Origin of the sequence: Oceanospirillum sp. (genome assembly GCF_048265165.1) — a bacterium.
In the GTDB taxonomy this organism is placed as follows: Bacteria; Pseudomonadota; Gammaproteobacteria; order Pseudomonadales; family Halomonadaceae; genus Oceanospirillum.
In genome coordinates, this window is the sequence record NZ_JBLXCD010000005.1 from 115,344 (window position 1) to 172,581 (window position 57,238).

Annotated in this window: 58 protein-coding genes (1 of these 58 running past the window's edge); 15 read left to right on the top strand and 43 right to left on the bottom strand. The window is 49.0% G+C overall.

Annotated elements, in window-relative coordinates; all coding sequences use genetic code 11:
• Both ACN0R8_RS11295 and ACN0R8_RS11300 read left to right on the top strand, forming a co-directional pair.
• On the top strand, positions 1–947 hold the 3' portion of the coding sequence (locus tag ACN0R8_RS11295) for a hypothetical protein (RefSeq protein WP_417597459.1). It extends 379 nt beyond the left edge of the window; the window shows 947 of its 1,326 coding nt (coding positions 380–1,326); its start codon lies beyond the left edge, outside the window; it ends in the stop codon at positions 945–947.
• A 12-nt stretch (positions 948–959) separates the two neighbouring features.
• Complete coding sequence (locus ACN0R8_RS11300) at positions 960–2,204, top strand: DUF1501 domain-containing protein (RefSeq protein ID WP_417597461.1); 1,245 nt, start codon at positions 960–962, stop codon at positions 2,202–2,204.
• Between the two features lie 201 nt (positions 2,205–2,405).
• On the opposite strand, the gene map is transcribed toward ACN0R8_RS11300, so the two are convergent.
• The 4 genes from map to ACN0R8_RS11320 form a co-directional block, all read right to left on the bottom strand.
• The gene (gene map / locus ACN0R8_RS11305; RefSeq protein WP_417597463.1) at positions 2,406–3,188 is read right to left on the bottom strand and encodes a type I methionyl aminopeptidase; all 783 of its coding nucleotides are present in this window, start codon (positions 3,186–3,188) and stop codon (positions 2,406–2,408) included.
• Positions 3,181–3,426 (bottom strand): ParD-like family protein, encoded by a 246-nt coding sequence (locus ACN0R8_RS11310; protein WP_417597465.1) that lies wholly within the window; start codon positions 3,424–3,426, stop codon positions 3,181–3,183. Before ACN0R8_RS11310 ends, map begins: the two co-directional genes overlap by 8 nt.
• Before the next feature lie 257 nt (positions 3,427–3,683).
• Complete coding sequence (locus tag ACN0R8_RS11315) at positions 3,684–4,088, bottom strand: GFA family protein (RefSeq protein ID WP_417597467.1); 405 nt, start codon at positions 4,086–4,088, stop codon at positions 3,684–3,686.
• Between the two features lie 113 nt (positions 4,089–4,201).
• Complete coding sequence (locus ACN0R8_RS11320; protein WP_417597469.1) at positions 4,202–5,116, bottom strand: LysR family transcriptional regulator; 915 nt, start codon at positions 5,114–5,116, stop codon at positions 4,202–4,204.
• Positions 5,117–5,280: 164 nt separating this feature from the next.
• On the opposite strand from ACN0R8_RS11320, the gene ACN0R8_RS11325 reads away from it, so the two are divergent.
• On the top strand, positions 5,281–6,234 hold the full coding sequence (locus ACN0R8_RS11325; RefSeq protein WP_417597471.1) for a DMT family transporter: 954 nt from the start codon (positions 5,281–5,283) through the stop codon (positions 6,232–6,234).
• Between the two features lie 104 nt (positions 6,235–6,338).
• Here ACN0R8_RS11325 and ACN0R8_RS11330 read toward each other — a convergent pair whose 3' ends face one another.
• The 3 genes from ACN0R8_RS11330 to ACN0R8_RS11340 all read right to left on the bottom strand — a co-directional run bounded on the left by ACN0R8_RS11330 (position 6,339) and on the right by ACN0R8_RS11340 (position 7,981).
• On the bottom strand, positions 6,339–6,917 hold the full coding sequence (locus ACN0R8_RS11330; RefSeq protein ID WP_417597473.1) for a Tll0287-like domain-containing protein: 579 nt from the start codon (positions 6,915–6,917) through the stop codon (positions 6,339–6,341).
• A 246-nt stretch (positions 6,918–7,163) separates the two neighbouring features.
• The gene (locus ACN0R8_RS11335; protein WP_417597474.1) at positions 7,164–7,397 is read right to left on the bottom strand and encodes a TIGR02450 family Trp-rich protein; all 234 of its coding nucleotides are present in this window, start codon (positions 7,395–7,397) and stop codon (positions 7,164–7,166) included.
• A gap of 11 nt (positions 7,398–7,408) precedes the next feature.
• Positions 7,409–7,981, bottom strand: coding sequence for a lipocalin family protein (locus ACN0R8_RS11340; protein WP_417597476.1), 573 nt, complete (start codon positions 7,979–7,981; stop codon positions 7,409–7,411).
• A gap of 423 nt (positions 7,982–8,404) precedes the next feature.
• Here ACN0R8_RS11340 and ACN0R8_RS11345 point away from each other — a divergent pair, with 423 nt between their 5' ends.
• Positions 8,405–9,475, top strand: a complete 1,071-nt coding sequence (locus ACN0R8_RS11345) for a hypothetical protein (protein ID WP_417597478.1) — start codon at positions 8,405–8,407, stop codon at positions 9,473–9,475.
• A gap of 75 nt (positions 9,476–9,550) precedes the next feature.
• Here ACN0R8_RS11345 and soxR read toward each other — a convergent pair whose 3' ends face one another.
• A complete protein-coding gene (gene soxR, locus ACN0R8_RS11350; RefSeq protein WP_417597480.1) occupies positions 9,551–10,006 on the bottom strand; it encodes a redox-sensitive transcriptional activator SoxR in 456 nt (151 codons plus the stop codon).
• Positions 10,007–10,166: 160 nt separating this feature from the next.
• Between soxR and ACN0R8_RS11355 the strand changes: the two genes are divergently transcribed.
• Positions 10,167–10,634 carry a VOC family protein gene (locus tag ACN0R8_RS11355; protein WP_417597481.1) on the top strand — a complete coding sequence of 156 codons (468 nt, stop codon included), beginning with the start codon at positions 10,167–10,169 and terminating at the stop codon, positions 10,632–10,634.
• 292 nt (positions 10,635–10,926) lie between these two features.
• On the opposite strand, the gene ACN0R8_RS11360 is transcribed toward ACN0R8_RS11355, so the two are convergent.
• The 4 genes from ACN0R8_RS11360 to ACN0R8_RS11375 all read right to left on the bottom strand — a co-directional run bounded on the left by ACN0R8_RS11360 (position 10,927) and on the right by ACN0R8_RS11375 (position 15,460).
• Entirely contained in the window at positions 10,927–12,303 is a 1,377-nt protein-coding gene (locus ACN0R8_RS11360; RefSeq protein WP_417597483.1) for an aspartate aminotransferase family protein, read from the bottom strand.
• Between the two features lie 15 nt (positions 12,304–12,318).
• On the bottom strand, positions 12,319–13,080 hold the full coding sequence (locus ACN0R8_RS11365) for an SDR family NAD(P)-dependent oxidoreductase (RefSeq protein WP_417597485.1): 762 nt from the start codon (positions 13,078–13,080) through the stop codon (positions 12,319–12,321).
• A 23-nt stretch (positions 13,081–13,103) separates the two neighbouring features.
• Positions 13,104–13,859 carry a sulfite exporter TauE/SafE family protein gene (locus tag ACN0R8_RS11370; RefSeq protein ID WP_417597487.1) on the bottom strand — a complete coding sequence of 252 codons (756 nt, stop codon included), beginning with the start codon at positions 13,857–13,859 and terminating at the stop codon, positions 13,104–13,106.
• Positions 13,860–13,984: 125 nt separating this feature from the next.
• Positions 13,985–15,460 carry a PLP-dependent aminotransferase family protein gene (locus ACN0R8_RS11375; RefSeq protein WP_417597489.1) on the bottom strand — a complete coding sequence of 492 codons (1,476 nt, stop codon included), beginning with the start codon at positions 15,458–15,460 and terminating at the stop codon, positions 13,985–13,987.
• A gap of 201 nt (positions 15,461–15,661) precedes the next feature.
• Here ACN0R8_RS11375 and tauA point away from each other — a divergent pair, with 201 nt between their 5' ends.
• The 4 genes from tauA to ACN0R8_RS11395 all read left to right on the top strand — a co-directional run bounded on the left by tauA (position 15,662) and on the right by ACN0R8_RS11395 (position 18,810).
• Positions 15,662–16,693 carry a taurine ABC transporter substrate-binding protein gene (gene tauA / locus ACN0R8_RS11380; protein WP_417597491.1) on the top strand — a complete coding sequence of 344 codons (1,032 nt, stop codon included), beginning with the start codon at positions 15,662–15,664 and terminating at the stop codon, positions 16,691–16,693.
• A gap of 56 nt (positions 16,694–16,749) precedes the next feature.
• On the top strand, positions 16,750–17,595 hold the full coding sequence (locus tag ACN0R8_RS11385; protein ID WP_417597493.1) for a taurine ABC transporter ATP-binding protein: 846 nt from the start codon (positions 16,750–16,752) through the stop codon (positions 17,593–17,595).
• Between the two features lie 119 nt (positions 17,596–17,714).
• Complete coding sequence (locus ACN0R8_RS11390; protein WP_417597495.1) at positions 17,715–18,545, top strand: ABC transporter permease subunit; 831 nt, start codon at positions 17,715–17,717, stop codon at positions 18,543–18,545.
• Between the two features lie 127 nt (positions 18,546–18,672).
• The gene (locus ACN0R8_RS11395; RefSeq protein ID WP_417597497.1) at positions 18,673–18,810 is read left to right on the top strand and encodes a type II toxin-antitoxin system mRNA interferase toxin, RelE/StbE family; all 138 of its coding nucleotides are present in this window, start codon (positions 18,673–18,675) and stop codon (positions 18,808–18,810) included.
• Positions 18,811–18,921: 111 nt separating this feature from the next.
• Here the strand turns inward: ACN0R8_RS11395 and ACN0R8_RS11400 are convergent, their stop codons facing one another.
• The 4 genes from ACN0R8_RS11400 to ACN0R8_RS11415 all read right to left on the bottom strand — a co-directional run bounded on the left by ACN0R8_RS11400 (position 18,922) and on the right by ACN0R8_RS11415 (position 21,163).
• Complete coding sequence (locus ACN0R8_RS11400) at positions 18,922–19,329, bottom strand: hypothetical protein (RefSeq protein ID WP_417597499.1); 408 nt, start codon at positions 19,327–19,329, stop codon at positions 18,922–18,924.
• Between the two features lies 1 nt (position 19,330).
• Positions 19,331–19,792, bottom strand: coding sequence for a type II toxin-antitoxin system HicB family antitoxin (locus tag ACN0R8_RS11405; RefSeq protein WP_417597501.1), 462 nt, complete (start codon positions 19,790–19,792; stop codon positions 19,331–19,333).
• Positions 19,785–20,057 (bottom strand): type II toxin-antitoxin system HicA family toxin, encoded by a 273-nt coding sequence (locus tag ACN0R8_RS11410; protein WP_417597503.1) that lies wholly within the window; start codon positions 20,055–20,057, stop codon positions 19,785–19,787. Before ACN0R8_RS11410 ends, ACN0R8_RS11405 begins: the two co-directional genes overlap by 8 nt.
• A gap of 437 nt (positions 20,058–20,494) precedes the next feature.
• On the bottom strand, positions 20,495–21,163 hold the full coding sequence (locus ACN0R8_RS11415; protein ID WP_417597505.1) for a 7-cyano-7-deazaguanine/7-aminomethyl-7-deazaguanine transporter: 669 nt from the start codon (positions 21,161–21,163) through the stop codon (positions 20,495–20,497).
• 498 nt (positions 21,164–21,661) lie between these two features.
• Between ACN0R8_RS11415 and ACN0R8_RS11420 the strand changes: the two genes are divergently transcribed.
• A complete protein-coding gene (locus ACN0R8_RS11420; RefSeq protein WP_417597507.1) occupies positions 21,662–23,491 on the top strand; it encodes an ABC transporter ATP-binding protein in 1,830 nt (609 codons plus the stop codon).
• A 113-nt stretch (positions 23,492–23,604) separates the two neighbouring features.
• Here the strand turns inward: ACN0R8_RS11420 and ACN0R8_RS11425 are convergent, their stop codons facing one another.
• Positions 23,605–23,805 carry a DUF3185 family protein gene (locus ACN0R8_RS11425; RefSeq protein ID WP_417597509.1) on the bottom strand — a complete coding sequence of 67 codons (201 nt, stop codon included), beginning with the start codon at positions 23,803–23,805 and terminating at the stop codon, positions 23,605–23,607.
• A gap of 176 nt (positions 23,806–23,981) precedes the next feature.
• Positions 23,982–24,884, bottom strand: coding sequence for a LysR substrate-binding domain-containing protein (locus tag ACN0R8_RS11430; RefSeq protein WP_417597511.1), 903 nt, complete (start codon positions 24,882–24,884; stop codon positions 23,982–23,984).
• 244 nt (positions 24,885–25,128) lie between these two features.
• Here ACN0R8_RS11430 and ACN0R8_RS11435 point away from each other — a divergent pair, with 244 nt between their 5' ends.
• Together ACN0R8_RS11435 and ACN0R8_RS11440 are read left to right on the top strand one after the other, a co-directional pair.
• Positions 25,129–25,695, top strand: a complete 567-nt coding sequence (locus ACN0R8_RS11435) for a YceI family protein (RefSeq protein ID WP_417597513.1) — start codon at positions 25,129–25,131, stop codon at positions 25,693–25,695.
• A 142-nt stretch (positions 25,696–25,837) separates the two neighbouring features.
• Positions 25,838–26,683, top strand: a complete 846-nt coding sequence (locus ACN0R8_RS11440; protein ID WP_417597515.1) for a hypothetical protein — start codon at positions 25,838–25,840, stop codon at positions 26,681–26,683.
• A 254-nt stretch (positions 26,684–26,937) separates the two neighbouring features.
• Here ACN0R8_RS11440 and ACN0R8_RS11445 read toward each other — a convergent pair whose 3' ends face one another.
• The 12 genes from ACN0R8_RS11445 to ACN0R8_RS11500 all read right to left on the bottom strand — a co-directional run bounded on the left by ACN0R8_RS11445 (position 26,938) and on the right by ACN0R8_RS11500 (position 36,669).
• A complete protein-coding gene (locus ACN0R8_RS11445; protein ID WP_417597517.1) occupies positions 26,938–27,855 on the bottom strand; it encodes a hypothetical protein in 918 nt (305 codons plus the stop codon).
• A 36-nt stretch (positions 27,856–27,891) separates the two neighbouring features.
• Positions 27,892–28,797 (bottom strand): metal ABC transporter permease, encoded by a 906-nt coding sequence (locus ACN0R8_RS11450; RefSeq protein ID WP_417597519.1) that lies wholly within the window; start codon positions 28,795–28,797, stop codon positions 27,892–27,894.
• On the bottom strand, positions 28,794–29,555 hold the full coding sequence (locus ACN0R8_RS11455) for a metal ABC transporter ATP-binding protein (RefSeq protein ID WP_417597521.1): 762 nt from the start codon (positions 29,553–29,555) through the stop codon (positions 28,794–28,796). The genes ACN0R8_RS11450 and ACN0R8_RS11455 overlap by 4 nt, the downstream gene beginning before the upstream one ends.
• Complete coding sequence (locus ACN0R8_RS11460; protein ID WP_417597523.1) at positions 29,555–30,574, bottom strand: metal ABC transporter solute-binding protein, Zn/Mn family; 1,020 nt, start codon at positions 30,572–30,574, stop codon at positions 29,555–29,557. Before ACN0R8_RS11460 ends, ACN0R8_RS11455 begins: the two co-directional genes overlap by 1 nt.
• 31 nt (positions 30,575–30,605) lie before the next feature.
• The gene (locus ACN0R8_RS11465; protein ID WP_417597525.1) at positions 30,606–31,160 is read right to left on the bottom strand and encodes a DUF6162 family protein; all 555 of its coding nucleotides are present in this window, start codon (positions 31,158–31,160) and stop codon (positions 30,606–30,608) included.
• The gene (locus tag ACN0R8_RS11470) at positions 31,147–31,455 is read right to left on the bottom strand and encodes a hypothetical protein (protein WP_417597527.1); all 309 of its coding nucleotides are present in this window, start codon (positions 31,453–31,455) and stop codon (positions 31,147–31,149) included. Before ACN0R8_RS11470 ends, ACN0R8_RS11465 begins: the two co-directional genes overlap by 14 nt.
• 10 nt (positions 31,456–31,465) lie before the next feature.
• A complete protein-coding gene (locus ACN0R8_RS11475) occupies positions 31,466–32,299 on the bottom strand; it encodes a DUF4198 domain-containing protein (RefSeq protein ID WP_417597529.1) in 834 nt (277 codons plus the stop codon).
• A 26-nt stretch (positions 32,300–32,325) separates the two neighbouring features.
• Positions 32,326–32,862, bottom strand: coding sequence for a DUF2271 domain-containing protein (locus ACN0R8_RS11480; protein WP_417597531.1), 537 nt, complete (start codon positions 32,860–32,862; stop codon positions 32,326–32,328).
• 58 nt (positions 32,863–32,920) lie between these two features.
• Positions 32,921–33,565 (bottom strand): PepSY-associated TM helix domain-containing protein, encoded by a 645-nt coding sequence (locus ACN0R8_RS11485; RefSeq protein ID WP_417597533.1) that lies wholly within the window; start codon positions 33,563–33,565, stop codon positions 32,921–32,923.
• Positions 33,566–33,780: 215 nt separating this feature from the next.
• Positions 33,781–35,130: a histidine kinase sensor domain-containing protein gene (locus tag ACN0R8_RS11490; protein ID WP_417597535.1), complete on the bottom strand. Its 1,350-nt coding sequence runs from the start codon at positions 35,128–35,130 to the stop codon at positions 33,781–33,783.
• Positions 35,130–35,897, bottom strand: a complete 768-nt coding sequence (locus ACN0R8_RS11495) for a response regulator transcription factor (protein ID WP_417597537.1) — start codon at positions 35,895–35,897, stop codon at positions 35,130–35,132. The genes ACN0R8_RS11490 and ACN0R8_RS11495 overlap by 1 nt, the downstream gene beginning before the upstream one ends.
• A 127-nt stretch (positions 35,898–36,024) precedes the next feature.
• Complete coding sequence (locus ACN0R8_RS11500; protein ID WP_417597539.1) at positions 36,025–36,669, bottom strand: MBL fold metallo-hydrolase; 645 nt, start codon at positions 36,667–36,669, stop codon at positions 36,025–36,027.
• A 358-nt stretch (positions 36,670–37,027) separates the two neighbouring features.
• Here ACN0R8_RS11500 and ACN0R8_RS11505 point away from each other — a divergent pair, with 358 nt between their 5' ends.
• Positions 37,028–39,355, top strand: coding sequence for a TonB-dependent receptor domain-containing protein (locus ACN0R8_RS11505; protein ID WP_417597541.1), 2,328 nt, complete (start codon positions 37,028–37,030; stop codon positions 39,353–39,355).
• 260 nt (positions 39,356–39,615) lie between these two features.
• Positions 39,616–39,786 (top strand): hypothetical protein, encoded by a 171-nt coding sequence (locus tag ACN0R8_RS11510; RefSeq protein ID WP_417597543.1) that lies wholly within the window; start codon positions 39,616–39,618, stop codon positions 39,784–39,786.
• 147 nt (positions 39,787–39,933) lie between these two features.
• On the opposite strand, the gene ACN0R8_RS11515 is transcribed toward ACN0R8_RS11510, so the two are convergent.
• From ACN0R8_RS11515 to ACN0R8_RS11555, 9 genes are all read right to left on the bottom strand, one after another.
• A complete protein-coding gene (locus tag ACN0R8_RS11515; protein WP_417597545.1) occupies positions 39,934–40,830 on the bottom strand; it encodes an EamA family transporter in 897 nt (298 codons plus the stop codon).
• The gene (phnX, locus tag ACN0R8_RS11520; RefSeq protein ID WP_417597547.1) at positions 40,827–41,654 is read right to left on the bottom strand and encodes a phosphonoacetaldehyde hydrolase; all 828 of its coding nucleotides are present in this window, start codon (positions 41,652–41,654) and stop codon (positions 40,827–40,829) included. Before phnX ends, ACN0R8_RS11515 begins: the two co-directional genes overlap by 4 nt.
• Positions 41,655–41,728: 74 nt before the next feature.
• On the bottom strand, positions 41,729–42,907 hold the full coding sequence (locus ACN0R8_RS11525; RefSeq protein ID WP_417597549.1) for a 2-aminoethylphosphonate--pyruvate transaminase: 1,179 nt from the start codon (positions 42,905–42,907) through the stop codon (positions 41,729–41,731).
• A 128-nt stretch (positions 42,908–43,035) separates the two neighbouring features.
• Entirely contained in the window at positions 43,036–44,769 is a 1,734-nt protein-coding gene (locus ACN0R8_RS11530) for a putative 2-aminoethylphosphonate ABC transporter permease subunit (RefSeq protein WP_417597551.1), read from the bottom strand.
• Positions 44,766–45,962, bottom strand: coding sequence for a putative 2-aminoethylphosphonate ABC transporter ATP-binding protein (locus tag ACN0R8_RS11535; RefSeq protein ID WP_417597553.1), 1,197 nt, complete (start codon positions 45,960–45,962; stop codon positions 44,766–44,768). The genes ACN0R8_RS11530 and ACN0R8_RS11535 overlap by 4 nt, the downstream gene beginning before the upstream one ends.
• Before the next feature lie 156 nt (positions 45,963–46,118).
• Positions 46,119–47,150 (bottom strand): putative 2-aminoethylphosphonate ABC transporter substrate-binding protein, encoded by a 1,032-nt coding sequence (locus tag ACN0R8_RS11540; RefSeq protein WP_417597556.1) that lies wholly within the window; start codon positions 47,148–47,150, stop codon positions 46,119–46,121.
• Between the two features lie 166 nt (positions 47,151–47,316).
• Complete coding sequence (locus tag ACN0R8_RS11545; RefSeq protein ID WP_417597559.1) at positions 47,317–48,594, bottom strand: NAD(P)/FAD-dependent oxidoreductase; 1,278 nt, start codon at positions 48,592–48,594, stop codon at positions 47,317–47,319.
• Between the two features lie 199 nt (positions 48,595–48,793).
• Entirely contained in the window at positions 48,794–49,507 is a 714-nt protein-coding gene (locus ACN0R8_RS11550; protein ID WP_417597689.1) for a UTRA domain-containing protein, read from the bottom strand.
• A 156-nt stretch (positions 49,508–49,663) separates the two neighbouring features.
• Entirely contained in the window at positions 49,664–51,220 is a 1,557-nt protein-coding gene (locus ACN0R8_RS11555) for a methyl-accepting chemotaxis protein (protein ID WP_417597561.1), read from the bottom strand.
• A gap of 258 nt (positions 51,221–51,478) precedes the next feature.
• Between ACN0R8_RS11555 and ACN0R8_RS11560 the strand changes: the two genes are divergently transcribed.
• On the top strand, positions 51,479–51,964 hold the full coding sequence (locus ACN0R8_RS11560) for an FKBP-type peptidyl-prolyl cis-trans isomerase (protein WP_417597563.1): 486 nt from the start codon (positions 51,479–51,481) through the stop codon (positions 51,962–51,964).
• 114 nt (positions 51,965–52,078) lie between these two features.
• On the opposite strand, the gene pepN is transcribed toward ACN0R8_RS11560, so the two are convergent.
• The 4 genes from pepN to ACN0R8_RS11580 form a co-directional block, all read right to left on the bottom strand.
• Positions 52,079–54,727, bottom strand: a complete 2,649-nt coding sequence (pepN, locus tag ACN0R8_RS11565; RefSeq protein ID WP_417597565.1) for an aminopeptidase N — start codon at positions 54,725–54,727, stop codon at positions 52,079–52,081.
• A gap of 313 nt (positions 54,728–55,040) precedes the next feature.
• A complete protein-coding gene (locus ACN0R8_RS11570; RefSeq protein WP_417597568.1) occupies positions 55,041–55,877 on the bottom strand; it encodes a DUF2797 domain-containing protein in 837 nt (278 codons plus the stop codon).
• 26 nt (positions 55,878–55,903) lie between these two features.
• Complete coding sequence (locus tag ACN0R8_RS11575) at positions 55,904–56,149, bottom strand: YeaC family protein (RefSeq protein ID WP_078320062.1); 246 nt, start codon at positions 56,147–56,149, stop codon at positions 55,904–55,906.
• Between the two features lie 209 nt (positions 56,150–56,358).
• On the bottom strand, positions 56,359–57,234 hold the full coding sequence (locus ACN0R8_RS11580) for a rhomboid family intramembrane serine protease (RefSeq protein ID WP_417597570.1): 876 nt from the start codon (positions 57,232–57,234) through the stop codon (positions 56,359–56,361).
• Between the last annotated feature and the right edge of the window lie 4 nt (positions 57,235–57,238).

The window sequence follows — 57,238 nt, forward strand, 5'->3', positions numbered from 1 at the left end:
CCCGTATCAATACTCATATCGAGATGATCCGAACTTCTGTTGAGCATAACGAATCGGTTAAAAGCCTGATGCTGGACTACTTTATGTCCGATATTTTCTGGGCACGTTTTCGTAGCCCCGAAGATAATGGCCGCGAGGTGTTCGAAATCTATCTGGGGGATTTTCGTGATGAAATCGTGCCGGTAGTTGCCAAAATTCTGCAAAACTACAGCTTTAATGAGGATCAGGGAACTCTGGAAATTGATAGTTTCAACCGGAATGCTGAGCTACAGAATATCGATGGCACCCAGTTAACAACCCCTTATCAACTGTATAGCTATGTGGTAAATCATAAGCAGTTCCTGCCTCATATTTATAAACATATCGTAAAAAGCTTGTACGGCTATGAAGCAAATAATGTTATTCAATCGATGAGCAGCAAGGGCTTAACAACGTTCAGAGAGATCTTTATTGAAGCGCTCACACATCCATCTCTGAAAAAAGTGAAACGCGCCAAATATCCGGAGGAGATCCTGTTCCCTGCCCTTAAAGCCTTAAACTCCCACCTTCGAAGATATGATATCAGGGAGCTGGCGAATATAACGGCACAAATAGGGTCTCAGCCTTTATTTTCGAAACTTGAGCGCAGTACACCTGACTGGAACTCACTGAATACAGCTCTTATGTCGGCCTTCAATGACTCCCGAATTCCCAAAGAGATGTGGGACACAGGTAACAACTATAGCTGGGGAATTTCCCAGAATGAGTTTTTAAAACTGTACCAGTATACAGAAGCACCTGAAGCCCTCCTGACCGAGCTTCATCGCAAAATCTGGGGCACTGAAGGCGTACAGTATGACGAAAGCTTCATAACCCATCTCAATAGCTCTGGTAGGACGGGGAAGTCGCTGATTATACTTGCCGCGCAAATCGTCACCATGAACTACTCGGAATACAACTTTCAGTAACAGGGAAATCTCATGAGCATCAGCAGAAGAAACTTCCTTAAAGGCGCGACAGGAATGCTTGCAGCTGGAATATTGCCTGCCAGCTTTTGCAGTAAGATTCTTGCAGCCAGTAACACCTACTCTGTTATTGAAGTATTTCTTTATGGAGGAGCCAGCTCAGCCGTATCCGAACTAGGGATGCTCAAAAGTGCCGAAGTTTCAGGCTTTACATCAAATAATAAAACCAGCACGACACACGGTTTTTGGGAAGAAGCCGGAGGTGATGTTCTGGAAGACCTACTGGCTAAAAACCGCCTTACTCAGCTTTCTGTGGTTCCTCTGCATTCATCAAAAGCCCATAGTTTTTCCCAAAGTTATGGCACTCTGGGACAAGCAGAAGATATCCCGGATACTGTCTCTCTCGCAGCCACAGGGGATGGAGGTAAGGCTTTTGCGGGGCGCACCCAGGGCTATTTCCCATTCGATGAGTCTCTGGACAACGTATTTACCCGATCTGGCTGGCGCTATGAAATAAAAGATAGTGACTATGATTCGGTTATGGATCTCTACAAGCAACAGGAAAGCCAAATTCACCAGGAGTTTTCATCCGCCGGGGAGCAGATGGATCTGACCAGAGCGATAAAAGAGAACTATGAAAGCTCTCAAAATAACACCTTTTTCCAGGATAGCGATATAGGCAACCAGCTACGGGCGGCTGTCTCTCTGATCCAGAGTCAAAATAAAACTCATTATATATCTATACCCTATGATGGCTGGGATATGCACTCAAATTCCGATGATCAGTACATACCCAAAATGTCAGGACTGCTCAGAGGGGTACACACCGCTTCAGAAATGATCGATCAGTCCGGAATGCCAATTGTCATTGTCATAAGAGGAGATTTTGGGCGTAACTATCGCTATAACGATTCAAACGGCTGGGATCATGGTGATCATCAGGTCATGTTAATCGCCGGTGGTGGTGGCTTTATGAAGCACTACGGCAAGCATTTTACGTCAGGTTTCGATGAGGCTACGGACCTTAGCGGTACACGGGTTTACTCCAAGCCGACTGGGGACTACCCCGTTCTTGATCTCTCTGAGGTTCGTGCACTTCAACTGGAACTGATGGGCGTTTCCGTCAGCGAGTCCGTATCTAAAGTGGCAAGCAACAGTTTCCTCTGGGCACTCAACTTTCCCAGTCAGGACTCCCCTTCGGCATACGCCACAGGTCTGGCTAGCCGTTATCGGACACTAAAAAGTAAAGTGAATCTTTAATACCAAATATCTAATCTCGCCCCCTCCAGTGGCATAAAATATGTGATAAACAGTGAAAAGAGGCTGCTTCAAGCAGCCTCTTTTCTAACCTGTCTAGTCCTGATATGGTTGACACTTTCTTATTCAGGACGGGACAACGATATAAAAAAAGCGACCATCAAGACGCTTTCTTTATCTTTAGTTCTCAGGCTTCATCTAAAGCTATCGGGGTGATGGTTGCTCGCCGTCCCTCAAAGTAAGTACCTCATAACCGCCTGCCGTCACTGCAATCGTATGCTCCCATTGGGCAGAGAGTTTTTTGTCTGCCGTGACCACCGTCCAGCCATCACGTTTAGTCTTAATTTTTGCCTTGCCCTGATTGATCATAGGCTCTATGGTGAAAGTCATCCCCTCTTTCAGAGTAAGGCCTTTACCCGGTGTGCCGTAGTGAAGTACTTCTGGTTCTTCGTGCATCTCACGGCCGATACCGTGACCGCAATAGTCACGCACAACAGAGTAGCCATTTGCTTTGGCGAAGCGCTCAATCGCCGCTCCCACATCACCCAGTGTTGCACCGGGTTTAACCTGATGAATGCCCTGCCACATCGCCTCATAGGTTTTTTCCACCAGTTTTTTCGCCAGCGGCGTCACAAATCCAATGCAGAACATCTTGCTGGAATCGGTAATAAACCCGCCCTTCTCCAGAGTAATATCCACATTGACGATATCACCGGATTTCAGCACCTTATGATCTGATGGAATACCGTGGCAGACCACTTCATTGACAGAGGTATTCAGTGAGTACTGATAACCATACTGACCTTTGCTCGCAGGACGGGCTTTCAGCTCATCCACGATATAGTGCTCCACCCAGTCGTTGATCTGCATGGTGGTCACGCCCTCTTTCACCTGAGTATCCAGGTAGGCAAAAACCTGAGCCAAGAGGCGGCCAGACTCACGCATCAGCGCCAGCTCTTCCGGAGATTTCAGGCTGATCTTACTCATAGATTTTGGCCTCTTCTGCAGCAGCTTTACTCCCACCAGACTCAGAACTTAAACCACTCAGCTCAGCCTGTTTCATCTGCTCCCGCATCAATTCGGTAAAGGTAAGCGTTGGGTTCATCTCCGCCAACATACCCACCTTAATCCAAAACTCCGCCTGAGCATTAATTGAGCGCACCATAGCACTGCTGGCCTTGCGCACCTCGTCGTGCAGCTCATCACTGATTTTTACGATACCCACTGATTACTCCAGGCCGTTTGAGGCCAACAAAGACAAAATTCAAACCAAATACACAACATATACATATCGTATATAAATCATAATATATCACTCAAGAAAAAGCCTGAAAAAAATGAATCAGCACAGGCTTTAAAAACAGATTATTAAAATCAGACGCAAAAAAAACCTGTGACTGCAAAAGTACAGGGCTTTAAACATTTCGGATGACGGGTATTAATGTTCCAGAGTAACCAGACTCAGGAGTGCAACTTAGGTACTCACTCCGGATACCCCTGAAACCGTTGCACCTGATCCAGGTCTTTTTCCCAGTCGGCTTTACTGGCGATAAACAGATGAGCCGTGGGCTTAATGGTTACCGGCGTGTCCATGCTGCCCGCAGGCACCATCACCAGTTTACCGTCACCTAGACTTGTGGGCACAGGAGAACCACAGATGCTGCAAAAGCTGCGGCCATGACGGGTTTCCGGCAGATTATAGAAGGTGACCTTTTCCTGTCCCTTGAGCCAGGTCAGTTGGGCATCTTTGCTGAACAGATTAGCCGCATGGGCGCTACCTGTGTCTTTCTGACAGTAACTGCAATGGCAGAGAAAAAAGTTATGAAAGTCACCGTCCAGCTGATATTTTACCGAACCACAAAGGCAAGATCCTGAATGCTGCGTCATCGCCATTTTCCTTTTTATAGTCTTGGAATCGATAGTATTGGGGGCAATATGGACTTCCACACTAGCCGCCCCATAGGTTTTTCGTCAATATCCATTACCAATGATCATTGGTGCTATGACAGAAGATCAAGGTCGGCAATAAAATCGATAAAAGCCCGAATTTTTCCCGGCATAAAGCGCATGGGCAAATACTGCATATAAACACCACCCTGAAAATCACTGTGCAGAGTCCAGTCCGGTAGCACCTCGACGACATCGCCTTCCGAAAGCGCGTTTCGCACGACAAAATCCGGAAAAATACCGATGCCAAAACCATCTTTTACCGCCAGTAAGCGCATTTCGGAATGGTTATTCAGGTATCGGCCATCCACGGAGATTTTCTCTTTACGCTCTCCTTGTGTCAGTAACCAGTGATTATCCCGCTCAAACAAGCCCAAAGGAATACAATCATGGGCCATCAGATCCGCTGGCTGTCCCGGCTTGCCACGGTTTTTCAGATATTCAGGACTGGCACAAAGCACTGAACGCACCGGACCAATGTTTTTGCTCACCAGATGTTCGAGAGGTTCTGCTGCCACGACAAACACGATATCCACATCGTGATAACCGGGATCAAGCCGCTGATCTGTTACCTGAAGATGTAGTGAGATAGCCGGATACCGCCGCATAAATTGCCTCAAATGCGGTTCCAGCACCTGTCGGGCAAAGGCCTTAGGCGCAGCAATACGTAAGCGCCCACGTACCTCGGTCGCTTCGCTTTCTGTGGCCGATACCGCTTCACGGGCGCTGTCGAGCATATTCCTGCATTGCTCGTACACTTCTCGACCAAGCTGGGTAGTCGTTTGTCGGCGAGTAGTGCGCTCAATCAGAACAGCAGAAAGGGCACTTTCCAGTCGGGATACCTGACGGCTGACTCCAGATGGTGTAATCCCCAACTTCTCAGCGGCTCGGGTAAAGCTTCCAGTTTCCACCACTGCTACATAGGCCGCCATATCCGGCAATAGAGGAATCAGTCTATTTGTGTCCATGGGTCACAAGTCTTTTGAATTGATGGATGATTATCACGCCAGAAGTTTAAAGTTAGCATGCTCCCCCATAAACAAACAGCGCTGTTTATCACGTCTTATGGCAAAGATGGCAAAGACAGAAACACTGGGCAGCACCTCAGCATTCATCAGAAACAGGCTCCTTAATGCAAACTGAAAGCTCTCGTTTAACCTTAGGTCTTCGATTGAATCGCCAGAGTCTGGGCCAGTACCAAAACCGTTTGCCCGTTCCTGAGTTTTCGCTGCTCTTGGTGGCATTTTTTTGGGGTACCAGCTATGGCGTCACAAAAGAAGCTCTGCTCTACACCAGTGCTCTGGCCTTTATCGCCATCCGATTCTGCCTGACTTCGATAATGTTATTACCGATGTTTCTCCGGGAAATGTATCAGGGCAAAACAGGAGATTTCTATCGGGCTCTACCTACGGGTCTGATTTTGCTGGCAATCTTTCTGGCAGAAACCTACGGTATCTTTCATACCAGTGCTTCCCGGGCCGCATTTCTGATCAGCCTTTGTATCCTGATAACGCCTTTTATTGAGGCCATCGTTAAACACCAACGCCCTGAGCCTCTGATTTTGGGCTGCGCTTTACTGTCACTCTTGGGGGTATACCTGCTGATGCAAACGGGTCATGAGGGAACCGCTGATAACCGCTTTAGCTTAAATAAGGGAGATCTTTTGATTCTTCTGGCCGCGCTTTTACGGGCAGTTATGGTGGTGACTACAGAGCGTTTATCAAAAAACAGCACCCTATCAGCCATCAGCACCACCAGCATTCAATCCAATGTGGTGGCCGTGGGCGCGCTGATCATTTTTGCCTTCAGCGACTATCCGATCGCTCAACTGATCCCTAAGTCGGGGGAGTTCTGGCTGGCAGCTTTTTATCTGGCCTTCTTCTGCACTCTGTTTGCGCTGTTTGCCCAGAACTACGGCGTGCGCCACACCAGTTCATCCAGGGTCGCACTACTGACCGGTTCGGAGCCTGCTTTCGGTGCACTGTTCGCTATCATCTGGCTCGGCGAAAACCTGAATAGTATCCAGATGATTGGTGGTGGGTTAATTCTGCTGGCCAGTTATCTGGCCAGTCGCCGACAGCAGTAAAGGTCGGTTGGTAGAAGAAAGATCAGGCAATAAAAAGACCGGCTCAGAGCCGGTCTTTATTCTCATCAACAAGCGACATCTGCTTGTTGGATATGTCAGGGTCTTTAAAGCTGTTTTTCCAGAGAAAAAGCACCCCGCAGATCACCTGCTTTAAAGCCCGTTGCATTATCATGGGGATAGAGTACCTGCAAGCGTTCACCGACTTCAGGCTTAAGATTGCTACCATGGCAAGCCAGACACTGCTCAGCTACAGGGATTGCTTTCATCAGGCGCATCTTTTTATCGCCATTGTCGCCTGTTATCACTTCCGCGTATGCCAGCTTTTTAAGATCTGCGCCCTGCTCCGCCTGAGTAGCAAACTGCTCAAGGACTTGTCGCTCCCAGGCATCCGGAGCATTCTGCGGATTACGCAACTTAAGACTGGTGCGGCTGATCTGCCATCCCTTCATTCCGGAAACATCATCCGTGATCGGCAGAGCCTTGGTATTACAGACCTGAATGGCCGCGGGCAAACCGCCCTGTTGTGCCGCTGCTTTCAGCTCGCCCATCAGATTTTTCCCCAGCGTCTGAATCACATTTTTAGCTTCAGCCTTCAGATGTTCTGGGCTCTGAGTTTCGGCCTGTGCTATCAGAGGGCTGCCTAAAACCACGATCATTGCCGGAATTGTGAGGGTGTTTTTCATCGGTTCACTCCTGCAGTATGTTGGCAGTTATGAAAACCGGACAACACAAAGCAATTTGATATAAGTATATTCTTTTAAGTTATAAGAGTTTACACGAAGAAAAACCACAGCTAAATAAGAAAATTCTAAAATTGCGCTTGTTTACAGAAAAAGTGTCAGATCGATTAACACCCAAGACAGAAAACATCTCCAGACGCATAGCCTGGGGGAAATAGCTGACCATTATCTCCCCGAGGTTATCTTGGGCTATTTCCAGCCCTGCCTCCAGCGGCTGGCATCTTTCAGATCCTGCCAGTTGATCGGGTAAAGTTTATGGGAGATCACTGCTTCCAGTTCGCAATAGGTCACAGTGCCCTCTTCATCGAACTCAACTTCCGTCACGAGAAAATGCTTTTCCCTATCCATTGGCTCTACAGCTGTCCATTTACTCTGCAGCAGCTTTCGGGGATTAATCTGATTCTTTGGAGTGGTGTCAGTCATACAAAACCTCCTCAGTACGCAAGCACACCAGGCGCACCGTCAGGTTTACTGGCTGCATTCTGATCCGGAAAAATCAGCCCGGAAGTATCAAAGCCTCGTTTTTCCGCCTCAGTGATAAAGTGCTGTCTCAGCTCATCAGAGACTTCAGGGGTGCGCGACAACAACCAGAGATAGTCGGTATCCGGCCCAGAAATAAAAGCATATTGGTAATTTTCTTTATCCAGCTCAAACACTATGTAAGAGCCGTAGAAGGGACCAAAGAAGGAGACCTTAAGGTGAGCCTGGTCAGCCGCTCCAATAAAGTAAGCTTTGCCCTCGGCTTGCTTCCACTCCCCCTCTTTAGCATTGAACCCTTGATTAATCACGCGAACACCACCGTCATCCCGCATAGAGTAGTGAGCAGTAATATGGCTCAGACCACGTTCAAAAGAGTGGTCTAATCTTGCAATTTCATACCACTCCCCTAAATAGTGATTCAGCTTGAAACCAGATACAGGGGTTACTTTATCGGGTACTCCAGTGCAAGCCGTCAATGCTAAAGCACTCAGTAAAAAACAGATTTTTAAAGCCGAAATTATTTTCATATTCCGGAGCCCTCTTGCTTAAATTTATCGATTTAAAGGATGTTTTACGTAATAAAAAAACGAATGGATCGTCATCATGTTGTCAATTAATTTGTGACATATTCAACAAAAATTAAATGCACATATGGATATAATCAGCCACTGCCATCAGAGCTGAATTAATAATTTCATGATTAAATGGACTCTCACATGATAATCAAAAAAATGCTACTACCCGCAGTACTTATTATATTGTCGGGGCCTGCATTCTCCGAAGAAATATCCCTTACAGATCCTAATAGCCCTTACGCCGATAGGAGCTGCCCGCTAACCCATCAGATAGAGCATAAAACATCTCTGCCAGCGGACTGCCGCTGCGGTACAAACCGGAGTAATACCGGTGGTATTCATGTTTGTCAGCGCCCCACAGAAGTGGCCAGAAATATGGGGGTAAACATTGGTGAAGGGCCTTCATTTGCGAACTTCTATAACTCGCAAATTACTGGTGGCTTTATTGACTATGATAACAATGAACTAATTGCATCCGTACAGTGGGATGCCGGTAAAGAATCTAAAGGTTTAGTTGTTGCTTACAATATGGATGACTGGTCACGTCGTTTTATCAGCGGTGATGCTCAGGATGAATATGGTCACAAGGTCATTGCCGAAGGACCTGCATTCTTTGAACTTAAAGATATAAAACCAGGCCCTGATGGCTTCTGGTATGGCTTTGGATATGAGCAAGGAAAATCAGGTGGCGGCGCACGAGTATTCAAAATTGACCCTGAAACCGGTAACCGTTCTTTGGTTTGGGAAGGGCGCAATGGTAAATACGGACAATGTCCTTCAGGTAGAAAAACAATCCGCAGAGAAACCCAAAAATATGTTCAGTACACTCAGGAAGGTTTCGCAGTTGACTCCAAAGATGGTTCATTCCTGATTGGGTTCAGCAATATAAAAATGGGTGGCGTTGGGATTGCCCGTATCAGTAATGATGGGCAAAAATGTGATTTCTTAACACTTAGCGGCCCGCGTGATGATGGGCTTAAGAAAGGCCGTGGCTTTGATATGCGTGGCACCATGATGGGCTACACCCTCCATGATGGAAAGGTTTATGCGCACTCTTCAGGTGAAAAAACATTTTATGAAATAAACCCTGAAACCGGTGACCGAAAAGCGATAACACGAAAAGGCCCTAAGCCACCGGCATGGCGTCATGTCGTCTGGGATGATAAACGTGAAGTGTTTTGGATCTCTGGAAAAATGAACTCTGTTACCGTTACAGCCTATGATCCGGCTAAGAATAAATATCTTCTTGCTCATAAGAGCTGTGGTGCAAAGTATGATTGGGACTGGTTCCCACTTTGTATGGGCGGCCCGATGAAAATTAACTCTCTTAATTACGGCCCGATGTGGCTCAATAAAAATACGGGAAATCTTATATTTGGTCAGGACTTAATTGGTATCGTTGAGTTTGAACCTCATACCGGAAACTCTATCAACAGAAGCTTCTGATATACCTCCATATAGTAACAAGCAGTATTCTGCTTGTTACTATTTTATTCATTATAATTTATCTATTATAAGGTATTAATCCGGCACACCATTCCGGTCAAGAATCACCGGCCCAGCCCCTTCTGTGGCTAACTCATCCTCGGCATTATACAACGGGCAGCTCTTCATCGAGAGACAGCCACAACCGATGCAACCTGTCATATGATCCCGAAGCCGCTCCAGATATCGAATCCGCTGATCGAGTTTCTCCTGCCATCCGGCGGAGAGTCTCTCCCAATCTTTCTGTGTCGGTGTGCGGTTTTCCGGCAGTGCAGAAAAGGCCTGCTCGACCTCACTTAAAGTTATCCCCAGCTTCTGAGCCGCTTTAATGACCGAGATTCTTCGCAGTACATCCGGTGTATATCGCCGCTGATTACCGGGGTTGCGATGACTTGATATCAGCCCCCGCTGTTCATAAAAGTGCAGAGTGCTGACCTTAACTCCGGAGCGCTCTGCCACCCGCCCTACCGACCAGTTATCCCGAGTCGCCATGCTGATTCCTCCTGTGAATTTCCCGCCAACCATAGCCTTAAATGCAAACCGAAAATTAAAAGCAAAAAAGTTGAAACAGAGTCTTTACCTCAACCTAGCTTGAGGTTTTAAGCTGCACCCATTCTACAAAACACGACAGATCAAAAGAAGGAAACAGAAGATGATTCACTTAGAACATATCAACTTGGTGGTTACCGATCTGGTCACATCGCTGAAGTTTTATCGCGCGGCATTTCCTCATTGGAAAGTACGTGCTAAAGGCGAAAGCAACTGGTACGGCAAGGTCAGAAACTGGCTGCATTACGGCGATGATTATCAGTATCTAGCACTAAATGACTCTGGCAACGGTCACAATCGGGATCTGACCGGACACGAGCTGGGGCTAGCCCATATCGCTTTTGTGACTTCAAATATTGATGCTGTAATTGCACGGTTAGCAGAGTCTGGTTTCGAGATCAGCAAGGATGGTGCTGAAGAACCTCATCGTAGGAATGTTTACTTTATCGACCCGGATGGCTATGAAATCGAGTTCGTGCAATACCTGAGCGACCTACCCGTAGAGCGCAATGCTGCACCAAAGTCGGTCGCAGAAGAAGCTGAAGCCTTCAGCAAAGCGGTCTATCAGTAAGGGGTTTAAAACCGGTTTATTCAGCAAATTCTACCTATCAATAGACACTCTAAGCGAGCATCAAAATGCTCGCTTAGAGTGCATCAAAAAAACGGAGGGAGAGTGAAAGCCGAGTAATCAGAAAATCGCCAGACAACAGATAGCTCACAGTAAAAAACACTGAAGTGAACCGCAGAAAAACGACTGGTTCCAGCAAAGCAATCAAACTACTGATAAAAGGTGGGCATTTTCCGCCATTTTTCTATTTACGCCGATCCCGGTCGCAATCGACCGGGAACGGGTCTGTACAGGGTTAAGCCACCACCGAACTGATAGCCTGATCCAGAGTGTTCACAATCTGATCGATCTGTTCAGCCGTGGCGGTCAGTGCAGGGCTGAAGTTGAGGATATTGTTATACCTCTCAAAACTCCGGTTGGTCCGTCCAATCAATACTCCCATTTCCTTACATCTACCGACAATTGCAATAGCAACTGATTCATCTACTGGTACCTTGCTGTCACGATCCTGTACCAGCTCAATACCGGCAAACAATCCTTTGCCGCGCACATCCCCAATAATCGGGTGTTTATCTTTGAGGGCCGCCAGGCGTGTTAGTAGGTAATCCCCCATTTGCTGCGAGTTCTGCACCAAATTCTCCTCTTCCAGAATTTGCATATTGACCAACGCCGCAGCTGGACCTGCCAAACAGCCACCAAATGTGGAGATATCACGAAAATAGCCCAGTGTATCTTCTGCGCTCTTTTCCTGAAGTAACTCGTAAACCCGTTCTGTGGTCACCGTACATGAGATAGCGGCGTAACCAGAAGCCAGCCCCTTCGCCATAGTGACAATATCCGGCTGGACGTCATAGTGCTGATAACCGAACCACCGGCCGGTACGGCCGACACCGCAGACCACCTCATCCATAATCAGGAGGATATTGTAACGATCACAGATCTCACGCACCCGTGGCCAGTATCCGGCCGGAGGTGTAATCACCCCACCACCGGCGGTAATTGGTTCCAGAATGATCGCACCTACAGTGTCAGGTCCTTCCTGCAGAACAACCTCTTCAATCGCATCTGCTGCCCGTAGACCATAGTCCTCAGCTTCCGGATACTGATTGCGATATTCACAGCAGTGAGGCACTTCTACAAACCCTGGAGCGAAGGGCCCAAACTGAGCCCGGCGCTCTGCCTGACCGGTAGCACTCAAAGCCGCCAGCGTAGTACCGTGGTAGTCCCGATCCCGGTACAGAATTTTGCTCTTTTTACCGCCATAATATTTATGGGCGATCTGGCGCACCATCTTAAAGGCTTTTTCATTGGCTTCGGAGCCGGAGTTGGAGTAGTACACCCGGTTCATCCCTGGCATCTTCTCCAACAGTTTCTTGGCAAAAGCTGCCGCAGGCGCACTAGCCATGGCACCAGCAAAGAAGTTCAACTGACTGAGCTGAGCGGCAACCGCATTGGCAATCTCCTGTCGACCATAGCCTACATTGGTCACCCAAACGCCACCGGCGGAAGCATCCAGATATTCGTTACCCTCACTATCCCACAGGCGCAGACCTTCGCCACGGACAAACATAGGCAAACCTTTCTCAGCAGCACTGTGCGGTGTCAGGTGGTGCCAGACATGATCCCGGTCCAGCTTTTTCAGCATATCCAGTTCATTAACTTGATGATTCATAAAAGAGTCCTGCCATTATTGATTACGGTGAACAGAAAACGGAGACCATGCCTGGGAGACCGGCATCAGCTCCAGTTGATTGATATTCAGATGCGGAGGCAGGGTCGCGAGCCAGAGCACGGTGTCGGCGATATCATCAGGCTGGATGGGGTCTGCACCCTGATAGAGGTTGTTATAGGCATCCTGATCGCCACCAGTCCGGACCAAGGTAAACTCACTTTCTGACAGACCCGGAGCGAGGTTGGTAACCCGCACCCCTGTTCCGGACAGATCACAGCGCAATGCATACGAGAATTGCTCTACAAAGGCTTTAGTGCCGCAATACACATTTCCGCCGGGATAGGGCCAATGACCGGCGATCGAACCAAGATTAATAATTGTGCTGCCTTTACCTTGAGCGATCAGCCGGGGCAGTAGCTTATGAGTGACCGTTGTCAGACCTTTGATATTGGTGTCGATCATAGTGTGCCAATCCTGCAGGTCACAGGACGGAGCCAGCTCAGTACCCAGAGCCAGCCCTGCATTATTCAGCAACAGATCAATCCGACTGAAGGCATCCGGTAAACCATCCAGTTGTGACTGAACAGCAACAGGATCACAAACATCCAGTGTTAGTGTCAGCACTTCAGTCTGAGCGGACAGCTCCTCCTGAATTGCCTCCAGACGTGAAGCCCTACGGCCGGTAAGCACCAAATGCCAGCCGACATCAGCAAGTTTACGAGCACAGGCCAGACCAAAGCCTGAGGTAGCACCGGTGATAAAAGCAGTTTTGGACATGATATGTCTCCTGTTCAGATTCATCAGAAAATTCGGTAAATCCCCAGCCCCACTCCGCTGAGCGACAGTGCCGTCAACACCGGCAGAGCGACTGAGTGGAAAGAAGCGGGTTGTAAGCGGTGAAAACCCCACTGCCCTAACTGAACGCCTATTAACGTAGGCAATATCAGCATCAAAAACGGAGTCAGCAAATCCGCATCAAAAACGTCATTGAGATACAGTAGTAGCAAGGCCAGCAGATCGGTTGCAGCTAAAATCACCACCATCGAGGCACGCTGTACCTGAGGACTCAAACCAGAACCCAGCAGATAACAGACCACCGGCAGACCACCAACAGATGCAGCAGCGGTAAATGCTCCGGAAACACTACCGATCAGGCAGGTTTTACCGGTTGTAAGTGAGCGGGCGGCAGACTGGGGGCGTCGGAAAAGAATCAGAGTCATACCCAGCACTGAAAAGCTGATCGTCAGTTTGAGCAGGCTTTCCGGCAGCTGTGTCAGAATCAGCAACCCTCCCGGAATACCTATTAAAGCGCCCGCCCCCAACCGGACAATCAACGGCCGGTCCACATACTGATAGGCGGGTTTCAGCAGTCCGAGGGTACCCACCAGATCCAGTAGCAGAATTACGGGGACACTTAACTGTGGTGGCCAGATCAGATTCAATCCGGTAATAGCTATGGCGGCAAAACCAAAACCGGTATAGCCACGCACCAGAGCGGCAACCGCCACCAAAAGTGCGGCCCATTCAAAGTGTTGAATATCTGCCAGAGGTATCACGTCAGCCTACCCCCCCTTTTCGTGATGCGCCGGAGCGACATTGCTCAGACTTTCCATCACGTTAGGGGTTGGTGGCTTCAGGGTGATAGAGCCAGTTCAGGGAGGTTGTGGGTCCAGTGCAACGATCAGACGGAGCGGAAGCGTTCCAGCGAGCGGCTAAGCTGGGCGATACCCGGCTCAATTTTGTGGGCGGCGATGGCAGAGAACCCCAACCGAAAGTAGTGTCGCGGAGGAGATGGCGACAGAAAGTGCACGGCCCCGGGTTCAATCAGTACACCATCATGGGCGGCAGCCCAGGAAAGCACCTCAGTATCCACATCCTCTGGTGCTTCCAGCCAAATTGATGAAGCACCGGAGCTAACCGGAACCGTATGCATCCCGGGCAGATGGCTCTCAATCGCCGACTGCATCCGGTCCAACTTGCTAAGATAGAGTTCACGAATCTTACGCAGATAAGTGTCGTAATGGCCTTGTGCCAGAAACAGCGCAGTCTGACGCTGGTTGTTGGCTGGGGGGTGGCGGTACATCAGACGGCGCAAGGCTCGGGCTTCAGCAATCAGGGTTTCATCGGCCACCATAAACCCCAGCCGCAGGCCGGGAGAGATCGACTTGGACAGGCTACCCATATAGATCACACGCTTATTCCGGTCACTGGCTTTCAGCGCCGGAACCGGTTTCTGTTGCATATTAATATCGGCATCATAGTCATCCTCAATCAGGATGCAGTCCTGTTCCGAAGCCAGATGCATTAGAGCACGACGACGCTCCGATGACAGTTCCGCACCAGTGGGTACCTGATGGCTGGGGGTGATGTAGATATAATCACAATCGTTAAGGCGCGCGTCCACCTGTATACCCGCTTCATCCACCGGTTGCAGATGCAGGGTGGCTTCGAAAGTTTTGAAGATGTTGTGGGCATCCCGAAAGCCTGGATTTTCCAGTGCAATCCGAGTCTCGGGTTTCAGCAGCAGGTTGGCCAGCAGGTAGAGAGAGTTCTGCGTGCCGATGGTAATCAATATCTCATTGGCTTCGGCATAAATGCCTCTTTTGGGTAGAAGGCGGGTCCGGATCTGCTCAATCAGCACAGCATCATCTGAGTCAACACTGTCATGAATCCAATCTCGGTCACTCATCCCGGACAGGGATTTACGGGCACAGTCACGCCACTGCTCTATCGGAAAGAACTCATGCTGTACCTGACCGTAAATGAAGGGGTACTCAAACGAGCGCCAGTTGTTAGGTTTAACGATCACCTGTTCTTCACTGGGGCGGTGGCGAAAACGGGACAACCAGTCTGGTGTTTCACCAGGGAGATCCGGCACCAGCTCGGTGCATAACGCATCCGACCGGTGAAAAGCCGGTGCAATGAAATACCCTCTGCGGCTGCGGGAGATCAGATAACCGGTATCCACCAGCTGTTCGTAAATCAATACCACCGTATTGCGGGAAACCCCCAACTGACCGGCTAATCGCCGGGATGAGGGCATAGGCTCATCCACCGGAAGATGACCGCTTAGGATGGTAGCAACAAGGTGCTCCCGAATCTGATCCTGCAGAGTACGGCCAGGGTCAAAGTCAATCTTCAGATAGTGCTCATTCATGGTCTCAGACTCAGATGTTGCGGGGTGATGCTTTAAAATGAAGCAAGTCACATACCACAAGCAGCAACTGGACCTATGCACGGTTAAATCTGGCTCTATGGTGGAAGCGAAGCCCGGCTCTAAGGTGAGAAACAGAATATAAACCTCTGGCTGCTAAAGCGGCTTCTCATTCTTTCTCACGACAGAGAACGGAGCATAACCATGATAAAAACCTATCGCAGCAACCCTATCAGAAGCACTCTGAAAAAATTGGCTCTCGGTGTCGGCATCACCCTGCTCGGAACCCAGATCAGCCTCGCTGATACACTCACTATCGGCTATCAGGGCATGATGAATCCCTGGAAAACCGTGATCGCAGATAAAATGCTGGAAGCGGAAACCGGTATTGAAATCGAGTGGCGTCGCTTTGACTCCGGCGCGAAAGTAATTACTGCAATGGCATCAGGGGATGTGGATATCGCCACCGCCGGCTCCAGCCCGATTGCTGCCGCAATCAGCCGCGGTGTCGATATCGAGCTAGTCTGGATTCTGGAAAACATTAACGAAGCGGAAGCACTGGTCGTCCGCAAAGGCAGCGGTATCACTGCCCCTCAGGATTTGAAAGGCAAAACACTTGGAGTGCCCTTTGTTTCGACCACACATTTTCATACCTTGTTTGCACTGGAGCAGTTCGGTTTATCAGACCAGGATGTCCAGGTTCTTAATCTACAGCCCAATGCGATCTCCGCAGCCTGGCGCCGTGGCGACATTGATGCCGCCTTCATCTGGGACCCTGTACTCAGCCGGATCAAAGCCGATGGAGATGTACTGATAAGCTCAGGTGAATTAAGCCGCTGGGGCAAAGCAACCTTTGACGGCATGGTGGTGAGTAAAGAGTATGCCGCTGACAATCCGGAAGTGGTGACAACTCTGGTTCGGCTCGCTGCAGAAGCCGATGCGCAATATCGCGATCAGAAAGAATCCCTGACCGCTGAATCTCCCATGGTGCAGAAAATCGCCAAAATGACAGGGGGCGACGCCGCGTCAGTACCCGCTGTGCTGAGCCTGTACCAATTCCCAACGTTGTCAGAACAAACGAGCTGTGCCTGGTTGAGCTGCGGTGAAGAAGGTGGTGCAGCCAAAGCACTGCGCTTTACTTCTGAATTCCTGAAAGCTCAGGGCAAGATCCCGGGACTAAAAGAACGTTACAGCGATTACGTCAACCCAAGCTTTGCCAAGCAAGCCCTCAACTGAGCAACAGACGGCGGAGCTACCGATAATCGGCAGGCTCCGCTGCAGGAGATATCACCATGAGCAGATTACAAATTCACGATGTGTCGGTGGTATACCCCGGCCTGAACAACGGCGAAGAAGTGCATGCCCTGTCCAATATCAACTTCACCATTGAGCCTGGCGAGTTTGTGGTCGCCCTGGGGGCCTCCGGTTGCGGTAAAACCACTCTACTGAGCCTGATGGCCGGCTTTATCGCCCCATCGGATGGATATCTGACCCTAGGAGACAGCACGGTTGCCGGTCTGCCCCGTATTGCCTGTGGGGTGGATCTGGCCGATCAGATTACAGGTCCGGGTAAAGAGCGTGGCGTGGTCTTTCAGAAACATGCACTGCTCCCCTGGTTGAATGTGATCGAAAATACCGAGTTTGGCCTCAAACTACAGGGCTTGCCAAAAGCGAAGCGGCGTGAACGGGCCGCCGCTTATCTGAAATTGGTGGGACTGGAAGATTTTCATCAGCACCCGGTGTACCAGCTTTCCGGTGGTATGCAGCAGCGGGTAGGGATAGCGAGAGCCCTGACCAATGACCCTGAAATGCTGCTGCTGGATGAGCCTTTGGGGGCATTAGATGCCCTAACCCGGGAGGTATTGCAGGAATTGCTGATGGATGTCTGGAAGCAGACCCAGAAAATGATGTTTTTTATCACCCACAGCGTGGAAGAAGCCCTATTTATGGCCTCTCGCCTGATTATTATGTCGCCGCGACCGGGTCGTATTACCCACGAATTCAATCTGGATTTTAACGAGCGCTTTCTTGAATGCCGCGATGCTCGCAAAGTGAAATCGTTACCGGAGTTTATCGAGATGCGCGAACAAGTGCTCAGTATCATTCATGGGGATGAACAAGGCGGAGGTATACACTGATGACCGCTCAAAAGGTATTAAACCGCGATGAGACCACGATCTCTGATAAACCTTTCACACTATCGACTTCAAATACAACCGGGACTATCCGACAAAAAACCAATAACAGGCCAACTCCGATGCAGCGTTTTTTAAAGTTATTTATGGCAGGGCCTGCCAAACCCGGCGATGCTTTTGGCGATCCGGGTCAAGGCAGCAGTCTGGCGATCAGCATGATAACAGCGCTGACTCTGATAGGGATCTGGTTCATCGCGACAACTTTAGGCTGGGTTGAACCTCTTTTTCTGCCCTCCCCAGGGGCTGTTGTCAGTCGTTTTTGGGAAGTACTGACCGTCGGCTTTGCCAACGCCACTCTGCTGGAACATACCGGTTGGAGTATGATGCGGGTATTCGGTGCGTTTACGCTGGCCCTGATCACAGCAGTGCCAATCGGCATCTTTATGGGAGTGAATCGAATCGGTCGCGGGTTATTTGACCCTATTATCGAATTTTATCGTCCACTACCACCACTGGCTTATCTACCGCTGGTGATCATCTGGATGGGGATTGGTGAAAGCTCGAAAGTGGTACTCATCTATATGGCAATCTTTGCCCCTATGGCACTGAGTGCCCGGGCAGGCGTTAAATCCGTCGCCATTGAGCAGATCCATGCCGCATACTCAATGGGTGCTTCCCGCTGGCAGGTGGTACGCCATATCATCCTGAAAAGTGCTCTGCCGGAGATCCTGACAGGCATGCGTATCGGCATCGGTTTTGGCTGGACCACCCTAGTGGCTGCCGAAATGGTCGCCGCCCAAGCCGGCCTGGGCTTTATGGTACTAAATGCCGCAGAGTTCCTGGTAACCGATGTGGTGATTATGGGCATCATTGTGATCGGGATTATCGCCTACCTGTTTGACCTGCTGATGCGTTACGCCGAGCGAAAATTGGTGCCGTGGAAGGGGCAGTAGTAAAAAGTTCGATAATCTCTTCCATTTTATGGAATCTATGCCACACCTGCCCATCGCGGCGGGGTGGTATATAAAACCAGACAGACTTACTCTTAACTGACGATTTCTGCTTAGCGGCCAATTCTGAGTGCAGCCCCCATCACCTACCGGAAACTGGCTCTGTTTCAGAGACAGCCATATCAAACCAGGCTTAGTGCTGATCTATCGAGTGAAAGATGGAGTATTACAACTCGCCAGAATTGGAAGTCATAGCGAGTTGTTTTAGGAATCCTTTTATAGCTAGGCAGCTATTCCGATTTAGAGCGCAGTCGCTCGGCGGTAGCAACCCGACAGCTAAAGGGTGCAGCTAAGTTAGAAACTTACTGCAAATCTATAATCAAACGTGCTCCACATTACTCGGATACGTGGGGAGCACAATGCCATCCAGCGGCGTAAAATGCAGAAGGTTCTCAAGGCTTTGTTTTACTACTATCGCTATATAGGAATCAAAGAACCAGGCATTATCGCGATAAAATCCATCCGATATATTCAGTTCCTTATCTTGCACAGTAAAATTAACCGCAAGCTTTGCTTCAGCAGTAAATCCCGGCTCATCAGAGCCTTCTTCATGCCCCGTGAGCGCTGCTAAAACATCAATGCAGTAGGCATCAAGTTCTTCATCCACTAAAAAAATGTCACCCACTTCTACATTTATAGTGTAGTAGCCTTTACCTTTTGGCTTGCCATTGAGTTCAAACTGGGACCCCAATATATCAAAACCAGCAAATCTGATCTTATCTAGCATTTCAGTGAGCCTTCATTTTATAATCAGATTCTTTATTATTAAATGAAAAATCCACTTCATACTTGCGCTCAGTTTTATTCAAGAGTTCGTTAGTATAATGATAGCTATGATTATTAATAATCATTTTTGAGCCATTCAAATAATAGTTAACAGATCTTTTAACAATATCATTTATTGAGCAGTTTTCTTCCAGAGATTTTAAATAAGCTTTTTTATGAAGCTCTTCACCGATACGGACATTAAAAGAGCCATTCATTGGCTTATCCGGTTTTTTACCCAGCATTTCGCACGTTTCAAGGTAATCTTCTACCGCTTCTTCAAAAGCAGCCTTTAACCCCGCAACATCTGAAGCTTCATAAGTCACCAGATCGTTAATGCATTCAATTTTTCCGTGGAGAACTTCATCCTCGAAATCAAATTCATACGAACCATAAAAGCCCTTATGCTTCATCAATTTACTCATTTGAGTCACCCTGTTGCTCAAGCATTTCCAGCTCTTTAAGTTTCTCAACCACTTGCTTAACCATATACGCTTTAAGGATAGGCTGCGGATGTGGTTCATGCAGATTGATCAACAATTTTGTCTTTTGGTGAACGAACTTTCGCCGGGAGCCTTTTCCGGCAAATTCCTCGAAGCCTCTCGCCGCCAAAAGGGAGCATAACTCTTTCCATGTAAAGTCTTTTGGCTTACTTAGAAGCTTGGCTTCAAGTTTGTCTTGCTTACCCATATCGTTTTAGCTCTTCACCAAAGCGCATGCAACTATAATTTAGTTGCAAGCTTCAATTCAAGTCATTTCCCTGTACAAGAACCTTAACACAAGGTGTAAATGAGTCATTCGAAACTAAATGATTAGTTTATCCTCCCTTACCCCTGCCCCATCACTTTCATGGCATTTAGCGTAGCCAGATCTGCCGGTAAGCCTCTGGTCTGCCGCTCTGCGATCTCCCGCGCTTGCAGCTTAACCTACTATTTATTCTCTACTTTAGACACCACATATAGACGTCCCAAAGTAGAAACGAGTCGGTGCGCAGTAGGATCTGTTCGGCTGACTGCCATAGTCAGAATGGTAATCAGCCACCATTCCCCAGACACAAAAAAAAGCGGCTTAACCTGTGTTAAGCCGCTTTCGGAACCCCTCAGTTCTTTCTCTGTAGCAATCGACGATTAAAGCGCCTGCTGTGTTTTCAGCTCATCACTAACCTGGGTCAGCTTACGACTCAGGGTGTTGAGTAGTACACCGTAAAGAGGAATAAACAGCACAAGGGAGATAACAATTTTAAACAGATAATCCAGAGTAGCGATCTCAACCCAGTTAGCCGCCATAAAGGCATCCGGGCTTTTATAAAAAGCAATGGAGAAGAAAGCCAGTGTATCCAAAGCATTACCCAGAATGGTCGACAGCGTAGGGGCGACCCACCATGGCCCTGCCCGGCGCAGGCGGTTAAAAACCTGGACATCCAGAATCTGTCCCAACACATACGCCATAAAGCTTGCAATGGCGATTCGGGCAACAAACAGGTTGAACTCGCTCAGCTGAGCAAAACCCTGAAACGCACCCTCAAAGAAAAGCACCGACAGTCCATAGGAGGCCAGTAGTGCTGGTAGCATCACTTTAAAGATGATCTTACGCGCCATCGGTGCCCCGAAAATCCGAACGGTCAGATCGGTGGCCAGAAAAATAAACGGAAAACTGAACGCACCCCAGGTGGTATGGAAACCAAATAGAGTAAAGGGTATTTGAACCAGATAGTTACTGGAAATAATAACCAGCAGGTGGAAAGCCACCAACCAGGTTAGCGCTTTGCGCTGTTGGGCAGGCGAGAATGCACTCATAAGTGTTACCTTTTTATTGATTGGGGTGAGGGAACCCAAGTGAACGTTTACAACCGAAAAGCAGGGACACCCGTTGTTGATATCTTTTGTGGACAGCAGTTGCACTGCGGGACTGTTGATAAGTAAGCAAGTAGATTAAAGAACCTTGCCTGCTTTACCTCAGCCTTCCGGCATGACGGCCGGGGATTATACAGAAGTGTGCCTCAGACAAAAGTCTGAATCGAATCTTTTTCTGCTTTTCATCCCAATATACCGCTTTATATATCTCACACTTTTTTCACGCCATATGCCCTTATCATCTCCACTATAATCAATTTCGCTGGTGGGCATGGCCGATTAATTTTTCTCTCCTACAGACTAAAGGATTCTCTCTTTTAAGCTGGTATGTCTTTCTGATTACTCTATCATGCTCGAACCCTTCCTATGTCGCGGAAGACCTACCTAAAGGTCTGTACCGGCAATCTGAGTACCTGAAACCAGTTCAACACGAGTACGGCTATGTTTGCATTTTTTGAACGCCTGATTGCTGCTTTTCCTAAGGAAGAGCCTCAACAACCACCCGCTAAACTTCTGCAGTTTATTTTGCATTACACCAAAGGTATGGGCCTGCCGCTGATTCTTATGGCGGTGCTGACCGCGGGGGTTGCTGTGCTTGAAGTGACCCTGTTTGGCTTTATGGGGCAGTTGGTAGACTGGCTGTCGGCTCAGGACCCTAAAACCTTTCTGGAACAAGAAGCCTCGACCCTATTTTGGATGGCACTGGTGCCCTTGGTTGCCCTGCCATTAACAGGCCTTCTGCACTCGCTGGTGATACACCAGAGCCTGCTGGGAAACTTTCCGATGGTGATTCGCTGGCAGGCCCATCGCTACCTACTGAAGCAGAGTGTTTCTTTCTATTCAAACGACTTTGCCGGCCGTATCGCCACTAAGGTGATGCAAACAGCTCTGGCAGTACGTGAGTCTGTTATGAAGCTGCTGAATGTACTGGTTTATATTGCAGTTTCCTTTATCGCTATGCTGGTACTGGTGGCTCAGGCGGACTGGCGACTGATGATGCCGGTGCTGATCTGGTTAGCACTCTATATTTCAGTTCAGGTTTACTTTGTGCCTAAGCTGAAAGCGATCTCTACAGAGCAGGCCGATGCACGCTCCTTGATGAGTGGCCGTATTGTCGATTCCTACACCAATATCGCCACAGTAAAACTTTTCTCCCACACCAACCGTGAGGCAGAGTTTGCCCGTGAAGGCATGGATCAGTTTATCGGTACGGTTTATCAACAGATGCGTCTGGTGACCTGGCTGAATTTCTGGGTGCAAAGCATCAACCATCTGTTAGCCTTTTCCATCGCGGCATTATCTATCTGGCTTTGGATGGAAGAGCTGGTCGGTGCCGGTGCAATTGCGATCTCTATCGCCCTAGCGCTACGTCTGAATGGCATGTCCCACTGGGTTATGTGGGAGATCAGTGCCTTGTTTGAGAATATTGGTACTACCGTGGACGGCATGAACACCCTGTCCAAGCCATTACAGGTGCAGGACAAACCAGAAGCCAAGCGCCTGACAGTAGACAGCGGGCGGATCGATTATCAGGATGTGGTCTTCCACTACGGCGAAGACAAGCCTGTGATTCCTCAGCTGAACCTGAATATCCGGCCCGGTGAAAAAGTGGGTCTTGTGGGTCGCTCCGGTGCCGGAAAATCAACGCTGGTAAATCTGCTGATGCGGTTTTTCGATGTTGAATCCGGTCAGATCAAGGTAGATGGACAGGATGTTCGGGAGGTTACTCAGGACAGCCTGCGGGCTCAGATCGGCATGGTGACCCAGGATACGTCTCTACTGCACCGCTCGGTGCGGGATAACATTCTCTACGGTCGCCCGGATGCCAGTGAGGAAGAGATGATAGCTGCGGCGAAAAAAGCCGAAGCCCACGAGTTTATTCTTAGCCTAACAGACCCAGAAGGCCGCAAGGGCTACGATGCCCATGTGGGTGAACGGGGTGTAAAACTTTCCGGTGGTCAGCGCCAGCGTATCGCCATCGCCCGTGTCCTGCTGAAAGATGCCCCGATTCTGCTACTGGATGAAGCTACTTCAGCACTGGACTCTGAAGTAGAGGCCGCTATTCAGGCCAGTCTCTACACCCTGATGGAAGGCAAAACGGTAATTGCTATCGCCCACCGCCTCTCGACTATTGCGGCACTGGATCGATTAATCGTACTCGATAAAGGTGAGGTTGTGGAACAGGGCAGCCACGCTGAACTGATTGAGCAAGGCGGTATCTACGCTCAACTTTGGGCGCACCAGACCGGCGGCTTCCTCGGAGAAGAATAGTTAGCCAAAGAACAATACGGGTTTAAACCGGAGAAAGGTTAAAAATTAAGCCGGACATTCCTATAAGAAACAGGAATGTCCGGTTTTATTGTCTTAGGGACAAAGGTAGAGCTTTATTTAACCTTCATAATGCCAATCAGCACACAGAGCAAACCACCCGCCATACCGGCATAGGCTTCAACCGGTGTATCACCACTGACGGCACGGGTCAGCTGAGAGCTGGCTGAGTCGTAAACATCGTAACCCCAGAATGCCAATGCGACACCTATGATGATCAGAGCAATACCGATAATTTTTCCGTTGGAGTTTTTCATGCTGTCTCCTTAATACATAATGAAATACTGGCGCCCTTTAAAGCAGATCCGCGCCAGCCACAATAACCCATAAAACTCAGTATAGATGTTTCAACAATAACACTGATTGGTACAAGAAAATGTGACAGGTCATGATATTTCCTGAAACAGTATGGCACGATAAACAGAGGTGCTACCTACCAGCGTTTATGTCCCTCAAAGTAATCCCGCAGAAAATCAACAAAGGCCGCAATGCGGGCAGGCAGAAACTGACGATGCTGATAAACCGCATATACATTGAAATCATACCTTGGATAATCTTCAAACAGTTGGATCAGTCGTCCCTCTTTAACAAAAGGGGCTGCTATAAAGTCCGGCTGCTGAATAATCCCCATTCCCTGAGCTGCGGCTTCACACAGAGCCCGGCCGTTATTTGCGGCCAGTGTCCAGTTCACCCGTACCTTCTGCCGTTGGCCATCTTTATCATGGTACAACCAATAGTTTCTGTCCTGAGCCAGGTAGGTATACAGCAGACAACGGTGCTGCTGCAGCTGTTGAGGGGATTCAGGTGTTCCCTGCCCCCTAAGATATTCCGGTGAAGCATAAAACCCACCACGGCACTGGGTCAGCTTTCGTGCCACAAGACTGGAATCGGCCAGATTGGCAATACGAATGGCCACATCAAAGTTGTCAGCGGTCAGGTTACGTTGGCGATCATCCAGCTCCAGTTCAATACGCACCAAAGGATATACCTTCTGAAAGGCCTGAATCGGCTCAATCAGATGCAACAAGGTAAAGTCCATGGGGGCAGTCAGCCGCAGCAGTCCTCTGGGATCATGCCCCTGCTGGGTAACCGAGGATTCCAGCTCATCGAGCTCACTCAGCAGCGTCCGGCACCGGTTGTAATAATAGAGACCTTCATCGGTGGGATTGACCCGACGGGTGGTACGATTCAGCAGACGGATGCCCAGGTCTTTCTCAAGGGCTGCAATATGCTTGCTCACCATAGCGGTGGATATACCCAGGTTACGGCCTGTAGCAGCAAAACTTTCCAGCTCAACCACACGGCAATAAACCCGCATAGCTGTATATTTATCCATACCCCTTCCTAACCAGCACCCAACAGCACCAGACAATCGACTTAAAACCTAAATAAACGCAGCAGGACACTTATTTTGCAATAAGATTATCAACTAAAAAGAAACAGTGAATAACATTTAAGACCTATTATCATGGCAATCCAACACATCTACAATGGATTGATCAATCGCGGCGTAGCTGACAAAAGCTGGCTGCCTCAATGAATACACCTGAGACTGACTTAGGGAACACGGAATCAAGACCATGATGAAATCTTTGATTAAACCTGTACTGCTATCTGCTGCACTGATTTCCGGCTCTGCTTTTGCGGCTGACTACAAGGTTGACCCGGCTCACACTGCAATCCTTTTCAAAATCAACCACCTGGGTTTTAGTGAGACCGTCGCGCGCTTTAACTCAATGGCAGGCGAGTACAGCTATGATGAGAAAACCCCTTCTGCATCCAGTATCACTGTAACGATTGATGCAGATAGCTTGGACTCCAACCATGAAGCCCGTGATAAACATATCAAGAGCCCTGACTTCCTGGATACCAAGCAATACCCGGAAATCACTTTCACATCTACCGGTTACCAAGGGGACGCAACTCAAGGTGTCCTAACCGGTGAGTTAAGCCTGCACGGTACCACCAGGACTGTTGATCTGGATATCGTAAAAATTGGCGAGGGTGAAGATCCATGGGGTAACTACCGCAGTGGCTTCAATGGCACAACGACTATTAAACGTTCTGAGTTTGGGGTTGATCAGATGATGGGTGGTATCGGTGACGAGATTAAAGTTGAGCTCTTCATCGAAGGTATCCGTAAGTAACGCATACGCAGATCAGCCAATGGGGCTATATGAACCGAAAGCGCTCAAGGGCGCTTTCTCTGCTTTGGGTTACTAAAGCTTCTCAGTCATACCGATCTTAAGTGCAGACATTGACTCTGCACTCCAACAAGGACACCCAAGTATGTACGGTGAATCCGTTTCCCCGCTGATGATGCTGTTGCCGGTTGTCGTTTATCCAATGCTGGCAGCACTGGTAATCAGCTTGATCCTCTTTAAGCTGGCACAGTCCGGCAAAGTCAAAGCCGCATACTGGCTGGCACCGCTGGTGATCTGGCTAGCTTGGCTGACCGCGGCTCAGGGTATTCACACCCGCTGGAGCTTCCCTCCCCGTCAAGCGATGGATTGGCTACTACTGATGCCACTCATTCCAGCTCTGGCGATTCGCACGCCACAGAATATTCGTATGGCAGGCTTTGGCGTTGCTCTGGTACTCAGCTTTGCAGTCGTCGCTCAACCTATTGTGGGCCGAATGTCACTAATTGAGATGATAAGTCACGCCATCGGCGGCTTACTGGTTGCAGGTATCGCATTGATGGCTGCGGAACGTCAGCACAACAGCTTCCGCTTTCCGGTCAGCCTGATCGTTATGATGACGATGTCAGCCCTGGTAACCGGTATCTCAAGCTCGCTATCGTTGGCTCAGATGATAGGTGGGATCTGTGCGGCATTAGGTGCGGTCTGGCTTATGGCTCTGATTCTCAAAACTGAACACCACATACCATTATTGATTGCACGGGGCTCATTGGCGGTCTGGCTTATGGTACTGGCTTATGCGCACTACTACGCAGATGTCAGCATATGGGCGCTTCTGTTGCTGGCACTACCTTTACTGATTAAGTGGCCATCTGCTAACCGTCAAAAAGCTCCACGGTCGCGGTGGAAAGACTTGGCAGAAACAGTACTTGCCAGTGTCATCCCTGGCTTGCTGGCACTCTGGCTGGTTTGGCCAGAACAGCCTCTGTACTGAATTATATCTGTTGAGCCTGTATTTGACTTTATTGCGACAAATTGTCTCTGTGACACTTCGCCTAATGTGACACCAGGCCACATTTCCATCCCAGGGCAGAGCGTTAAAATAGCACTCAACCATTAACAAACCATTAGCAGCGGCTAACTCCCGATTCCTCCCGGAACCCTATTGATCGGTCAATCAGTAAGGTTCCGGCGGGATTAGCTTTAAACAAAAATCTTTCAGAAGATCCACTACCGAACTCGGATCAACTACTGAACCTGTTGCAGCTTGTTCAGGTTAACTTCTAACCAGTCAGATAGAGACCCACTCTCAAATCGGTTCAGTCCGTTAACTACCCATAAATTTGGCTCAGCTGAAGCTTTTTTACCTTCTTCAATCCACAAGCAGCGAAAACCGTCAAGGTCATCCGTTTTATCCTCCGCCAACATCGGCAGACTCAAGCTCTGTAACATAGGGTGCAGGGCGCTATCATCGCTACAAACCCCATCCCAGCCCTGTTGCCAGAGCATATCATCCAGTTTGAGAGCAAACCCGGTAATCTGTTCTACCGCACGCTGCTGGTTCTGCTGAATTAACGGCTGATGCTCTGGCCAGATACGACTGAAGTCGTCTGATAGAATACTCACCATCACTTTCAAATTAGCCGGATTTAACCAGAAAAAATCCAGTGCTGATTCTCCGGCAGCACGACTGATACGGGCACCATCCGGCTTAAGCTGTATCGCCATATCAACAGGAATAACCGCAATATTACGCTGTCGAAGATTTGAATACACAGAACCTTCCGGCCAGATAGACGCCGTTTCAACAACGGCACGATAACGTGGCAGATCCGCTAATTCACCAGCCATTTTTTTGTCGATCCAGTAACGAATCCTGCTTACCGGGTAACGTTTTGCCGGAAGATAGTCCACCTGCACCCCTGTTCCGGCCAATAGGGATTTACTTAATAAATGCGCTACGGGCAATACTGTGGCTAAAGATTCCGGCTCAGACTCATCAACAAAAGAACCAGATGCTGCTGCAGTACGGCTCAGCACTAATAACAGCGTCCCCAGAACCAATGCAAACACCAAAAGCGAGGGCAGATAGCTCTGTATGCTTCGATGGAGGGACGTGCTCTTCTTATCTGAAGATAGTGATATTTTTTTCAGAGTACCAGGCATACAGAGTTCTCCAGTAAAAGACGGTAAAACCAGTGATTAACCATTCGCCTGAGTTTGCAGCCAACCCAACTGGCGCAACAGGACCACCACAAGAAAGAGACTACTCGCCAACAAAACAATGGCGGCCCCGGATGGGATGGGAATCTCAAAAGCCATTGGTAGCACAACGCCAGCCACACAGCTTCCAGTGGAAATTATAAGTGTGCGAATAAAGAAGCCCCGCAAGTTATGGCTGATCAGACGCGCCGTTGTCGCTGGGATCAACAGCAGAGCTCCCACTAAAACGGCACCAATGATCTTGACCGCCGCCACCGTGATTAAAGCGATCAGCAGTACAAAGCCATAGTCCAGTAATGTGACACGGGCCCGTCGTCCTCCCGCCCCCTGAACCCGAGCCAGCTCAGGCTGCAGAGCCGACATTAGGGCCTGATTACCATAACGCCAGATCATAACCCAGCTAACAAGGCTGATAAGTCCCAGTAGAATCAAGTCATTAGGGGTGACGGTCAGGATAGAACCAAAGAGTACATTTTCCAGAATATGGACATTAACCATTTTGGCAACATAGAGCAGCAGAGCGGCACCAAGGGCGATAGCAAAGGCCAGAAACACACCAACCAATGCATCATAGGGAACCTGTGTCCGGCTTTTTACCCAGTGCAGAATCAATGCAAAGCTCAGACAGAAACCAAACAGCGCAGCGATCGGCTGTGTCGCCGGTTCTCCAAGCAAAATACCAACGGCAACACCGGTCAAAGCGCCATGGCCCACCGCTTCTGAAAAGAAGGCTAAACGTTTAACCACCACCAGCGTACCCAAAGCCCCTAACAAAGGGCCGACCATCACAGCCGCAATCAATGCATAGGTTACAAAAGGGTACTGAAATATTTCCGGTAGCCAGCCCTGCTCAACACCGGAAGCCAGCCATTGTTGCATTATCATATCTGTGCGACTCCAAGAGGCACTACCAAACCATCGTCAACAGGCGCAGGAGCAATCACCATGATATTGCCATCGCATATCCGAACCTCCTGATCCGCATGTGCTGTAACAAACTCAATATCATGATGCACCATAAGCAAGGTGCAGCCCTGTGCTTTTAGTTGCAGAATTAATTGCAGAATCTGCCCCTGTGCTTCCTGATCCAGACCGTTCATAGGTTCATCAAGAAACCAAAGGGTCGCCTCCTGGGCCAATGCCCGGGCAAACAAAAGCCGCTGACGCTCGCCACCGGAGAGCTGGCCGATTTTTCGGTTGCGCTTTTGCTCAAGGCCGACACGGCTCAAAAGCTGTTCAAGACGTTGCTGTTCTTTAACCGGCGGCTTACGAAAAAAGATACGCGGCTGAATACTGGTCAGAAGATAGTCTTCCACAGTGATCGGCAACGTCGCATCAAAGGCTTCTAACTGAGGGATATAGGCTACTTTATCCACTTGATTCGGACTGTTTTCAGGCCATAACCAGCAGATTTCCCCCTGGTGCGGCATCAGTCCCGCCAGGCATTTAAGCAGTGAGGATTTACCGGCCCCGTTGGCACCGGTCAACATATGCAGCTGGCCGGCAGCCAGTGTCATACTGACCGGATTAAACAGCATGTTACCCCCAAAACTTAGGCTAAGCTGATCCAGATGAAGCGCCGGTCCTAATTTAACCTTCGGGTCACTGTTAACAGAAACGTCAGATACCGTTAACGCATTCATCACAACACCTCAGGCTTGGTGGATTCAGAAGAGACTGAGACACCGGCCGCTGCAGATTCCAGCTCTAATTCCAATGCTTTATTAAGCGCCTTGGTCAGGGTTTTAAGATTTTGCTCCATCTCCCGATAGACCTTATCTTTTTCAAACTCCCCATGGGTCATATGAGAGAAATGGTACAGGCGAACTCCGGTGGCCGTTTCGATGGTTTTCACATAGCGGTTATCCATATCCAGCTCCGTAAACAGCAGATTAACGTTAGCTTTTCGGATACGTTCAATGGTTTTCTGCAGCTGTGTTGCACTGGGTTCAACGCCATGAGCTGGCTCGATAACCGTATCAATGCCGATACCAAACTCCTGCAGAAAATAACCGTAGGCATTATGGGTGCTGGCAATTCGGATACCGCTCAGATCTTTACCCTTGAAAGACCTAAGATAATGATTCTTCAACTGGCGTAATGACCGGGCATAGAGCAGCGCATTTTTCTGGAAATAGCGGGCGTTATCCGGATCAAGTAAGCCTAGCTCCCGAGCGATGGTATAGACCTGTCGAATCGCAGCATCAATAGAAACAAATGTATGAGGATTCCAGGCGTTTCGGGTATTTGCTGCAGCCAGTAAAGGCACATTCTTATTGGCATAGATCAGTGTTAGCTGCTCTTCCAGCACGGGCTGACTATGCATCAGTTTTTCAACGGCCTGAACAGCGAATTCATCGTGACCGATCCCGTTCAGAACCAAGGCATCCATCTTCATCAGGCGATTCAGATCCGATGGCTGCAACTCATAACTGTGCGGGTTAAAACCTGCTTCAACCAACGGCAGAATATCGGCCCGGTCACCAACAACATGGGCAACATAACTGTAATAAGGATGCAATGCGATGCCGATCTGAAGACGTTTTTCTGCGGCATCAACACCCACCGACAGAAATGAAAGAACCAGCAAAATAAGCCAACTACCCCTGGTTTTGAGGCGATTCAGAGAAGGATCGACGTGTAAAGCAGATAAGAGAGACACAACAAGGCTCCTGCCGAACATCTGTGTTCGGCTAAAATTCTGATAGTTGGTGTTGCCATTGATCCGTCAGATGACAAGGATCGGAACTGAGTGGCGAAGAGCGGCTGTAGATCTGAGCAGGCAATGTAAAATCATCACTCATCAGCAGCATAAAATAGCTATGATCTTTGACTGACACGCCCAGATAACAGCCCGCTTCAGGGCTGCTCCAGTCGTACAGCGATGCACCGACTTCATCAGAAAAAGGAGGGATCAGAAAGTCCTCCAGTGCTTCAATATCCGGCCACGCAATCTGATCAGAGCTGGCAACGGTCTCCCCCTCAGCGATAAAACGGATTTCACTGGCAGCACTACTTAACTGAGTAAGCAGTGCTTTCTGATCCGTATTCAGGCTAAGGTGAGAAACAACCGGTGATACTGGTGCCTGATTTATCCAGACGCCTATACCGCTGATCAGTAGAATAATCAGCAAAACCAGCAGTACCCAACGGGTTTCCCGCTGACCGTTCAAGGGGTGAATCTGCTGAACCATACCGGCCTCAGCTTTTGTTACAGAACGACCCGAAGCAGAATCAGAGTTCGTCATAGTCGATCTCTACCGGTTGCTCGTGGCCGGAATCAAAGCGAATGTAATACTCACCTTCAGGTGCAGAAAACTCCACAGCAGATGCCGAATCAGTTTTCAGCTGCAACAAGATCTCGTCATCATAATCGAGCACCGTCACAGGCTTATTCACAGTCAAACTGCCATCGCTGAAACCGGTTTCGCATCGAATCATTCCGTTTTCCAGCTCACAGGTCATGATTGGAAAGTGCGCCTGCACCGTTTGGCTCAGCAGACCCACAACCACCAAAAACAGAGCTTTCGTTACAGCCTTCATCTTATTATTCCTAAGGTAACTGAGTATCGAACGTCATATAAAGCAAAGAGCTTTCGCTATCGGCACGCTCAGATTGACGCTTATGATCAACTTTTGCCGTCAGGTACCAAGGACCAACGATTTCAGGTGTAAACGTCAGCATACCCTCACTATCGGTTTTCAGCTTCTGCATCATACGGTCATTACGGTACTTGGTGTTATGCGGTGTCAGCTCGATCTCAACGTCTTTCGCTGGCTTACCATCAACAAAAAACTGAAAATTCACTTCATCACCAGCCACCACATCACTGGGGTGTGTTGGTCCCGCAATCTCAAGGCCTTTACCGGTCAGTTCCAGCACTTTTTCATCCGGTGCCTGCCATGTGATATAGGCTACCGTGCTGACATTAAACTGTTTTGTTACAACATCCTTAGCACCCTTAGGCAGTTGTGCCTGAGCTTCCTGCTTATCAGCAAAAATACGTTTTTTTGCGCCACGCTTATTCGTATAGAAAGTGAAATAAACCGTTGGACGCTTCAGCTCCATTTTCCAGGTACCGGGCTGATCAATTTCCAGGTCAAAAACGCTGCGACGATGACCTTTGAAATAGCTACCCAGACGTTGCTTGCCGCCTTCCGGAGTAAAAATCGAGATACGATCCAAGCCCAAAGCTTTGTCAGGGCTGAAGATCGTATGTGACGCAGAAGCATCAACGGTAATCCACTCCGATTTCTCACCGGAAAGGTTGTATTCATGGGGCAGCAGCCACATGGGGTGTGCCTGGGTTAAAGAGCTGACACCCAAGACCATAGCTGTGGCCAGAGCAGCTTTTCTGCTCCAGCTTTTCAGTGTAGATTTCAACATGATATACCTTCCTTTATGTACTTAATTTATGGTTGGGCGATCTCAACAGCACCCAGCTCTTTACCCGCTTTGATACGATAATGTGCATCCGTGTCCGGCAAAGTGAACTTCTGCTTCATCAGACTTCGGCTGCCATGTTCCCGTGATGCTTCCAGCACCAGCTGATACTCACCCGGTACAACAGAATTGCCTTTACTGTCTGTACCATCCCAAACGATCTGATAGTCACCAGGGCCACGGGTTGCTCCTGTTGCACCATCAATATCACCCTCTTGGTAACGCCCTGTTTTGCGCCACCAGCGGCGAAGATCCTTCAGCCATTTTTTATCGCCATGCCACACCGCCAAGGTTTTTACCGCCTTACCCCGTGAGGTTTCTACCCAGACAGCGGTATAGGGTCGCTGATACTGACCTGTCTTAATCTCCGGCAAGCTAAAGCTGATCTGCAGCGTGTCACCTTGCGCCTGAGCGGGTTGCGCCAGCACCGCCAGTAAACAAGCGCCTGCAGCAAGGCCTGCAGAGACACGCATCAGGCTTCGCAACAACGTACCTTGATTCATCATTTATCTGACCCCCAGAGTCCAGTGTAAAAAGCAATCCTACTCAACATTCAAAATGTGATTACAGGGTGTGCCAGTAAAGAAAAAGAAACAGCACTAACCCGACACCACTGACAGAAAAAGCCCTTCGACGCCGCTTCTTTTGCGGCAGCAATAGCCAGAAGCCACTCAGTGTAAACAGCAGCAATATCACAGCGGAGAAATCGATAAACCCCCGCCACAGATCTCCGGTATTGCGCCCTTTATGCAGATCATTCAACTGGTGCACCAGACTGGCATCTTTACGCTCCAGAATCATAGCGCCGCCAATAAGATCAAACTCAGCAATGCTATACCCCCCGGGCTGCTGTATATCTGCCACCAGAAAAGCTTCGTCAGCATCCCAATCCAGGCTTAACTCCTGCCCTTTAACCTGATATTGATCACGAATCCAACTCAGCAACGGCACCGCCAGCTGCAAGGCATCAATCTGATCCGGTTCATTGGCATTAAGGTCCAGCGTTTGTTGCGCCTGATCCAGTAAACCTTGCGGGATATCCGCTTCAATTAACCGGGCTGGTTCTGAAGAACGAAACCAGTCAGGATGATTCAGCGTGATACCTGTGATTGTGAAAAACAGCATAATGAAAAGCATCGCCATGGAGCTGTAGATATGGATCACCCGAACCGTGCGGGCAGGAAACAGAGCAGCAAGTTTATCCAGCACAAAAAAACCTTAAAATTTAACATCAGGCGCAACGATCCACTGCCCGCTTAGAGAGCAGACAGAAAACGGCATACGACTGATAACAATTATCAATAAGCTTATTTTGCTGTGAAATTCAAACGGGGAAAACGAAATTTACACTCTTTACCTTAATACAGGCTGCTGAATGCCTGATCATAAAGCGCCTGACAACACCCCCAACCTTAACAATCAGATCAACGGGGCAGCACCAAGGAGACCATAAGCCCGGCTCCGGGATAGTTCTCTGCTTTAAGGCTGCCACCTAAACGACTGACCTGCTTACGGGCGATTGCAAGACCTAAACCAAAACCTCCCCGCTGTCTGGCGCGGGCCTTATCCAGTCTGAAAAAGGGATGAAAAATCTTTTCCAACTGAGCCTCAGGAACCCCCGCCCCTTGATCCAGAACCCGAACAACAAAGCACTCGGGGCCGGGCTCAACACAAACGGTCAGCCCGCAACCTTCAGGGCTGTGAATAAGGCCATTACGAATAATATTTTCAAGACTCTGGCTCAGAGCCAGTGTATTGCTTCGGGTTAACAGGAGGTCTTTTGCATAACGACGCTTAATAACGCTGCCAGATAATTTACTCGCGAACTCAAATTCAGCATCATCACAGATAACATCAAGCAGCTGATCCAGCTTTACCTCTTCCTGCAGATGTTCCGGCAGATTTCGGCGCTGCTCATTGTCCAGCCAAGCCAGTGTCATGGCATCATCAATCAGCTGGTTTATCAGGCCGATCTCCTTATCAATTTTGGCGCGCTTCAGTTCATCAGGCCAATCACTCCCCTGCACCAGCCTCATACGCGCCAGCGGAGTTCTTAATTCATGGGAAAGATCACCAATCAGCTGTCGTTGAGAACTGACCAGTAGCTGAATCCGCTCTGCCATCTCATCAAAAGACGTTGCCAATACGGCCAGCTCATCCTGCCGCCTGCCCAGCTGCGGGCGTACCGGCTGCACAACCTCTTTAAAGGCCAGGTCCTTAGCCGCTGTTTTCAGAATATTAATGGGGCGTATCAGGTGCCGGTAAAGCCAGCGGGTAAAAAAGAAGAGCACGCTCAGCGGGAGTACCCAGACAAGGCCAATATGCCACAGGGCGAGGTTAGGCCGTGGATGCATACTTTCCGGAAGACGCAGCACCAAGCTTGCAGTATGGTCCTTAAAAGGAATACCGATCAGCACTTCACGCCACACCGTGTGCACGGGCCAATCCAGCTTCCGCTGAAAGCTAAGCCCTCCGAGATACTCTTCCGGTACATGCGTACCCAGTGCAGCATTCAGCTTAGGCGTAATAACGGCCGCCCAGGTATCATGCTTTTCGTTGATTTCAGCGATCAACTGGTGCATCCCTTCCTCGTTGCCCGCCTGGTAGAGCTCGCTGGCGCGCCAGGCATAATCAGACAGCACCTGCTGGTGCTCCGGCTTGATACGGGTCAGGTGTCGTGAAATTAAATCTTCAGCTTTATGCATTGCTGCAAATAACAGAAGGGTGCCCAGACAGATCCCTAATACCAGCAACACATAAAGACGCCGACTCATCAGTAACGATACCCCTGACCACGAACCGTCTGAATCAGACCCGCATCCGGCAGATAGCGACGAATTTTGTTGCGCAGATTACTGATATGCATATCGAGACTTCGGTCATAACGACTGAAAGAGCGATTAAGCACCAACTGATAAAGATATGGTCTGCTAAGCACTTCATCTTTCTGTTTCAGCAGAAGCCAAAGCAACTCAAATTCAACCGGTGTCAGATCCAGCTTTTTAAGAGATTCACCTGAGACATTACGCACCCAGGCACGCTTCTCTTTTTTGCATAACTGCAGATAAACATCGGCCAATTCAGCATTATCGTCCGGTGATGCAGCTGCATAACAGCGGCGCAAAAGAACCTGAATACGAAGAATCAGCTCCTGCATACTGAAGGGCTTTGGCAGATAGTCATCTGCGCCGGAATGAAAACCACGGATTCTATCCTGCTCTTCACCCAGAGCCGATAACAGGATAACCGGGGTATCTTTCTCACCGGCACGCAAACGATTCAGTAAACTTAAGCCATCCAGTCCTGGCAGCATGACATCCAGCAAGATCACCTGATGCAACCCGGACAAAGCTGCATCCAGACCAGCTTCACCATCGCAGCAAAGATCAACGGTGTACCCCTGCTGCTGCAACGATGTCTGAACCAGATTGCTGACCTCTTCATCATCCTCAACCAGCAGAATTCTGCAAGCTAACGAAGCACTACGACCAGCATCGTGTTTATCATTTTCTGGGATATGCGGATCAAATTTAGCGTTCATTACCCACCTCAACAGTACAAAAGTGTGGGCTATTATATTTGTTTGATAATGATTATCAAAACCAAAAGTTAATCGAAAGCAATAACACAGCTACATTCGAAGCACTTAAGTTCCCGAAACCGATTTTCTAGCCAAAATTAGGGTCACTGCAGAAAGGATTACTCTTGCGCTCCTGGCCAAAAGTCGACATAGGGCCATGACCGGGAATAAATTGAATATCGTCCCCCAGAGGAAAAAGTTTTTCACGGATCGAGTGAATCAAATCCTCATGATTACCTTTCGGGAAATCTGTTCGACCAATGGAGCCCTGAAACAGAACATCGCCTACCTGTGCCAGTCGGGATTTTTCATGGAAGAACACCACATGTCCCGGTGTATGACCAGGGCAATGAAGTACCTGAAAACACTCATCGCCCAGCTCAACGTTATCGCCATCGTTCAGCCAGCGAGTTGGCTTAAAGGGCTGCGCCGAGGGAAAACCAAACATTTGACTCTGCTGGGCAAGCCCGTCAATCCAGAACTCGTCATCTTTGTGAGGACCAATAATGGGCAGACTCAACTTTGCTGCTAACTCACCGGTAGCTCCGGCATGATCAATATGCCCATGGGTCAACCAGATCTGAGTCAGCTTCAGGTTAAGGTCGGACACCCGAGTCAGAATCTTTTCCAGATCGCCTCCGGGGTCGATTACTGCGGCATCTTTTGTACGATCACACCATAATAATGTGCAATTCTGCTGAAAACCGGTAACCGGGATAATCTCATACTGCATAGAAAAGCCTCTGGGCTGATAAACTCATTGATATGCCTCGTCCACTAATGACACGCTGACAATATGCCATCTATTGTCCCTTGCCATTATTTACAATTCAATCACTGCCCCCGGCAGATTCTTACAGTTCTTAACAGTCAGTTCTCCTGAAAACCCGCTATCAGCCTGATGCTGATGAAGAAAAATTAAGAAAGGTTAACAAGCTTGCCCCTTCCTACCATCTACGATATGTAAAGAATGTAAATGATAATGTTTTTTATTTGCAAAGGCATTAACCTTCCGCCCCAAGTTAATACACTCACAAAGCTGGGCAAAGTTCACTGCTGTCCGGTCTAAATAAACAGATAGGGGCTAACGAATGAAGACTGTTTTTCGTCCTGTTGTACTGGGGCTGAGTGCAGCGATTGCTGCCGTCGTACACGCTGATGATCAGGTAAATATGGATTCTGTGGTGGTTACCGCTGCAGGCTTTGAGCAGAAACTTACCGATGCACCGGCCAGTATTTCGGTTATTACCGAAGAGCAGCTTCGTTCCCGTCCATACACAACACTTCTGGATGCAGTAAAAGATCTGGAAGGTGTTGACGTTGGTGAAACCCGGGATAAAACCGGCCAGGGCACCATCTCCATGCGGGGTATGGGTTCTGACTATACGCTAATCCTGATCAATGGCCGTCGTCAGAACAACCATGGCGATATTTATCCTAATAACTTTGGTGGCAATCAGTTCAACCATATTCCTCCTCTGGATGCTATTGAGCGGATCGAAGTCATCCGCGGCCCAGCTTCAACACTATACGGTGCTGACGCCATGGGTGGTGTGATCAACGTGATCACCAAACGTGATGCTGAGAAATGGTCAGGTTCGATTACAGCAAGTCGTACTATGCAGACCAATGATGACTATGGCGACGATACGACGCTCGATTTTTCCGTTATGGGGCCTATCGTACCTGGCAAGCTGACCATGGGTCTTCGCGGCAGCATCTATGACAAAGAATCCTCAACACCCGACTATGCTGATGTCACCGACCCATCCGGCACCGTTCATGAACGGGAGCTGGGCTTTGGTAGTGGTGGTAAAACCGTTGATAACACCAATAAAGCCGGTGGCCTGAGCCTGATCTTTACCCCTGATGATCGCCAAACGATTTCCTTCGATTATGATGCATCCAATCAGGTTTATGACAACGAAGGTAGCCAGGTCGGTACCGTCGATAGCATTGATCGCCTTTGGTATAAAGACAGCTCCCCACGTACCGGCTACAAGGATGAGCAAGAGTTTAATCGTGAGGAATGGGCCCTAAGCCATGAAGGTCACTGGGGCGATATCATGAGCCTGGTGAGCTTCTCCAGCCTGAGCACGACCAATGATGGCCGGACACTGCCCTTAACCGCAGAAGAGCGTGCGGATATGAATCTGATGTACGCTGCAGCCAAGGGTACAGCTGCTGCTGGTAACCCCTATGCCGGTATGTCAAAAGCAGAACTGCAAACACTGTCCGGTGAGAAGTATCTGCCTCGCCCAGATCGGGAAATGGAAAGCCGTCAGTACACATTGGATGGCAAACTGGATATCCCCTTAGGCGACCATCAGGTTATTACCGGTTTTCAGCTGATTCGCGGTGAGCTGGAAGACGGCGTTTTTGGAATGTATGGCGACGCCTATAAAGCAGGTGAAGTGCAGGAACACAATATGTGGTCTCTGTTTGCGGAAGATAACTGGGCAATGACTCAGGACTTCACTTTGACTGCAGGCTTACGTTATGACGACCACGACACCTTTGGTGGTCAGTTCAGTCCTCGCCTGTATGGTGTATATGCACTGGCAGACAGCTGGACCGTTAAAGGTGGTGTCAGTACCGGTTATAAAACCCCTAAAACAACCGACCTTTTCCAGGGAATTACAGGCTTTGGTGGTCAGGGCACCAGTCCATTTGTAGGTACACCGGATCTGGAACCGGAAACCAGTGTCAGCTCCGAGCTGGCCGTTTACTGGCAACACCCGGTTAAACGTCACAGCTTTAACGCTACGGTCTTCCAGAATAACTTCAAAGATAAAATCCAAAGCCAGGGTGACCTGAGCAGCTGTGAAGCAACCGGCGGCGTAGAACCTTGTGCGGATATCGGTAATGGCTGGGAAGACCTTGGCTACGACAGCTTTACCAAGAAGGTAAATATTGATAAAGCAACCATTCAGGGCTTAGAACTGGCGGGTAGCTATGAGATTATACCAACACTTTCTGTACGGGCTAACTACACCTACACCGATAGTGAACAGAAAAGCGGCGCACAGGAAGGTTATCCTCTGACCGGTACCGCCAAGCATATGGCTAACGCGACCCTGGACTGGATGGCTCGGGATGACCTGAATGTCTTCCTGTCACTGGAAGCTCGCAGTAAGCGTTTCCGTGGTCTGAACCGAAGCAACGAAGTTGATGCCGGTAAAGATGGCGATATCTACTACAAAAGCTATGAAGTACTGCACCTGGGTGCTGCCTGGCAGGCGATGGATAACCTGACACTGACAGGCCGTGTTAATAACCTGCTGGATCAGGACTTTACCAGCCAATCAGTTTCCTTTGAAGATAACGGTGACGGCACTTACGAACCAACTTACTACGATGATTACAACAACAAAGATAAATCACGTAACTTCTGGTTCTCAGCGAATGTGACCTTCTAATCCTGACTCTACCAATCGACGTATCCCTTAGCGCCCCTCTGTGGGCGCTTTTTTATGGCAATCACCTGCCATAAATAAATGACGTAATAATTAGCCACGTAAAACAGTAAGAAAAAACAGCATTTAGTTGGCAACTATTTCCCTATAGGTTAGTCTCAAAGTGTACATAGTATTTATATCCCCGATCTTAACGTTGGGTAACACATGATCCGGCTAAAGCAAAACCACCCACTTTAGCGCGTTGTACAGGAGAGTTCCCTATGGCCTTAGAAATGATGGTTTCTTTGATTTTAACTGCAGTAATCGGCACCGGTCTGTGGATGAGCCTGCAACAGCTGGCACAGAAGTCAAAAGCGGTTCGTATTAAAGCCGATCATGTGCGTAAAGATCGCTGGGACAACCCTAATCCCCGTAACCACAGCGATTACTGATAGGCATGCTTAGAGTCTATTGCAGTTCAGCTATTACAGATTAAAACTAAATTCTGAGCTGAACTGCCTGCTGACTGCCAGAGCTGAAGAATTTGCCCCACATCCCCCTCCCTGAAATAGCATATAAGATCAGTGTTCATGCTGTGACTACAGGCTGATCAATACAACACCGAAAAAAATCAGACTAACCGACACCACTCTTAAACGGTTCAGTTGCTCCTTGAGCAGAACAACACTCGCGATAACTCCTAAAACAATACTGATCTGCCGGAAGGCGACGACAAAGCTAGCTTCATCCACCAATGCAAAGCTGGCCAGAATCATCAGATAAGTCAGCATGATAAAAAGTCCTGCCCAGATCATCCATTTTGGCGCCTGGATCAGACGAAACACCTGCCGACGCTCCTCTTGATAGAACATAGCCCAGGGAGCCAGCCATAACAGGCAGGTCATCCCCTGTAAAAGCACATAACTTGCCCCAGCCTGGTAAGGGTTCATACCCACATCTTTCTGCAAAATGTTGATACCATGGGCATCAACAAGTGAGTAGCCCGTTGTTCCGGCGGCGGCAAGAAGTACAAATAGAATGGAGGGCTGCAGGTAAGCCCGCCAGTGCCAATCCCTTAGGCGGTTAAGGGGTAATAGCAAAGCCCCAGCCACAATAAGAATCAGAGCCGGAAAATGCCTGCTGTCGATTTGGCTACCCTGTTCCGACAAGCTGTAACAAAGCGGCACAAAAACAACAGGCAGCGCCCGGGCAAGCGGATACGATACTGACAGATCACCGCTTTTATAAGCCCGTGCCAACCCAGTCAGATAGATCGCCTGAAAGAAGCCTGAAAAAATCAGCCATAGCCAAAAAGGGTGATTCCAATCCGGCAGAGCAACAGGATTTAACCATAGCCAGGGAGAGAGCAGCAGAACCCCAAAGAAGGTACTGATCACAAAGAACGCCTGGCTGGGTGACTGCTGCTTACCGATCAGATTCCAGCCGGCATGCAGGCAGGCTGAAATCAGTACCAGTACCAGAGCTTCCGGATTCAAGGGGCATCGCCAGCGGCCAGACGCTCCTGGATCTCCATCAGGCAGGGCACGACATCGGCGATGGAGTCCACCACATAATGTGCACCGGCCTGATAAAAGCGCTGATACGCTGCACGGCGATGCACCTGCTGCTGATCTTCTGGCAGTGCCTGCCACTCATCAAGGGTCAGGCCCACTTCGTTACCGCTGACCGCCACGCCGATGGTCCACATACCGGCAGACAAGCCTTCATCGATACCGGTCAAGGTGTCGTCGATTTTCACGCAGGCAGCCACATCGCTCACGCCCAGTTCAATGGCGTTTTTCAGCGCCATATGCGGATAAGGGCGGCCTTTTGGCACATCAGTGGCACAGACATTACTATCCGGGCTGTAACCCTGCTCGGCAGCGGAAGCCAGCAGACCTTCGATCATACGGTCGGCGTAGCCGGTATTGGCACCGATAGCGATCCCCAGCTCACGACACCAGGCCAGCGTATCCTTAAGACCCGGAATCAGCTGACCACACTGGGCGATCGCGTCGATCTGCAGCGGCACAAATTCTTCATACATACGGTCAATATCCGCAGTTGTCGGCTCGGCACCATGGGCTGAAATCCAGGCTTCGCGTACACGGGGCATCGCACACAGCTGACGGATATGTTCACGCTTTTCTGCGCCCATAGGGGCGCGGGCTTCAGCGATGGTGATCGGGGTTTTATTCTGTTCAAACAGGCGACGGAAAGCGTGAATCGGTGCCATAGAACCGAAATCCACAGTCGTACCGGCCCAATCCATAATCACTGCCTGCAGGGGGCCCATATAACGACGGGTAAACTGATACATAATAAAAATCCTTAAACTAAATAAGTAAAAATTTTGGCTGTGTCGCGTCTCTTAAAAGTTAATAAGGCGATTTATCAAACAGCCGTCACCGCATTCTCTTCCGGCAGTTCGGCGTAGCCGTTGTCGATCTGCATCTCTGCCAGAACCTCTTTAATCACCACCAGTACCTGATCAATCTGCTCGTCATACAACTGACCGATACAACCCAGGCGGAAGCTGTCCACCACGGTCAGTTTGCCGGGATAGATCACAAACCCCTTCGCTTTGATACGCTCGTAGAAGGTATTGAAGTCAAAGTTGTCATGCTGCGGCGACAGGAAGGTTACAATGATTGGTGACAACCATTTCTCATTCAGCAAAGTACGAAAACCCAGCGCCTTCATACCGGCTACCAGACGCTGCTGGTTACGGCTGTACCGGGCCAGACGGCCGGCAACCCCACCCTCTTCAGCGTGTTCTTTCATCGCTTGCAGGAACGCAGCCACCACATGGGTCGGCGGGGTGAAGCGCCACTGACCGGTTTTCTCCAGATAGGCCCACTGCTCATACAGATCCAGACTCAGGGAGTGCGCATTGCCTTTGCTCTGCTCCAGCGCAGAACGTCGAACCAGGCTGAAACCAAAACCCGGTACACCTTCAAAGCACTTATTGGCAGAAGAGATCAGGGCATCAAACGGCAGGTTTTTCGCATCCACCGGAATCGCACCGAAAGCACTCATGGAATCGATAATCAGGCGGCGCCCCAGACGGGCGACCACCTCAGCAATCTCAGGAATCGGGTTAAGAATGCCCGAGCTGGTTTCGCAATGAATCACCGCCACGTGGGTAATCTCCCCATCCGCTTTCAGAATGTTTTCCACTTCATCCCGCATCGGTGGCAGGTAATCGCCCTTATCCAGCGTGACGTAATCACGGCCCAGATAATCCAGTGTCTGGGCCAGACGTTTGCCGTAGGCACCGTTCATCAGTACCAAAACCTTACCCGTTTTCGGCACCAGGGTGCCCAGTGTTGCCTCAACAGCAAAAGTGCCACTACCCTGCATCGGCACGCAAACGTGACTGTCTTTGGCATTAGCCACATCCAGCAACTGATCACACAGTTGACGGGTCATCTGGCGGAAATCACCATCCCAAGAGCCCCAGTCCCGTAGCATCGCTGCTTTTACGGTATCCGTAGTTGTAATCGGCCCTGGGGTCAGCAGATAAGGAGGTTTATCAGTTACCTGCAAAGACAGGCTATTAAAATCAGACATACAGAACTCGCTCACTTTAAATCAATCTGGCATAGACCAGATTTAAAACTAAAAAATAGGGCAGTCTTCCCTCATCGCGCTATATATGCATCGCGGTAAAAGCTCAGACCACCCGCTTAAAACAGGTTTTATCGGTTGCGCCAGCCCTGAGTCAGCTCAAGAATCTGTTGTGACAGCAACCAGTGCAGTCCCTTCACCCCTAGACAGGTCAGCAGAATCAGTACGCCCATACCGGCAGCCGAGGCAGTATTACCCGCTTCATCCATATTCAGCACCGAAATTGAAGCCAACATGGTGTCACTGGAGTAGATAAAGACCACCGCCGAGACCGTAGTCATGGCGTTAACAAACAGATAGACCGAAATTTCCAATACAGCAGGCAAAGATACTGGCAAAGTAACCCGCCAGAAGGTGACGTAAAACGGAATTTTCAGGGATGCCGATACTGATTCAAACTCACCATCAATCTGCTTCAGCGCCGTTACCGAGGTAAGATGGCAGACGGTATAAAAGTGCACCACACTGTTCAGTACCAGAATCGCCATGGTCGCGTAGATAAAGTTAAGCGGGTTATCCGGCTGGTTAAAAAAGAAGATATACGCCAGACCCAGCACCATACCCGGTACCGCCATCGGGATCATCGCCATCAGATGCAGCAGGTTGCGCACTGTCTCAAAGGCACGCCCCTTCTCAACCAGATAAGCATTGAGAAACACAATACAGGTTCCGATAACAGCAACCGAGGCGGCCATCTCCAGTGAATTAAAGTAGTAATCCCAGCTGGAACCAACAGACTCAAAATCGTAGTGCTGCAGGCTTAATTCCATGTTGTAGGGCCAAAAGCTGACAAAAGAAGCATAGGCAGCCATACCGATCACCAGCAGAATGGCGGATACGACCAACAGGCATATCCCAAGGAAAATATTGTCTTTTACCGGATTTGGCTTCGGTACATAAGGCACCGCTCGGGCCGACAACATGGCGACCTGTTTTTTCTGTACCAGACGATCCGCAGTAAAAGAGAATACTGCTGGCAGCAACAGAATTACCGATACCACAGCTCCCATCTGGAAGTTCTGCTGGCCCACCACCTGCTTGTAAATATCTGTCGCCAGTACCTTAAAGTCGCCACCAATCACTTTCGGAACACCAAAATCGGTAATCACTAGAGTAAAGGCGACAAAACCGGCACTGATCAGGCCATATTTAGCCGAGGGTAAGGTCACAGTAAAAAAGGTTCGAACCGGTGAAGCTTTCATCACCTGAGCCGCCTCATACAGGCGGGCATCGGAATTAGACAGTGCGGTAATCATAATCATCAGTACGTGGGGAAATACCCAGAAACACATGCCCACGACGATACCTATCGGGCCGTAAACCGAAGCCCCCATAAGAATCTCTTTAAAAATCCCCTGATTACCCAATAAATAAATAAGACTAATAGCCGGTAACAACGAAGGCGCAAACAGCGGTAGCAGTGTCAGGGCACGCAGCGTTTTCTTACCCGGCATACAGGTTCGGGTCAGCCCGTAAGCAAACAGAAACGCCAGTGTCAGTACGACACCTGTGGAGATCAGCGCAATCTGCAAGGAGTTAAGTACCGACTGGAACAGTGCAGGGTTACTGATATAACTGGCAAAGTTAGCCAGCCCGACAAAATCACCTTCAGCATTCTGCAGGCTCTTAATCAGCATAGTGCCAAGGGGCAACACCAGAGCCACCAGCAGGAAAAACACTGCTAACAAAACAGCGCCCCGCTGAATATAATCCTGGCGGCTCAGGCGTACTTTATCGGCTTTAACCGTACCCAGCTCCTGAGCCCCTACGGAGACCTGAGGCCCGTCGGCTGCAACACCACTCATGCCGCAACCTCTTCAGTTTTACCGGAAAGAGAAGCACCAGTGGCTGCAGAGTTGTTATAGCGTTCAAAGACCTGCAGCTCATCCACAGGTACAGATACGCATACCTGATATCCCGGAGCACACAAGGTCAGATCGGTGTGCTGGCTGCTAACATCCACCTGAACACTCTGCTGAAATTCCGGCAGACTTACCTCAATACGTAAAAAATTCCCCATAAACTCGGTATGCAGTACCGTACCGCTGAAACCTTCATAATGACTGCTATCAAGATGCAACCCCACAGGTTTGATCGCAGCAACCTCAGGACGAAATGCCAGCCAGGCAGCATCCATTTGTTTTGATTTATAGCTTCTGGAGTTAATCAGACGGCTCTGAATTCTCACCTGCTGCTGATTAGCCGCTTTAACCGGCAACAAGTTCATAGTACCAACAAAGTTCGCTACGAAAGCGTTAACCGGACGATGGTAGACCTGCTCAGGTGTTCCGACTTGCTCAATAATACCGTGGTTCATCACCACGATACGATCAGCCATCGCCAAGGCCTCTTCCTGATCGTGTGTCACCATAATAGTCGTGATGCCCAGTTTACGTTGCAAACTACGAATCTCCTGGCGTAGATGCAGGCGCACCCGGGCATCCAGCGCAGACAGGGGTTCGTCAAGTAACAGCAAGCTTGGCTCAGTCGCCAGCGCACGAGCCAGAGCGATACGTTGCTGCTGACCTCCGGAAAGCTGAGCAGGATATTTATGAGCCATATCCGGCAGGCCGATAGTTTCCAGTAGCTCAGTTACTTTCTGCTCAACCTCCTTGCGGCCTTTTTTAAGGCTGCGCAGACCATAAGCAATATTCTGAGTAACGGTCAGATTCGGAAACAGGGCGTAGGACTGAAAAACAATACCGAAATCACGCTGCTCCGGTGGCAGGCGTGAGATGGTCTGCCCACCCTGTACAATCTCTCCTCGACTCTGGGGATCAAGACCAGCAATCGCCCGTAAAAGCGTGGTTTTACCACAACCGGAAGGCCCCAGAAAACAGACAAATTCGCCTTCCTCAACCTCCAGTGACACCTCTTTCAGGGCAGCAAAATTACCGTAGTGTTTCCAGAGTTTATTCACCTGAAGATAAGGAGTATGACTTCGCTTAACTGATGGGGTAAAAGCAGAAGTGGTCGGTTGTTGGGATTGCGCCATCATAAGCGTCTCCGGGTCGCGGTAATCTGTACAGCCTGATGCGTTTAGCTGCAGCATTAAATCGAATAAAAGTCAGTTTGATGAAAAAGTTATGACATCCAGCATCAGTCTCAGGGGAAAGTGTGTCAGTCAGATGACACACCCCCGAAGAAGATACTTTTACTTGGGATCACTCTTGCTGTCGTAACGACTCTGCCATTTGCTCAGAATCTGCTTACGATTGCTGGCAGACCATTCGAAATCATTATTCATCATCAGGCTCTCAGCATCCGCAGGGAAGTATGGAATCTGCTGAGCAACACCCGGATAAGCTACGACCGCAAAGCTCTTGTTATACAGCTTATTGGCTTCTTTACTGACGGCGAAATCCATCAGCTTCTGAGCGGCATCCAGCTTCTTAGTGCCTTTAACGATACTTGCAGCTTCCATATCCCAGCCCAGACCTTCCTGTGGGTAGATCACATCCAGTGGAGCACCTTTCTTCTTCAGGCTGGCACCTTTGTAAGCGAAAGAGATACCGATTGGAGCTTCACCGGCGGCAGCCAGTTTGCAGGGCTTGGAGCCAGAATGGGTGTAGCGGGCGATGTTCTTGTGCAGGCGGTCCATATAACCCCACCCCTTGTCCTCACCAAATAGCTGCAACCAAGAGGACACATCCAAAAAGCCGGTGCCGGATGATGCCGGGTTCGGCATAACCACATGGCCTTTATAGACAGGCTTGGTCAGATCCTCCCAACTGGAAGGCTTTGGCAGGCCCAGTTTTTCAGCCTCAATCGTGTTAAAGCACAGAGAGGCCATCCAGGCATCCATACCGACCCAAGAAGGCGTGGTCGCTTTATCACGGAACTTAGGTGACAACTTTTCCAGCCCCTTCGGTGCGTATGGCTCCAGCATGTCCTGCTCTTTCAGTACCAGCAGACTGGTTGCCGCCAAGCCCCAGATCACATCCGCCTGAGGATTGTTTTTCTCAGCCAGCAGCTTCGCGGTTACAATACCGGTGGAGTCCCGTACCCACTTGATACTGATGTCCGGGTACTGTGTATTGAACGCTTTGGCGTATGGCCGCAGTTGTTCTGTCTCCAGTGCCGTATAGACTTTAAGCTCAGTATTCGCCTGTGCGCTGCCGGCCATAAGAGCGACGGCTCCAGCCAGGCCCAGAGTGATCTTCTTTATCGGTTGAGTCAGATACATTGTTTTTTCCTTGAAGTTGCTTAAATCACTGATCAATTTTTCTTTAACTTGGTATATACCAGAAATTAACAACTCAATATTTCAATTCCATTAACGGCAGATGAAAGTTACAAAAAAAGTTTCAGGATGTCGTACTGGCCATATAGCAGCAGTGCTTCAGTCACGCTTATCCACTGCGCTTAGCCATACGGGCTAATGCACATCGACGCTGAAAATCGTCACTTAAAGGATCAACACTACCAAAGCGATTCAGCGCCAGAGGTTTAAGATCAGTAAAAAGAGGCTTGTCCAACGCTAACTCTGCGGCCAGTCGCCCAAGCCCACCAGACATACCGATACCGCCTCCGGAGCAGCCAGTCAGAGCTATAAAGCCTTCCATTATTCTTTTGCCTTTATCATCCGTCAGAAATCCTGCGAGCGGACTACCATCAGGGGTGTAACTGGAGATTCCCGAGATGTAATGCTCAACAGGCACACGGTCAATTTCGGGGAAAAAACCCGCCAGATCCTTATATCCGTCTTCCAGAGACTGCCAACCCTCCGGATCATGACCAAAGCAGAACCCGGACAGTTCATTAGGCAATTGCTCTGGACTCGTATAAACAGGCTGATAATCCCGCAAACCAAACAGCAAATGGCCCACCTCAGGACGGGCGTAGGCCCTGGCATCCGGAAGAATAACCATAGGTGAATCAGGTGGCACAGAGCTCAGCTTACCGGTAATCCAGTAATGGCTACGTACAGGGGCCATGGCAAGATCCACACCAACCTCATTCGCCAAAAGTGTTGACCATGGTCCCGCAGCATCAATCACAGTATCCGCATCAATTAACTGGCCATCTGCCAGCTTTACACCTGTCACACAGGCCGGATGAGCACTTGCGGGCTCAAATGCTATTTTTTCAACCCGTGTGTTCTGCAAAATACTCAACTCTGCACCAGACTGACGGGCGCATGCCGCAGCTCCCTGTCGATAAGCCATAGCCAACTGGTAGGGATCGATAAAGCCATCCTCAGGCATAAACAGGGCTCGTGCGCCACCTGGTAGAGAAAGCCAGGGTGACTTTTGCCTGACCTCTGCCATCGACAAATCATGGACCGGCAACTGCTGTTCAGCAGCAAGCATTGCCATCGCATCCAGCTGATCACTTGACTCACTACTGCAGGCGATGTGCAGACTACCTACTTTTTTATAAGGCAGAGGCTGATCCAACAAGGTATTCAGCTGAGCCATGGCCGCAAACGTCTCTCTCACTAAATCAGAGATAACAGGTTTGTGACGAGCACGGGTTAACAAAGCTGCAGCAGAACTGGTTGTCGCTGCAGCCAGTGTATTAGCCTCCAGCAGAGTCACTTTGCAGTGAGCCCGTTGACTGAGAGCAAAAGCCGCACTGCACCCCAGTATGCCGCCACCAATAATAAGAATATGACGTTTTTTCGGCACTTGATGCTCCTCCCCGGCTCCCTTGCAGACGATCTGATCTCAGGCGGCGTCCTGTGCACAGACTCATCAGACCAATATCTGGTATATACCAGATATTAAGCAATAAGTATGACAAATCAGTGACGAAAAAAAGACAGAGAAGGAGGCAATCGTTATGACAGGCAGAGTAGCTCAGAGAACACAAAAAATGACCGGATAATCAGTCCGGCATCACACTAACAACAACTTTTAGTGCATTATGCAGCCAGAACTCTTCATCTAGCTCCAGAAAATCCCCGCTCTGGTCACGGCAGATGCGCCGTATATAAAGGCCTGAGTTACCAGTATTAGCATCCAGTGCCTCAGCAATAGGCTGCTCTAGTGTTTGAGGATAAATCTCCAGGTGTCGCTCCACCGGCACCAGATCATATTCTGCCTTCAGAAGGCTCCACAACGAGCGGTCCAGAGAGTACTGCAAAACACCGGGGCAGTGTTTGGGGTTGAGAAATATTTTTTCAATGAGGCAAGGGCGATCATTGATGTATCGGCGGCGCAAAATTTCATAAACAGGGGTTCCACGGTCAAGCCCGACTTCATCGGCGATATGATCCGGCAGTTCTATCAGCTTTTTCTCCAAGGTCTGAGTCCGTGCGCTAAAGCCCTGATCTTCGACATAACGTACAAAGCCCATATCGCGGCTAGGATCATAGTTAATACGCGGCGGCGTCACAAACCAGCCCCGGCGGTTAGAACGGAAAATCACCCCTTCAGCCTCAAGCTGAGTCAGGGCCTGGCGCGCAGTAACCCGGGTTGTATTAAACTGCTCAGACAGCTGCCGCTCAGAAGGTAACTTCTCATTCTCGGCCCACTTCCCCGCAGCAATATCTGCTGCCAGATAATCCCGTATTCTCAAATACAAAGCCCGCTTTTCCACACTACGCAACTGATTTACCCTTAGAATATTAGTAAGTGACTGTTTAGCCAGAGAATTTTCATACAAAAGCATGTCAGAACTATTAAAGCCTTAAATTAATACGTGCTATTCTTTTCTCTGTATCCCATCTTTTTCTCTCTCTGGCAAGCAAGCTTCTTACCGGGTAATACTTTGCATAATCTGCCTGACACTACTGATCAGGTTATTTGAAGCTTCTTTGGTTCGGGCAGAGGATTCTGTCGCCCGCCCAGCAGCATCATTAACTAAATCCAGATTATTACGTATCTCATCGGAGGCAGAACTTTGCTGAGTTGCTGCTGCCGCAATAGTCTGGCTCATATCTGTTATTGATTCCATGGTCTGACTGATTGCATTGAGCGTTTCACCTGCCACCTGCGCCTGATCAACACAGTGGGTGGCACTTTCCCGGCTGACACTCATCACCCGAACAACCTCTTCCGTCTCTTTTTTCAGTCGCTCTAGAGAGTCATAGATCTCACCGGTAGAGCTTTGAGTCCGTTGCGCCAGGACACGGACTTCATCAGCAACCACTGCAAAACCACGACCCTGTTCACCTGCACGGGCCGCCTCTATAGCAGCATTAAGTGCTAACAGATTTGTCTGATCCGCAATATCTGTAATCACCGAAATGGCAGAAGCGATATCGTCGGTGGCCTGATGCAGCCCCTCAACCTTAACCGCAGCTTGTTGAATAGCCGAAGCCAATATATGGATAGACCGGGCTGTATCATTAACCATGCTACGCCCCTGATGCGCCATTCCTTTAGCCCGGTGTGTCTCATCTGAAGCAGAGTTAGCATTCTGAGCGACATCATCAATCGCACCGGAAAGCTGGCTGATCACGCTAGCGATCTGCTCTACTTCGGCAGCCTGACGGTCAATCGCTACCGCAGCATGATTTGCAATCTGTGTGGTCTCATCGCCAAGGGTGTACAACTCTTTGGCAGAATGTGTGATACGCGTGGTCATTGCATTAACATTAGCTTCACGCATAATCGCAGCCAGATACATCTGTCCTGCCTCAGCAGTACAGTTGGCATACATCTCTTTCAAAAGATCACTGTCGATATAACGCTGGGCCCGGTCATTAGCTTTTTTCAGTGGCGTCATCAACACGTTAAGCAATAAAAGACCAGAAGCACCAACGGCAACCGATATCCCCAGCGTTGCAGATACCGACAGATTAAACACCCAGCTCAGGCTACTGGGAATAAGCGCCGCTACAAACAGAAGTATGGGAACACCTGAGCTGAGGTTCACATCATAAAAACTAAAGCGCTTCCTGCCTTTAGCAACACGTGCATAGATATCTTCAGCTCGTTTCACCATTTTCTGTTTCGGTTTTGACCGCACAGACTGGTAGCCAGTGACTTGTCCATCATCAAAAATAGGTGTGACAAACGCATTAACCCAGTAATGGTCACCGTTTTTACAACGGTTTTTTACGATGCCCATCCAAGGCTTATTTTTCTGCAATGTAGCCCACATATCGGCAAATACGGCGGAAGGAACGTCCGGGTGACGGACCATATTGTGCGGTCGTCCCATCAACTCTTCACGGGTAAAACCGGAGATCTCAACAAAGGCATCATTTACGAAGGTGATCTGCCCTTTCAGGTCAGTTGTGGAAATCAGAGGTAAGTCATCGGGAAAACTCTTCTCAACCTGGGTGACAGGCAAGTTCTGTTTCATGGGGCAGCATCCTGTTGCTCTATTAAAGGTTGTCGTCTGAATGTGTCCTTGCAGCCGTTCAGAAAAACGCAATAAAAACTCACACTGGCAGCAAAATATTACATACAAATATTCGGCGCCACCAGAAAAACCATACATTCTACAAGGTTTAACAAACTCTTTAACCGGAAATTCCCTAACCGGGTTGCATACACGCCTACGAGGCATGTTATCCTGCCACATTAAACGCTAAATACAGTTAAAGCAAAGAGGCACCTCATGCAAATTCAGGACAACGCAGTTGTATCCATTCACTACACTCTGACTAACGAAGCTGGCGATACGATCGACTCTTCTGCTGGTGCAGAGCCACTGGCATACCTGCACGGTGCCGCTAACATTATTCCTGGTCTGGAAGATGCTCTGGTAGGTAAAACTGCCGGTGACAAACTGAACGTGACAGTTGCCCCTGCAGATGGCTACGGTGAACATATCGCTGAGCTGGTTCAGGAAGTTCCTGCTGAAATGTTCCAGGGCGTTGATGAAGTTCAGGTTGGTATGGAGTTCCATGCAGAATCCAATACCGGTCAGCCAATCGCAGTAACTGTGACTAAAGTTGAAGATGACAAAGTAACCATCGATGCTAACCACCCTCTGGCTGGCGTAACTCTGAGCTTTGACGTTGAAGTTGTTGAAGTCCGTGATGCATCTGCTGAAGAGCTGGAGCATGGTCACGTTCATGGTGCTGGTGATCACGAGCACTAATCAGCAATTCAACGCTGATAATTCATACTCCGATGCTGTATTCGTGAGTAATGAAACAAAAAACCCAAGCCAAAGGCTTGGGTTTTTTTATGACATCAGATCTCAATGCACCTTCTATGGCAGTGCTTTCTGAACCACTTCAAACAGATCTTTTGACAGGTCAGCGGCTGCAATACGCTGCAACTCCGCCTGCATCAACTGCTGACGTTTGCTGTCCATCTTCTGCCAACGGGTCAACGGGGTTATCAGTCGAGAAGCAATCTGCGGATTCATTCCATCCAGCTCCAGCACCACATCGGCCAGGAACTGATAACTTAAGCCATCAATACTGTGGAAATTAGCCCGGTTCTGATTACAGTAAACACTAATCAATGAACGCACTTTATTAGGATTTTTCAGGCTAAACGCCGGATGCTCCATCAAGGCTTTAACTCTCGCTAAAGCATCAGGGTGGGGCCGGCTTGCCTGCACCTGAAACCACTGATCCATCACTAATGCATCATCTTTCCACTGCTGTTCAAAGCTTTCCAGAGCCGCTTTCGCTTTCTCATCCTGCTTGGAGTGCACCAGAGCCATCAGTGCAGCATGCTGATCGGTCATATTATCTGCCGCGCTGAATTGCTGCCAACTGCGCTCTACGACCTCATCGGTTTCCAATGTCATCAGGTAAGACTGACAGATATTTTTCAGACGACGCTTGGCGATATCCTCTGCCAGCGGTCGATACTCTCCTGTCAGCTGATTTTCCGCAACAGCCTGTTCCAGCTCAGCATTCAAAGTCTCAGCCAGTGTTTTACGGGCAATATTACGACAGGCATGAATCGCATCCACCGGTACGATATCAAACTGTTCTGCCAGATAAGCTTCCCCAGGCAGAATCAGCATCTCTGCAAGAATCGCGGGGGCAAGGCCTGATTCGAATAAACCTTTGTAAGCCTCAGTCAGTGCAGAGTCAAGCCTAGGCATCTGGCCCGCTTCAAACTGAGTAACCATCGCTTTAAGAGCAGTAATAGCCAAACGCTGGCCGGCATCCCATCGGTTAAAGCCATCGGAGTCATGGCGCATCAGGTGCAGTAGTTGTGCCTGTGTATAACCGAAATCCAGCTTAACGGGAGCTGAAAAACCACGCAACAGAGAGGGGACAGGCTCTTCATCAATACCTTCAAAAACGAAAACCTGCTCAGCTTCACGCAGGTGCAGAACGCGATCAGTGTCTCCCTGTTCTCCAGATGCTTCTCCAGCACTCAGATTTAGCGGAAGGTCTTCACCAGCTGCATTCAACAGCCCCACTTTAACGGGAATATGCAGGGGCAGTTTCTCTGGCTGATCGTTCGTTACTGGCGTTTGCTGCTTAATCGTTAGTGTGTACTGCTGAGCCGCAGCATCATAGTGGCCGCTAACCGTAAGCTCCGGTGTGCCTGACTGGCTGTACCAGTTCATAAACTGGGTAAAGTCGATACCCGAAGCGTCCGCCATGGCTCCAATAAAGTCTTCCACGGTAACCGCTTGGCCATCGTGACGTTCAAAATAAAGATCAGACCCTTTGCGGAACAGATCCGGCCCTAATAGATTGGCAATCATCCGCACAATCTCAGAGCCTTTTTCGTAGATCGTCAGGGTATAAAAATTGGAAATTTCAATAAAATGATCCGGACGCACCGGGTGCGCCGTTGGTCCAGAGTCCTCAGCAAATTGCGCCGTACGCAACATCGCAACATCTTCAATACGCTTCACCGCCGCATCATTCATATCCGCCGAAAAGCACTGATCCCGGTAAACCGTAAAGCCCTCTTTCAGGGAGAGCTGGAACCAGTCGCGGCAGGTAACCCTATTACCGGACCAGTTATGGAAGTACTCGTGGGCAACAACGCCTTCAATACGCTGGAAGGCACCATCAGTGGCTGTATCCGGGCGCGCCAGCACACAGGAGGAATTAAAGATATTCAGACCTTTGTTTTCCATTGCCCCCATATTAAAGTCGTTAACCGCCACGATCATATAAATATCCAGATCGTATTCGCGACCATACACCTCTTCGTCCCATTTCATAGCCGCTTTTAACGATGCCATGGCATGATCACACTTGGTGATATTCTCCGGCTCTACCCAGATTTCCAGCGCCACCTCGCGGCCACTCATGGTAGTAAAGGTGTCGTTCACCACCTGCAGATCGCCAGCCACCAGAGCAAAGAGATAAGCAGGCTTATCAAATGGATCCTGCCAAATAACAAAGTGGCGATTGTTATCCAGTTCACCTTTTTCGATTGGATTACCATTGGAGAGCAGAACAGGGTATTCGGTTTTATCGGCGATCACTGTGGTGGTGAACGCTGCCATCACATCCGGGCGATCCGGGTAATAAGTAATCTTGCGGAAACCCTCAGCCTCACATTGTGTGCAGAACATCGTATTGGAACGATACAAGCCTTCCAGCGAGGTATTATTGGCAGGATCGATCTGAACATCGGTTTTCAACACAAACTGATCCGGCACATCAGGAATAATCAGTTGCTCCGCTGTGATCTGGTATTGGCTCTCCGACAAAGGCTGACCATCTATCTCAACGGAGATCAACTTAAGCTCATTACCATGTAACTCGAGCGGGAGTCCGGCATTCCGTTCTTGATTTCGGGTAAAAGTGATTGTACTGCGTACCCGTGTTTTATGGGGAGACAGGTCAAACTCCAGATTCACGGCCTGAACCAGAAAGGCCGGTGGCAAATAATCTTTAAGATAAATAATTTCGTTGTTTACTGAACTCATAAAACACCCGATAAGCAGATATAAATTATAAAATTACAACAGGGTACACCGCGTCAAAAAGTACTGCCTGAGACATCAGAGTGATCTCATTCGGAAACATCAACTTTACTTCAGATGAAGATACCTAACACCATTAACCAATCTATATCAGTTCTGATATCTGAATTGAGTTATCAGGTGAAGATAAAGCATGACGATTCGTTCCCTGCGAAATGGCGTAAGTTATTAAAAGCAATATACAGACTGGTGCAAACTGATTCATGATTCGGTTACTGCGCAATGACGTTTATCACTGCGTGTTACGTATTCTGAATCAGCCGTCCTCTGAGATCTCAAGATCCACGTGATAGGCACTAAACTTACGAATGTTGAGCACACCTGTATCCAGTATCAGGTATTGTCCTTTAATTCCCTGCAAGATACCTTCAACTTCAGGAGTCTTATCCAGATTAAGCGCCGTCACCTTTTCCGGATGTTGGACAACGGGGTAACTGAAAGTAAATGGCTTAGCATCCAACAAGGGATAGATAGCCTCCAGGCCAAACTCAGCCTGCAACGCCGAAATCTCATCTTTTGCCAGTTCTAATAAACGATCCCGCTCCGCCAATAAGTCAATTTCCGGACTTAGCCCCTTGAGCATATTTCGCCAATTCGTTCTGTCTGAAGCATGCTGACGGATCACATCTTCAACCAAACCTGATTGCTTGCGGGTCTTAACCCGAAAGATAGGCAGTGCCGCCAGAGCCCCCTGATCCATCCAGCGGGTTGGGATCTGGGTTTCACGGGTAATACCAACTTTTAAACCAGAGGAATTAGCCAAATAGACAATATGATCCTGAAAGCAGAATTTTTCGCCCCACTCAGGCTCCCGACAAGTACCGGCATCATAATGGCACTTTTCCGGGCTCATAATACAGGTATCACACTGTGCTAATTTCTTAAAACACGGATAACAGAAGCCTTGCGAATAGCTTTTTTTCGTTTTTCGGCCACAGTGGCTGCAGTTAATCGCACCATGAAAACTGAACTTCAGTTTTTGACCTATCAGGTCATTGAGCATAACCGCTGTATCACCCAGCTCCAGCCTATAGCTTACGGGCTGAGTATCCTGAGTGAACATTTTATGCAACTGACCGGAAACAAGCGTCATATAATCTCCTAAATTTTCCAGTAAGCTCAATGCATTATTTTAATAATGTCGGTGTGTTCTTTATCACTTTCACATTGATCTTCCATAAAACCTACTCGATCCTGAGCCGGCATATCATGCTGAATTTCAAACAGAATCACGGCTTCCATACAGAGCTCAACCTGCTCTTCTGTCAGGCGAACACCGTTCGGCCATTTACGCAGCTCTACTGCCTGACGTAGGCTGGCGTAAATTTCCGGAGTCATATTCTGAATCATATCTTGCAGGGTCATGGGGGAGCTCCATAATCAGTAAGCAGCCGCTCATACGTAACAGCCGAAGTTAATACAGGGATTATATCGTATCTGCTGGTTTCAGGTGTTGCAGATAACAGCTTAAAAATACGCAGAAATTTAACATTCAGAGCGCCAAACCCGATCTCAATTCAACAAAGGCACTCCATCAACAAGAGTAATTATTACTAATATAAGAGTGCCTATTACTAATAAGAGTGCCTATTACTCCGACCTTTACCGAGGAGTTTAACACTTACCAGGGCCCATATGCTGCCAGAAACCAGGCCTGCCACATGGGCGGCGTTGGCAACCCCGCCAAAGCCCAGCATCGATGCCCCTCCCACAAGACAAAACACCAGCCAGACTAAAAGTATAATAAACACCGGTTTGCGGATAAAAAACTGAGGGCGGGCAGCAAAACGATCCCAAAACCAACAATACCCCAGCAAGGCGTAAACAACACCAGACAAACCTCCGAAAAGAATATCCCCCGCTATATACTGAGCCAGGTTAGCGATAATACCACTGACCAAAAAGAGCACGGCAAGGTGTCCACTTGATTGCTGACGCTCAATCAAACGCCCCATCTCCCAGACCCATAAACTATTAAAAATCAGATGCATAATGCCAAAGTGAAGAAAAGCCGGTGTGATCAGCCGCCAGATTTCCCCGCCCTGAAGCGTAGACCATAAAGGTAAATAGGCCAGCCCACGGTTGACCTGCTCAAAGGGTACAATGGTGAAATGGGCTAGCCAGTTTGGGTTTGGTTCAAAGCTGATCAGTGCTGTCAGTAACCCGCTTATAAGTAAAATTATCGCGGTCAGGGGCCACTGTTTCATCGACATCAGACCTTTTCTGAGCCCATCTGAGTAATCTTTCTCAGGTTCAACTGTGTAGGCCAGAGTGCCGCTTTGCCAGTCCTGCACCAGCGCCAGCAGTTGAGGGTAGTCTTTAGGATTAGCCAGAAAGATCTCCTGTTTCGTATCCCCCTGACGGATTTGATGGCCAATCTTTCGCACCCATAATTCGCGACTTAATTCAGCCAAATCTTTATCCGTTGGCAGTTCCAGTACTTTTATCATAAGA

Bases quoted from the DNA above. Each gene is read 5' to 3' on its own strand.
- ACN0R8_RS11300 (WP_417597461.1), top strand. From the start codon at position 960: ATGAGCATCAGCAGAAGAAACTTCCTTAAAGGCGCGACAGGAATGCTT.
- map (WP_417597463.1), bottom strand. From the start codon at position 3,188: ATGAGTAAGATCAGCCTGAAATCTCCGGAAGAGCTGGCGCTGATGCGT.
- ACN0R8_RS11315 (WP_417597467.1), bottom strand. From the start codon at position 4,088: ATGACGCAGCATTCAGGATCTTGCCTTTGTGGTTCGGTAAAATATCAG.
- ACN0R8_RS11320 (WP_417597469.1), bottom strand. From the start codon at position 5,116: ATGGACACAAATAGACTGATTCCTCTATTGCCGGATATGGCGGCCTAT.
- ACN0R8_RS11325 (WP_417597471.1), top strand. From the start codon at position 5,281: ATGCAAACTGAAAGCTCTCGTTTAACCTTAGGTCTTCGATTGAATCGC.
- ACN0R8_RS11330 (WP_417597473.1), bottom strand. From the start codon at position 6,917: ATGAAAAACACCCTCACAATTCCGGCAATGATCGTGGTTTTAGGCAGC.
- ACN0R8_RS11335 (WP_417597474.1), bottom strand. From the start codon at position 7,397: ATGACTGACACCACTCCAAAGAATCAGATTAATCCCCGAAAGCTGCTG.
- ACN0R8_RS11340 (WP_417597476.1), bottom strand. From the start codon at position 7,981: ATGAAAATAATTTCGGCTTTAAAAATCTGTTTTTTACTGAGTGCTTTA.
- ACN0R8_RS11345 (WP_417597478.1), top strand. From the start codon at position 8,405: ATGGGGGTAAACATTGGTGAAGGGCCTTCATTTGCGAACTTCTATAAC.
- soxR (WP_417597480.1), bottom strand. From the start codon at position 10,006: ATGGCGACTCGGGATAACTGGTCGGTAGGGCGGGTGGCAGAGCGCTCC.
- ACN0R8_RS11355 (WP_417597481.1), top strand. From the start codon at position 10,167: ATGATTCACTTAGAACATATCAACTTGGTGGTTACCGATCTGGTCACA.
- ACN0R8_RS11360 (WP_417597483.1), bottom strand. From the start codon at position 12,303: ATGAATCATCAAGTTAATGAACTGGATATGCTGAAAAAGCTGGACCGG.
- ACN0R8_RS11365 (WP_417597485.1), bottom strand. From the start codon at position 13,080: ATGTCCAAAACTGCTTTTATCACCGGTGCTACCTCAGGCTTTGGTCTG.
- ACN0R8_RS11375 (WP_417597489.1), bottom strand. From the start codon at position 15,460: ATGAATGAGCACTATCTGAAGATTGACTTTGACCCTGGCCGTACTCTG.
- tauA (WP_417597491.1), top strand. From the start codon at position 15,662: ATGATAAAAACCTATCGCAGCAACCCTATCAGAAGCACTCTGAAAAAA.
- ACN0R8_RS11385 (WP_417597493.1), top strand. From the start codon at position 16,750: ATGAGCAGATTACAAATTCACGATGTGTCGGTGGTATACCCCGGCCTG.
- ACN0R8_RS11390 (WP_417597495.1), top strand. From the start codon at position 17,715: ATGCAGCGTTTTTTAAAGTTATTTATGGCAGGGCCTGCCAAACCCGGC.
- ACN0R8_RS11400 (WP_417597499.1), bottom strand. From the start codon at position 19,329: ATGCTAGATAAGATCAGATTTGCTGGTTTTGATATATTGGGGTCCCAG.
- ACN0R8_RS11405 (WP_417597501.1), bottom strand. From the start codon at position 19,792: ATGAGTAAATTGATGAAGCATAAGGGCTTTTATGGTTCGTATGAATTT.
- ACN0R8_RS11410 (WP_417597503.1), bottom strand. From the start codon at position 20,057: ATGGGTAAGCAAGACAAACTTGAAGCCAAGCTTCTAAGTAAGCCAAAA.
- ACN0R8_RS11415 (WP_417597505.1), bottom strand. From the start codon at position 21,163: ATGAGTGCATTCTCGCCTGCCCAACAGCGCAAAGCGCTAACCTGGTTG.
- ACN0R8_RS11420 (WP_417597507.1), top strand. From the start codon at position 21,662: ATGTTTGCATTTTTTGAACGCCTGATTGCTGCTTTTCCTAAGGAAGAG.
- ACN0R8_RS11425 (WP_417597509.1), bottom strand. From the start codon at position 23,805: ATGAAAAACTCCAACGGAAAAATTATCGGTATTGCTCTGATCATCATA.
- ACN0R8_RS11430 (WP_417597511.1), bottom strand. From the start codon at position 24,884: ATGGATAAATATACAGCTATGCGGGTTTATTGCCGTGTGGTTGAGCTG.
- ACN0R8_RS11435 (WP_417597513.1), top strand. From the start codon at position 25,129: ATGATGAAATCTTTGATTAAACCTGTACTGCTATCTGCTGCACTGATT.
- ACN0R8_RS11440 (WP_417597515.1), top strand. From the start codon at position 25,838: ATGTACGGTGAATCCGTTTCCCCGCTGATGATGCTGTTGCCGGTTGTC.
- ACN0R8_RS11445 (WP_417597517.1), bottom strand. From the start codon at position 27,855: ATGCCTGGTACTCTGAAAAAAATATCACTATCTTCAGATAAGAAGAGC.
- ACN0R8_RS11450 (WP_417597519.1), bottom strand. From the start codon at position 28,797: ATGATAATGCAACAATGGCTGGCTTCCGGTGTTGAGCAGGGCTGGCTA.
- ACN0R8_RS11455 (WP_417597521.1), bottom strand. From the start codon at position 29,555: ATGAATGCGTTAACGGTATCTGACGTTTCTGTTAACAGTGACCCGAAG.
- ACN0R8_RS11465 (WP_417597525.1), bottom strand. From the start codon at position 31,160: ATGACGAACTCTGATTCTGCTTCGGGTCGTTCTGTAACAAAAGCTGAG.
- ACN0R8_RS11470 (WP_417597527.1), bottom strand. From the start codon at position 31,455: ATGAAGGCTGTAACGAAAGCTCTGTTTTTGGTGGTTGTGGGTCTGCTG.
- ACN0R8_RS11475 (WP_417597529.1), bottom strand. From the start codon at position 32,299: ATGTTGAAATCTACACTGAAAAGCTGGAGCAGAAAAGCTGCTCTGGCC.
- ACN0R8_RS11480 (WP_417597531.1), bottom strand. From the start codon at position 32,862: ATGATGAATCAAGGTACGTTGTTGCGAAGCCTGATGCGTGTCTCTGCA.
- ACN0R8_RS11490 (WP_417597535.1), bottom strand. From the start codon at position 35,130: ATGAGTCGGCGTCTTTATGTGTTGCTGGTATTAGGGATCTGTCTGGGC.
- ACN0R8_RS11495 (WP_417597537.1), bottom strand. From the start codon at position 35,897: ATGAACGCTAAATTTGATCCGCATATCCCAGAAAATGATAAACACGAT.
- ACN0R8_RS11500 (WP_417597539.1), bottom strand. From the start codon at position 36,669: ATGCAGTATGAGATTATCCCGGTTACCGGTTTTCAGCAGAATTGCACA.
- ACN0R8_RS11505 (WP_417597541.1), top strand. From the start codon at position 37,028: ATGAAGACTGTTTTTCGTCCTGTTGTACTGGGGCTGAGTGCAGCGATT.
- ACN0R8_RS11510 (WP_417597543.1), top strand. From the start codon at position 39,616: ATGGCCTTAGAAATGATGGTTTCTTTGATTTTAACTGCAGTAATCGGC.
- phnX (WP_417597547.1), bottom strand. From the start codon at position 41,654: ATGTATCAGTTTACCCGTCGTTATATGGGCCCCCTGCAGGCAGTGATT.
- ACN0R8_RS11525 (WP_417597549.1), bottom strand. From the start codon at position 42,907: ATGTCTGATTTTAATAGCCTGTCTTTGCAGGTAACTGATAAACCTCCT.
- ACN0R8_RS11530 (WP_417597551.1), bottom strand. From the start codon at position 44,769: ATGAGTGGTGTTGCAGCCGACGGGCCTCAGGTCTCCGTAGGGGCTCAG.
- ACN0R8_RS11535 (WP_417597553.1), bottom strand. From the start codon at position 45,962: ATGATGGCGCAATCCCAACAACCGACCACTTCTGCTTTTACCCCATCA.
- ACN0R8_RS11540 (WP_417597556.1), bottom strand. From the start codon at position 47,150: ATGTATCTGACTCAACCGATAAAGAAGATCACTCTGGGCCTGGCTGGA.
- ACN0R8_RS11555 (WP_417597561.1), bottom strand. From the start codon at position 51,220: ATGAAACAGAACTTGCCTGTCACCCAGGTTGAGAAGAGTTTTCCCGAT.
- ACN0R8_RS11560 (WP_417597563.1), top strand. From the start codon at position 51,479: ATGCAAATTCAGGACAACGCAGTTGTATCCATTCACTACACTCTGACT.
- pepN (WP_417597565.1), bottom strand. From the start codon at position 54,727: ATGAGTTCAGTAAACAACGAAATTATTTATCTTAAAGATTATTTGCCA.
- ACN0R8_RS11570 (WP_417597568.1), bottom strand. From the start codon at position 55,877: ATGACGCTTGTTTCCGGTCAGTTGCATAAAATGTTCACTCAGGATACT.
- ACN0R8_RS11575 (WP_078320062.1), bottom strand. From the start codon at position 56,149: ATGACCCTGCAAGATATGATTCAGAATATGACTCCGGAAATTTACGCC.
- ACN0R8_RS11580 (WP_417597570.1), bottom strand. From the start codon at position 57,234: ATGATAAAAGTACTGGAACTGCCAACGGATAAAGATTTGGCTGAATTA.